This window comes from Bordetella genomosp. 13 (assembly GCF_007679965.1).
Classification (GTDB): domain Bacteria; phylum Pseudomonadota; class Gammaproteobacteria; order Burkholderiales; family Burkholderiaceae_B; genus Bordetella.
Genome location: NZ_VEHL01000014.1, coordinates 1 through 55977, shown reverse-complemented (window position 1 = coordinate 55977; position 55977 = coordinate 1). Strand labels below are relative to the sequence as shown.

Genomic DNA, 55977 nt, shown 5'->3' with positions numbered 1-55977 from the left:
GGAAGACCGGAAACGCGTCCACCAGGCGCCGCCAGGCCTGTCCGACGCCGGCCTGCGAGGGCTGCGGATCGAGCACGCGGTGCCGTTCGAAGGGCGAGGGGTGGTCGGGCCCGAAGCGCCGCGGCGTGGCCAGTTCCTCGAAGAAGCGCTTGCCGAAGCGCAGCTTGACGAAGGTGTTGTTGGCCAGCCAGGGCCGCATGTAATGGCGCGCCAGGCGCAGGCTGTCGGGCACCAGGTCGGCCATCGAGGCGCCGAACTGCGACACCGTGTAGCCGCCGTCGGCGCGCTTGCGGCAGGTGAAATCCTTGCCGTTGACTGCGGCGGACAGGCCCGCGTCGAACGGCGTGGTGCGCAGCACCGAGCCTCGCACTTTCAGTTGCGGGAACTCGGCGCCCAGGTTGCCGCAGAACAGGCGCGACCAGGCGCCGGCCGCCACCAGCACGGCCTGCGCGGCCACCCGGCCGTGTTCCGTCGCCACCGCCGACACGCGGCCGGCCGCGCGCTCGATGCCGCGCACGGCGCATTGTTCGAAGATCATGGCGCCGTGCGCGCGCGCCAGCTCGGCGATGCCTTGCGTGGCACGGTCCGGTTCGGCCACGCCGTCGCTGGCGCTGTACAGCGCGCCGATCCAGCGCCTGCGCGACTCGGGCAGGTGCCCGCGCGCGGCGGCGCCGTCCAGCATGCGCGCATCCACGCCATAGGCCCGCGCGCCGTCCAGCCATTTCTGCTGGCTGTCGGCATCGTCCGCGGTTTCCTGCAGGTACAGGATGCCGGTGCGGCGAAAGCCCAGGTCGGCCTGCGCCTGCAATTCCCCCCAAAGCTGGTTGGCGCGCACCGCCAGCGGCACCTCGGGCAGGTCGCGGCTCAGGGTGCGGACCCAGCCCCAGTTGCGTGAGGACTGCTCGCACGCCAGCGCGCCCTTCTCGAAGAGGGCCACGCGGACGCCGGCGCGCGCCAGGGCATGGGCAGTACTGACGCCGATCACGCCGCCGCCGATGATGGCGACGTCCACGGCTTGGGGCAAGGCAGCTTGTGTAGGCATGTGTTATCGATATACGATAATTAAATACGTATATCGATATTTATACGCTTGCCGGCGCCTGTGCACCAGTGCGTGTTTGCCCTGAACCGCTAGGTGCTGCGGCCGATCGCGCGGGCGGCGCGCACGGCCAGCGGGGCCAGTTCTTCGCGGGCGCGTTCCAGCGACCACGCGGGCTTGGGCACCGAGATGTTGACGGCGGCGACGGGCAGGCCGGCCTCGTCCAGCACCGCGGCCGCCACGTTGATGTCGCCGCGGAAGAATTCTTCGTCGGCGTAGGCGTAGTGGTCGCTGCGCGCCTGCTCGACCAGTTGCCGCAACGCGGCCGCATCCAGCGTGGTGCGTGGCGTGTAGCGCTGCGTGCGCAGCGCCCGCAGGCGCGCTTCCAGCGCGTCATCGGGCAGGTACGCCCACATGGCGCGCCCCGACGCCGACGCGAAGCAGGGAATTCGCGTGCCCGCCGGCAGGTATACCGGGATGTGCCGCGCCGGCGCCACGCGCATGACGAACACCATGTGGTCTTCTCCGTCGGGCACCGACAGGTTCACGATCTCGCCGCATTCCTGGTTCAGCTGGTGCAGCACCGCATGGGCGTGCTGCAGCAGCGGATGGCGGTACAGGTAGCTGTAGCCCAGCCCCACCGCCTTGACCGTGACGCTGTAGCGCTTGCTGCGCGGCTCCTTGTGCAGGTAGCCGGCCTGTTCCAGCGTATGGGTGACGCGCTGGGCCGAGCCCATGGTGATGCCGTTGGCCTGCGCGACTTCCTGCAGGCTCATCGAGGCATGCGCGCGGAAGGATTCCAGCACGGCTAGGCCTTTCTCCAGGGACTGGATGAACAGGGCGGAATTCGACATGAGGGGCTCCGGGGACGCGCATGGGCAGTGGCCGCGCAACGGGGATTAGGGAAACCCGCACGTTGTTGAGGCCGGGACCGCGCGCTATAAATATCGATATACGGATTTAATTATCGCATATCGATAACCAGGCAAGGGGAATTATCTTGGACAGCAAGGCATCGGAACTTCACCGCCGCGCGCTCATCGTCGACGGGCTGACGTTCTTCAGCGACGGGAGCACGCGCGACATGCTGGCGGGCGGCGTCAGCGCCATCAACCTCACGGTCACCGACATGGGCTCGGACTTCGAGCAGGCCCTGAAGGATGCCATGGCCTGGCGCAGCCGCGGCCTGGACCCGCAATCGGGCTGGCTGCTGGTCGAGCGCGCCGGCGACATCGCGCGCGCCAAGGCCGAGGGCAAGCTGGGCGTGATCATGGGCTGGCAGAACGGCAAGCCGCTGGGCGACGATCCTGGCCGAGTGGCCCTGTTCCATGCGCTGGGCATGCGCGTGATCCAGCTGACCTACAACGAGGCCAACCTGCTGGGCGATGGCTGCCTGGAGAAGCGCAATGCCGGCCTGTCCAACCTGGGCGTGGAGATGGTGGCCGAGATGAACCGGGTCGGCATCGCCATCGACCTGAGCCATTGCGCCGAGCAAACCTGCCTGGACGCCGCGCGCCACAGCACGAAGCCCGTGCTGCTGACGCACGCCAACGCCAACGCCGTCATCAAGCGTCCGCGCAACAAGTCGGACGAGGTGATCCGCGCGGTCGCCAGGACGGGCGGCGTGGTGGGCTGCAGCATCCATGCCTACCTGGCCTGGCGCGGCGATCCCAAGCAGCAGCCCACGCTCGACGATTTCGCGGCCAACGTGAAGTACATCGGCGAGCTGGTCGGCTACGAGCACGTGGGCATAGGCACCGACTTCGCGGCGGTCGACAGCTACGAGGCCGTGCGCCACGTGATGGTGATGTCGCGCACCAAGTACGCGGCGTCCGGGGGCGACGTGTCCACCGTGTTCGGCGACGTCATGGAGACGCGCTATCCGGTCGAGACCCCGCATCCCGCGCATTTCGGAGAACTGACCGGCGCGCTGCTGCGCGCGGGCCTGACCGAGACGCAGATCCTGGGTGTGCTGGGCGGCAACTTCCAGCGCGCCTTCGCCGACATCTGGCAATCCTGACGCGAGACCTTCCATGAAACGCTTCCGCAATCTGTGCGCCGCCCTGGCGCTGACGCTGGCCGCCTTGCCCCTGGGCGCGCACGCAGACTACCCCGAACGCACGCTGCGCATCGTCGTGCCCTACCAGGCGGGCGGCTCGACCGACACCGTGGTGCGCAAGTTCGCCGAGCTGGCCGCGCCCGAGCTGGGCCAGGCCATCATCATCGAGAACCGCGGCGGGGCCGGCGCCACGCTGGGCGCGCGTGCCCTGGCCACCGCCCAGCCCGACGGCTACACGCTGGCCATCCTGCCCAGCCCCGTGTTCCGCATGCCGCACATCCAGGACATGGGCTATGACCCGCAAAGCGACTTCACGTACGTGATGATGCTGAGCGGCTATACGCTGGGCGTGGCCGTGCCGGCCAACGCACCGTACAAGAACTGGGGCGAGTTCGTGGCCTATGCGCGCGCACATCCGGGCGAGATCGCCTACGGCACCGCCAGCGTGGGCAGCGCCTCGAACGTGATGATGGAGCAGATCGCCACCGCCAACAAATTGACCTGGCGGCACATTCCGTACAAGGGCGAGTCCGAGGTGATCCAGGGCATCATGGGCGGCCAGCTGCAGGCCTATGCGGGCTCGACCACCGTGCTGCCCATGGTGCAGTCGGGCAAGATGCGCATGCTGGTGACCTGGGGCGAGCGCCGCAGCGCGCAGTTCCCGGACGTGCCCACGCTGCACGAGCTGGACGGCACCGCGCCGGCCTACGCGCCGTTCGGCATCGCCGCGCCCAAGGGGCTGCCCGAGCCCGTGCGCAAGAAACTGCACGATACGTTCAAGCGCGTGGCCGAGTCCGAGGCCTTCAAGAACATCCTGACGCAGTACGGCCAGGAGCTGGTCTACATGGACGGCGCGGCCTATGCCGCGTATGCCAAGGAGCAGTACGCGGCCGAGGCGAAGATCGTGAAGGATCTGGGGCTGGCGAACAAGTAGGCGGGCTGGTCCCGTTCGGCGTTTGCTGCCGGCGGGGCCCCTACGGTACGCGCGCCGGCATGGAGCCGGCGGCGCGGGCCCGCGCACACGGGCATGGACCCGTCGGCCCGTCAATCCACCATCACGTTGCGCAGCGGCTGCCCGGCCGCCCAGCGCCGCAGATTGTCCAGGAACAGCTGCCGCACGCGGTCCGCGTTGCCGTCCGAGAAGCCTGCGCTGTGCGGGCTGACGATCACATTGTCCAGCGCCCACAGCGGCGACTCCGCCGGCAGGGGCTCCTGCTGGAATACATCCAGGAAGGCACCCGCCAGCCGGCCCGCGCGCAAGTGCTCGATCAGCGCGGCCTCGTCGATCACGTGGCCGCGCGCCACGTTCACCAGCATCGCGTGCGCGGGCAGGCGTCCCAGCGCGGCGCGATCCACCAGGCCGCGGGTGGCCGAGGTCAGCGGACAGGCCAGGACGAGCCAGTCGGCGTCCGGCAGCAGCTCGGGCAGGCCGGCGTAGTCCACCGTATGCCGCGCGCCCTCGGCCGGCGCGGCCGAATGGCGCACCACCGACACGTCCATGCCCAGCGCGCGCAGCAGCGCCCCGATGCGCTGGCCGATGCCGCCCCAGCCCACGATCACCGCATGCTGGCCGGCCAGGTCGCGCGGCTGAAGGTCATCCAGCAGCGGCTGCCATTGGCGCTGTTGCTGCGCGCGCGCCAGCAAGGGCAGGCGGCGCGCCAGGGCCAGCACGCCGGCCAGCGCCGACTGCGCCACCACGGCATCGCCGGCTCCTTGGGACGTGGTCACCGTCACGCCGCGCGCATGCAGCGTCTGGTAGATCTCGCGGTCCGTGCCCGCGGAATGGATGTGCACCCAGCGCAACTGCGCGCCATGGCGCATGGCCTCGTAGTAAGCGGCGGTTTCCGGCGTGGTGACGAACTTGGTCGAGCGCCCCGTGATGTCCCGCGAGACGAAGGCCGCGTCCGCCGCCGCGGGTTGGCCCGGCACGGCGTGCACCAGCACGCATTCGGGCATGCCGGGCTGTTGCAGCGCCTGCCGCAGCTTTGGCGCTTCGGCGGGCGAGCACAACAGGCGGATGGGGCTATTGGGTGGGCGCATCGAACTTCTTCACCAGCACGGCCCACTTCTCATACTCTTTCCGGATGAACGCGCCGTACTCTTCGGGCGTGCCCTTCACCGGCTCGGCGCCTTCGCTCAGCATCTGCTGGTGCAGGGCGGGCAGGGCGGCGTTCACTTCCTGGTTGATGCGGTCGATGATCGGGCGCGGCGTGCCCTTGGGGGCGAAGAAGCCGAACCACGAGCCCGCGTCGAAGCCCGGGAAGCCGGATTCGGCCACCGTGGGCACGTCGGGCAGCGTGCTGGAGCGCTGCAGCGTGCTGACCGCCAGCGGCCGCAGCTTGCCGGATCGGATGTGGCCGATGACGGACGGAATCGTCGCGAACATGAAGTCGATGCGGCCGGCCAGCAGGTCGTTCAGCGCGTCCGCGCCCTTGTACGGAATGTGGGTGCCCTTCACGCCCAGCTCGTCCATCAGCATGTAGCTGGACAGGTGCGACGAGGTGCCCACGCCCGTGGAGCTGTAGCTCAGGTCCTTGTGCGACTTGGCGTATTCCAGGAAGCCCTTTATGTCCTTGACCGGCGAGTCGGGCGGCACCACCAGCACGTTGGGCACGGTGGCGATCTGCGCCATCGGCAGCAGGTCGGTCAGGGGATCGTACGAGAGCTTGTTCAAGGACGGATTGACGGCGATCGGTCCCACCGAGTTCACGATCAGGGTGTAGCCGTCCGGGGTGGCGCGCACCACGTACTCGGTGCCAATGTTGCCGCCCGCGCCGGGCCGGTTCTCGACCACGAAGGGCTGGCCCAGTTTCTTCGACAGGATATTGGTCACGCTGCGGGTCAGCGTGTCCGTGGTGCCGCCGGGCGAGAACGCCACCACCACCTTCACCGCCCGGGTGGGGTAGTCGGCCGCGACGGCGGGCAGGGCGGCGGCGCCAGCGCCGGCCAGCAGGGTACAGGCGATCAGGGCCCGTGCGAGTCTCATGATGTCTCCTTGGTATTTATCATCGTTTTTCATGGGAATGCCGGCGCGTGGGGGCGCCGGGCGCTTCCCGCACTGTGCGGTCGGGCGGCCCTCGGTCGGATGGTCCAGCCCGCGATCAGGCGCCTCAGTCGCGGAAGCTCGGATCCATGCGGTCGAGCTTGCGCAGCAGCGCCGGCCACTCCATCACGCCGTATGGGCGGCGCGTGCCGGGCTGGTAGTTGTTCCAGGTTTCCTGCAGTACTTCCGGCGGCACGGCGCGCAGGGGCGAGCCGGTGGCCATGGCGGCCAGCTGCGAACGGCAGGCCAGTTCCAGGCGGTGCATCCAGTTGAAAGCTTCGCCGATGGTGCGGCCCACCGTCAGCGCGCCGTGGTTGCGCAGCATCAGCGCCTCGCCGTCGCCCAGGTCCTTCAGCAGCGACTCCTGTTCGGCCAGGTCCAGCACCACGCCCTGGTACTCGTGGTAGGCAATCTTCAGGAAGCGCATGCCCGTCTGCGTCATGGGCAGCAGGCCGCATTCGAGCGAGGCCACCGCCATCGAGGCCCAGCTGTGCGTGTGGATCACGCAGTCGACCTCGTGGCGCGCCGCGTGGATGGCGCTGTGGATGACGTAGCCCGCCTTGTTGATGCCGTAGTCCAGGTCGCCGAAATCCGGCTTGGACAGGATGGTGCCGTCCAGGTCCACCTTGATCAGGCTGGAGGCGGTGATCTCCTCGTACATCATGCCGTACGGGTTGATCAGGAACGCGTTGTCCTCGCCGGGCACGCGCGCCGAGATGTGGTTGGCCATCATGTCCGACAGGCCATACAGCTCGACCAGCCGATAACAGGCCGCCAGGTTGACGCGCGCGGTCCATTCCTGCTCCGAACACTGCGAACGCATCGATGAAATCTTCAGAACGCCGGGGCGTTGGGTATCCGCCATCACATCACCATCCGAGAAGTGCCTCCACCGCCGCACCATGCGACGGCGCTGATGGGGGCTCACTTTACGGGTGGGTGTCCGCGTCCGCTAGCCGGACATCCGGCATGACGCCTTCACGAATCCAGAAGGGTTGCGCCGGGCCAGCCGCCCTGGCGGACCAGGCCGCGCATCACGTCCACCAGCACCGCGCGCGCCGCCAGGGCGGCGGGCGACAGCTCCTCGTCGTTCATGCAGGCCACCGCGTTGCGGCGGTACAGGAACGGGTCGTCGATGGGGTGCATGGTCAGCAGCCCGGGTTCGACGCGCGCCACCGCCGCGCCCGGCTGGATCGTGGCCATGGCGTTGGCCTGCACGATGTCCATCAGCGTGGTCATGCCGTCGACCTCGATGGCGATCCAGGGCTCCAGCCCCGCGCGCTCGAACGCGGCCTCGACCCAGGCCCGCAGGCCGTGCGCCTTGCTGGTCACGGCCAGCGGCAGGGGGGCGAGCTGCGCGATGGTGGTCGGCTCGCCGTCGGGCACCGCGAACAGGCCGCGGCGCGCCAGCAGAAACAGCCGCTCGTCCAGCACGGCGATGGCGGTGCGGCCCGCGCTGCCGCTGTCGTTCTGGAACAGCACGGCCAGGTCCAGCTTGCGGCCGTTCAGCAAATCGCCCAGGTTGCCCGACAGCCCTTCGACCAGGTGCAGCCGCACGTTGGGATGGCGCTGCGCCATGGCGGTATGGAAGGGCCGCGCCAGCACCGACGCCGTCGTGGGCGCGAAGCCTACGCTGACCATGCCCGACAGGCGCGTCTCGCGGGCCGCGGCGACGGCCTGGTCGGCGTGCCGCAGGGTCAGGCGCGCCTGGCGCAGGAAGGCGGTGCCGGCCTCGGTGGGCACCACGCCGGTGGACGTGCGCGTGAGCAGCCGCGTGGCCAGCTCGCTCTCCAGCCTGCTGATCTGCTGGCTGAGCGCGGAGCCGACCACGCCCAGGTCACGGGCCGCGCGACCGATGCTGCCGAGTTCGGCGACGCGGACGAAGTAGCGGAGTTGGCGCAGTTCCATGGGCGGCGAGGAGGGGGGAAGGAAGGAAATGGTAGCGGAAAGGCGCTGCGCCAGGATTCGGTGCGTCTGATTTGCTGGGATTGCCGACTCGGCGCAGCGTCAAGCAGTCGATAGTGCGGATGTATCGCAGGTTTCAGAGCCGGATTGACCCGCCCATACCCTGCGCCTGACGTCAGCAGGGGTGCCCGTCTTGGCAGACTTTTCTAGCAGGCGGTTTGGCAAGAATGTGTGGGTCACGCATCATGCCAAGCGCAGCATGAATCGCCGGAATGTCAGCTTAGCTTTGTTGCAACACGTGATCGAACACGGTCGCATCAAACGTCAGAATGCTCTGCATTGCTGGGTTTTCGACGATATGGCGGATCGGAAGGACAATCTGATCTGCGCCGCAATCGTCGAGCAGCATGCCATCATTATCAAAACGGTAATGATCAACTGGGAACTGGAAGAATAGCCATGCGGATCGAATACGACGCCGAGGAAGACGTCCTCCACATCGAATTCTCGAAGGGACGTATCGTCAAGGATGTGTCGCATGGGTGGAACGTGAATATAGGCTATGACGCCAGCGGTATTGCCGAAATCACGATTCTGGAAGCGAAGCGCGCCGGCTTTTGGCCCCTCGAGAACGCGCAGGAGCTGGCAAGCGCCGCTTGACCCGCGCGAACGGCTTTTCTGGTCATTTAGCCTTCCGCTGGAACCTGCTTCCAAACGCTGAAGACGGGCTGGCTCGGTCAAAAATCCCGCACCTCATCCATCGCATCCAGCACGGCCTGCGGCAGCGGCGCAACTTCGCTGCCCAGCGATTCGCGCCGCTTTTCCTCCACCGCCTGCACAATCCCTACCCACGCCATGTAGATCTGCTCACGCGCCACCGTGTCGATGAATCCCGCGCGGCGATCCATGGCGTTGAAGCCCTCGGTGTAGGCATGCACCACGGGCGTCAGAGCCTCGACCAGCCCGTCGGCATCATCGGCCAGGTCCGCCGCCAGCTTGAGCGCGTCCGCGCGCGCCTTGCGGTACAACGTGGCCGCCTTCTTCGCCTGCGCCGGGGTCACGACATCGCTGCCGTCCCATTCGCGGAAGGGATTGTCCAGGTTGGCCGCCAGCCATTCCGGCTTGCGCGGCTGCTTGACGGACAGGTCCAGGCCCTTGGCGGCCTCGCCCCTGTAGGCCTTCTTCACCGCCGCCGCCAGGTCGGTCGGTATGCTCTGCAGCCATAGCGTGGACAGGCCCGGCCAGCACGATGGCGCCGGAAATGCCGAGCCGGCGGGCGGGAACACGTCGGTCAGGGTCAGGTAGCTGAGCTTCGACAGCTCGCCCAGGCGGTCCAGGTTCTGCATGACGCACGGGCCGCCCCAGATGCGCAGTTGCCGCAGCGACGGCAGCCGCGCCGCGACGATGCCCGCGTCCACGCTGCGCATGCCGCGCAGGCTGAGCGCCTCCAGCTCCGGCAGGCCCGACCACGGCAGCTCGGCGTCGCCGGCCTGCACCGACAGGTAGCGGCCGCCTTGTTCGCCGTGCAGGATCAGGTCGGGGCTGGCCTTGCCGCGCAGGAACAGGAAGTTCAGGCCGTCGTTCAGAAAGATCTCGCGCATGCCGGTGACGTCGACGGACAGGCGCAACAGGTGGGTGCCGCGCACGTCCAGGACAGGATCATGCTGCCCGCTGATGTCGAGCTCGGTGATCAGGGGCCGGGTGCGCAACCAGGGCAACAGGCCCGGCACGGGTGTGTCGACGTCCAGCTCTCCCAGCAAGGGCAACGCATCGAATACCGACAGCGACGGCGCGGCGTTCAGCAGGGCGCTGTCCAGCCGCGAGGTGCCGCGCGTGACGGTGCGGCCATCGGCCTCGAGCACGACCGTCTGGTCGCGCGGGCCATCGGCCGCGGCCTTGAAGGCGCGCACCAGGGCCGGGTCCAGCGCCTGCCACCAGCGCTGCCGGCCCAGCAGCGAGCCATCAGGCCAGGCGCTATAGCTGCGCACCTCGTCCGTGACCAGGGGCGGGCGCCAGCCCACGTGCCGGCACTGGCGGGGCACCGTGGCGCCCACCCAGCAGTGCTGGTGCCGGCCCGTCCAGTACATGAAATCGAACACGGCCGGCTTCATCGCCGCCAATGCCGCGTCGTCGGGCAAGGCCACGTCCGACCAGTCCAGCGTCAGCACCGCCAGCGCACCGTCGTCCTTCACATGGGTGATCTGGAACGCCACGTAGGCGTCCAGGCGGCCGTTATGGCAGACGTAGATATCGCCGGGGGTGGGGCTCATGCGGTCCTCGCGGGATAGCCGGGCAAGCCGCCATTCTAGTGGTCGATTGTTGCCCGATGCCCACCACGCCGCGGCCCGCGGCGCCTATTGCGGCTTGATCCCCGCCTTTTCCACGATGGGCGCCAGGCGCTTCAGGTCCGCTTGCAGCGCCTTGCGGAAGGCCTCGGGCTTGCCGCCCAGCACGGTGGCGCCGTCGCGCTCGATCTCCGACCGCACCGCGGGCTCGCGCAGCACGTCGTTCAGCGCCTGGTTCAGGCGCGTGACGGTGGCGTCGGGCGTGCCCGCCGGCGCCACGATGCCGTACCAGCTGACGTGCTGGTAGCCGGGATAGCCGCTGTCGGCCACCGTCGGCACGTCGGGCAGCACCTTGACGCGCTCGGACGACGTCACCGCCAGGCCGCGCACCTTGCCGCCCTCGATGTAGCCGCGCATCGTCACGCTGGTGCCGACCCACGCGGACAGGCGCCCGCCCAGCATGTCGGGCAGGCCCTGGGCAATGCCGCGATAGGGGATCAGGTTCAGTTCCGCCTTGGCGCGCGATTGCAGGTCCAGCATGGCGATCTGGATGTTCGTGGTGGGATAGCCGATGCTGACGTCGCCGGGCCTGGCGGCCGCCTGCTTCATGAACTCGGCCAGCGTGCGCGGGCCGTTCTCGGCCACTGCCAGCACGTACGGCGTCGACAGCACCAGGCCGATGCCCTTGAAATCCTTCAAGGGGTCGTAGGGCAGGCTCCTGTAGATCAAGGGGTTCACGCCGATGTGGTCAACCAGCGTCAAGCCCAATACGGAGCCATCGGTCTCGCCGCGCGCGACGTTCTGCAGCGCGATGTTGCCGTTGGCGCCGCCCTGGTTCTCGACCACCACCTCGGCGTCCAGCGCCTTGCCCAGCGGCCCCGCCAGCAGCCGGCCCAGGCGGTCGCCGCCGCCGCCGGGCGGGAAGGGCACCAGCAAACGTATGGGCTTGCCGGACGCGGCGGCATGGGCGGCGGCGGGCGCCAACCCCATCGCGCCGGCGCAAACCGCCAGGGCAATCGAGGCGGCCAGCAGGCGGCGGCGATCGAAGGTGTTCATGTCTGTCTCCTCGGTTCCGCGGCCGGTGGCCGCGGACGGCTTCTTCAGGAAGCTCGTATGGGTGGATGGCGGAACGGGATGGCGCGAGCGCCATCACCGCTGGTTGGCGCTACCGGTGGGCATCGTCGCCCAGCAAGGCGGCTCTGAACCGGCTGCGCAGATAGGGGCCGTCGCGGGGGGGCAGGACGGTGGGCTGCGGCTCCGTGCCGACCTTGATGCTGGCCAGCACCGGTCCCGGGCCGTGAAGAATGGCCTCGGCCGCCGCCTCCAGGTCGGCCTCCGTGCGCGCCAGGAGCGTCGCGGAAAAGCCGCAGGCGCGGGCCACGGCGGGGATGTCCACGCCGCGCCCGGCGTGGGCGGGCTGCATGCCGGTCTCGGCATAGTGTTCGTTGTCGATCACGACCACGCTGAGGTTCGCGGCGCCTTTCACTGCGGCGGTGGCGAGCGAGCCCAGGCCCATCATCATCTCGCCGTCGCCCACGAAGACGATCACGCGATGGTCCGGCTGCGCCTGCGCCAGGCCCAGGCCCACCATGACGGCGCCGCCCATCGCGCCCCACAGGTAGAAGTTGCGGTCGCAGTCGCCCGCCGCGGCCAGGTCGTAGGTCGGGTTGCCCAGGCTGGCGATGGCCAGCGCCTGGCCGCGGTCGCGCAGGATGCGGGCGACGGCCGCGCGCCGGTCCAGCACGGGCTTGGTGTGCTCTGTCATTGCTGCCTCACTTGTTGAAATTCTTCGTGCCGATGACGCGCTGGCCGATCAGGACGGCGACGCTGCGGCCCGTCTGGTAGGCGAAGCGGGCGCCCGCGGCCACGTTGGGCGCGATCTCGCGGGGCTCGTCGGCGCGGTACACGTACACGCCCGAGTCCTCCAGCACGGACTGCGTGGATTTCCCCATCGCGACCTGCCAGGGATTGAACTCACCCCATTCGCCGCGCATGGTCACGATCATCAGCAGCGGCATGCGCGTCTCGTGCTGCAGCGACAGCATGTTGATGCAGTTGCCCACGCCGCTGGACTGCAGCAGCAGCACGGCGCGGTTGCCGCCCAGCCACGCGCCGGCGGACAGGGCCACGCCTTCCTCCTCGGTGGTCAGCGACACCGCGTGGATCCCGGGATCGTCCTCGCACAGGCGGATGAGCGCGCTGTGGCCCGCATCGGGCACGTAGGACACCTGGCGTACGCCAAGCGACTTGAGTTCTTCGTAGATCTTCCGGGGCCAATCGGGATTCGACATTCCGCTCTCATAGCAAAAGGGTGGACACGAGGCGGCGCCTGCGCGGGCAGGGCCTCCCTGGACAATCATGGGAGATCCCAGCGCGGGAATAAAGGGAATAAAAGTCCTGGACGGCAATCCTTAAGGGAATGGCGCGTCCGACAGGTCGCACGGCCAGCAGCGTGGACCGGCGCAGGGCAGGGAACTAGCGCGTCTCGACGGTGAAGTCGCAGCACTCCTGCGCCAGCGTCGCCAGCGCCTTGGCCAGGGCCGAGCCCGGCTCCTTGCGGAACAGCGCGAAGTAGCGGGCGCTGGGCGGCGCGACGTCGGTGCGCAGGGCCGCGAGCCGGCCATCCCGCAGGTGGCCGGCGAAATATCCCTTCGGCAAACACACCACGCCCAGGCCCGCCACCGCCAGGCCGGCGATGGCGATCAGGTTGTCGATGGCCAGCGCGTTCGATGCGGGCTGGCTCTGCTGCAGCCAGCTGTCGCTCAGGGCGCTGATGACCGAATCGCTGGATTGGCCCAGGATGGCCATCCGGCCGATCTCCTCGACGCTGAACGCGCGGCCCTGGTCGAAGGTGGCGGGGCTGCCCATCCAGGCGAACTCGACCAGCGCCAGCGGCAGCGCGTCCAGGTCGGGATGCAGATACATGTCGGGCAGGAAGGCCAGGTCCAGTTCGCCGGCCAGCAGCAGGCGCTGCAGCCGCCCGCTGAGATCCAGGCGGGGCTGCAGCTGCAAGGACGGATAGCGGGCCCGCGTCTGCCGGATCAGCGTCGAGATCCAGGTCATCGCCGTCATCTCGGTGATGCCGATGCGCACCGTGCCCGTCATGGCCGGATTGCCCGCCAACTGCACCAGCATGGCGTCGCGCTGCTGCAGCATGTTCCGGGCAAGGTCGTGGATGCTTTTCGCGCGGTCGGTCAGCACCAGGCGGTGTCCGACCCGGTCGAACAGGGCGACGCCAAAGGTGTTCTCGATGTCCTGCACGCGCTTGGTGATGGCCGATTGCGTGGTGTGCAGGCGGTCGGCGGCGGCCGTGAACGTGCCGAGCTTCACGGTCCAGTAAAACGCTTCTACCTGCTTGATCGTGATCACGTGGGGCGGGGTGTCGGATGCTGCCCGAGGCGCTGGAACGCGCAGGCGCCATCGGGCGGCAAAGGGGAAGGGCGTAGCGCAATAGTAGCGGGATGCTCGACCCGCCCACGCTTGCAGCAGCGGGTTTTCCGCTGCTGCCGCGACGGAATTATTCGTTTTTCGGGCGCGGGCACGCTCCCTATACTCCATCGTCATGCGGTCGCGCTGGCGCGGCGGCATCCAAAAAGGACATGGGGAAATCATGGAATTGCAACGCAAGATCGACCTGGCCGACGACGAAGTCGTCGCCATACTCGAGGACCAGACCGTCAGCGCCCGGCCGCTGATCCGCGACACGCCGCTGGACGGGCCCATCGTCTGGGACCGCGACACGCTCGCACCCGATGACGGCGTGATCCGCATCAGTCCGGATTGCCTGGCCGAAATCGACGCATTCGTGGCACGGCTGACGCGCAATCCGCTGCCCACCTTGCTGCTGGCGCCGGCCGACTACGACATGCCGCTGAGCCGCGCCATGATGGCGCAGGCGCGCGACATTCTGGACAACGGCGTCGGCTTCGTCGTGCTGGACAAGTTGCCGGTGCAGGAATGGACGGTGGAGCAGAGCACGGCGGTGTATTGGATGCTCGCCCAGATGTGCGGCCGGCCGGTGGCGCAGAGTTTCGACGGCAAGATGATCTACGACGTGCGCAACGTCGACCGTCCCTACAGCACCTCGGTGCGCGGCGACACGACCAATCGCGGCCAGAACTTCCATACCGACAACAACTGGAACCTGTGCCCGCCGCATTTCGTCGCGCTGTTCTGCCTGCATCCCGCCAAGAGCGGCGGTATCAACAGCATCGTCAGCTTCTACGCGGCCTACAACGAAATGCTCAAGCGCCATCCGATCGAGCTGGTGGAGCGCCTCTATCATCCCTTCCTGGCGAACCGCCAGCGCGAACATGTGCCCGGCGACCCGATGGTGCTCAGCCGTCCGCTGTTCACGTATGACGGCAAGCGCATGAACTGCAAGCTGTCGCGCCACCAGACGCTCAGCGGCTACCACGTCGCGGGCCGCGAGATCGACGCGCTGGGAATGCAGGCGATCGAGGCGCTGGAGTCCATCATGGAAGAGGATCGCTTCAACCGCGAATTCTTCTTCGAGCGCGGCCAGATCCAGATCGTCGACAACCGCCGCTGCGGCCATCGCCGCACGGCCTTCGAGGATTACGACGAGCCCGAGCGCCGCCGCCACCTGCTGCGCATCTGGCTGCGCGACGAAGGGGCGCGCTCTTACCAGGGATGATGCACGGAGGCCTGCCGCGCGATGCATGCGGCAGGCACGGGGAGGGCGCCGCCAGAGCGCCGCCCGCGGGAAGGCTGGAGGCAGGCAGTTCTTCCACAAAATATCCAAGGGGTAATGACATGGCTTCCTTTCGTGCCGCCAGGACTCTGGCGCCTATGCTGTTTGTCGCGCTGCTGTGCGCGACCGGCCTGTCCGCGCGCGCGGCGGGCACCTATCCGGACCGTCCCATCAAGATCATCGTGCCGTTCACCGCGGGCGGCACCTCCGACGTGCTGGCCCGCACGGTGGGCGAGCAGATGGCCAAGGACCTGGGCCAGCCCGTCGTGGTCGAGAACCGGGGCGGCGCGGGCGGCGCGCTGGGCGCCAGCATGGTCGCCCGCTCCGATCCCGACGGCTACACGCTGCTGATGGGGTCGAGTTCCGCGCTGGCCGTCAATCCCAACCTGTTCGACAACCTGCCGTACGACGCGCAGAAGAGCTTCGTGCCGATCTCGATGATCGCGGGCATCCAGAACGTGCTGCTGGTCAATCCGGCGCTGCCGGTGAAGAACGTGCAGGAGCTGATCGCCTACGGCAAGCAGCGCCCGCTGTTCTACGCCAGCGCCGGCACGGGCTCGTCGCCGCACATGTCCGCCGAGCTGTTCCAGGCGCAGAGCGGGCTGAAGATGACGCACGTGCCGTTCAAGGGCGGACCGCAGGGCCTGTCCGAGGTGGTGGCGGGCCGTGTCGACCTGGTGTTCGAGAACATGCCCAGCGCGGCCGTCATGGTCAAGTCGGGCCAGTTGCGCGGCCTGGGCGTGACCGCCGGCCATCCGTCGCCCATGGTGCCGGACATTCCCACCATCGCGTCGCAGGGCATGGTCGGCTACGACGTCACCGTCTGGTACGGCCTGGTCGCGCCGGCCGGCACGCCGGCCGAGATCGTGAAGAAGCTGGGCGATGAAGTGGCCAGCATCCTGGCGCGTCCGGAGGTCAAGGCCCGGTTGACCGAGCTCGGCACCGAGCCGGCCAGCTCCACGTCGCAGGCATTCGGCACGTTCATCGCGGGCGAGCGCCAAAAGTGGGGCGAGGTGATCAAGAAGGCGGGGATCAAGGTGGATGGCTGATCGCGTGGGTGTCGCCGCCGGCGTCATGGCGCTGGCGGCCGGCACGAGCGGTTCAAGCGGTTCACTCAGTCAAAGCGGTTGAAACTTCAGCCGCTTGCGCTCGGGCCCTCGCGCGGCTCTGGCCGCTCGTTCAGGTCGCCAAGGCGGCCTGGACCGCGTCGCCGCGCGGAAAGTCGCTGATTTCCGCGGCGAGCTGGGCCACGGCGACGGCCAGCGCGCCGGGATTGGCGCGCGGATACACGGCGACGAACTCCAGCTTCGGAAAGGCTGGCGCGGTGTCCAGCTCGGTCAACAGCCCATTTAGCACTTCGTCGCGGTGCGAGGTCCGGTGCAGCAGGCCCACGCCCAGGTTCACGCGGATCAGCCGCGCCGCCAGCGCCATGTCGTTGCAGGAAATGGACGGCCGGTACTCGATGCCGGCCACCCGGAACCATTGGTCGATGACGGGATAGTGCGGCGAATCCTGCGACAGCCCCACGATGGGCCAGCTGGCCAGTTCGGCCGGGCCCAGCCGCGTGCGCGGCACGCCCAGCGTGGGCGACGCCATCCATGAAAACTCGTCGTAGCCCAGCGACAGCGCTTCCAGAGCGGGATCGGTGATCGGGCCGCCTGCGAACGCCAGGTCCAGTTCACCGGACCGCAGGCGCTGCAGCAGCGGAGCGGTCAGGCCCAGTTGCAGATCGAACCGTACGCGGGGATGCCGCGCCCGGATCGCCACCATCAGGCGCGGCAACCACGTATGCGCAATCCGGCCGGCCACGCCCACGCGCAGCTGGCCGGTCAGCGCGTCCGGCTCGCCCAGTTGATACCCAATGCGGTCCGACAGCGCCAGGATCTGGCGCGCCCACGGCAGGATTTCCTCGCCCTTGGCACTGATCTGCAGCCGGTGATGCGCCCGGTCGAACAGCTCGACGCCCCAGGCGGTCTCCAGTTCGCGCACGCGGGTCGAGATGGTGGATTGCGTGGAGTTCAGCGCCTTGGCCGCCGCCGCGAAACTGCCGTGTTCGGCGACGCGGACGAAAGAGATGAGTTGTCGGAGATTCATGGCGGATGAGTGTAGCGGCGGGCGGCGGGATGAAGGAACGGGAGCTGCACTGGGAATCGCACACGAAATACGCATAATGTATATTATGTAAAGTAACGGATTCGAGCGCGAACGGTGTTTCCCCTCTGGTTCAGCGCTCGATCGCCCCTCGGTTCAATAGTTCAAGAATCATTGTATGATCGCGCCATGAACGAAGCCCATGCCATCTCCGCGCTCGGCGCGCTTGCCCATCCCCAGCGGCTGCGGACCTTCCGCGCGCTCGTCGTGGCCGGCCTGCCCGGGCTTACGCCCAGCAGCCTGGCCGACCAGCTGGGCCTGGCGCGCAACGCGCTGTCCTTCCACTTGAAAGAGTTGTCGCACGCCGGGCTGGTCAGCATCGAACAGCAAGGCCGCAATCTCATCTACCGCGCCGACTACGCGCGGATGAACGGCTTGCTCGGCTACCTGACCGAGCATTGCTGCGAAGGCGCGGCTTGCGAGCCAGCCGGCGTCGCAACGGCCTGTACGACCTGCTGATCCGTGTCCGCCGCTCCTGTACGGGTGGTCTGCGCCCTGGGCACGGCCCAGACGCTGGCCTGGGCGTCGTCCTACTATTTGCCCGCCATGATGGCGGTTCCGATGGCCCGCGAATTGGACGTGCCCGCGCCGGCGGTCTACGCGGCGTTCTCCGGCGCGCTGATCGCATCGGCCGTGGTCGGCCCTTGGGCGGGCCACGCCATTGATCGCCATGGCGGACGCATCGTGCTGATCGGAACGAGCCTGGTGTTCGCGCTCGGGCTAGCCACGCTGGGGCTGGCGCAAGGCCTCTGGACCATGGCGTCCGCCTGGCTGGTCATCGGCGTGGCGATGGGCTCGGGCCTCTACGAAGCGGCATTCTCCAGCCTGGTCCGCCTCTATGGGCGCGACGCCCGCGGCGCCATCACCGGCATCACGCTGATCGCCGGCTTCGCCAGCACGGTCGGCTGGCCTTTGTCGGCCTGGATGGAGGCACGGTTCGGCTGGCGCGGCGCATGCTTCGGATGGGCCGCCCTGCATCTGCTCATCGGGCTGCCGCTGAACGCCTGGCTTCCGCGGGTGCGGTCAGTGCCGGTTGTCGAAGCGCCGGTTGTCGAAGCGCCGGCGTCGGCGCAACCAGCGACGACCGTCGCCGCGCCGCCTGGGCGGAAAGGGGCCTCGACCGCCCTCCTCGCCTTCGTCTTCGCCGCGACCTGGTTCATCAGCACCGCCATGGCCACGCACCTGCCGAGGATGCTGGAAGCGACCGGCGCCACGCTGGCGGCGGCCGTTGCCGTGGGCGCGCTCATCGGACCGGCGCAGGTGGCCGGCCGCGTACTCGAATTCGGCCTGCTGCGGCGCGCGCATCCGCTGCTGTCCGCGCGCCTGGCGGCGCTGGCGCATCCCGCCGGCGTGGCGGTGCTGCTGCTGGCGGGCCCTGCGATGGCGCCGCTGTTCGCCGTCCTGCATGGCGCGGGCAATGGCGTGCTGACCATCGCCAAGGGCACGCTGCCGCTGGCGCTCTTCGGTGCCCAGGGCTATGGCGCGCGCCAGGGCTGGCTGGTGATGCCGGCGCGGATCGCGCAGGCGCTGGCGCCGTTCCTGTTCGGGCTGGCGCTGGATGCCTGGGGCGCCCGCGCCCTGTGGCTGTCGGGCGCCATCGGAATGGCCGCCTGCTGCGCGTTGATACTGCTGCGGGCACGGCCATCGAGCCCCTGATCTCCCGACCTTGCATGAAAAGAGGCGTTTCATGAGTTCCATCACGATCTATCACAACCCCGCCTGCGGCACGTCGCGCAACGTGCTCGGCCTGATCCGCAACAGCGGCGCGGAACCCACGGTCATCGAGTACCTGAAGACCCCGCCGGATGCCGCGACGCTGAAATCCCTGATTGCCGCGATGGGCCTCCCCGTGCGCGACGTGCTGCGGCAGAAAGGCACGCCCTACGACGAACTGGGGCTGGCCGACGCGGCCTGGACGGACGAGCAACTGATCGGTTTCATGCTGCGGCATCCCATCCTGATCAATCGCCCCATCGTGGTCACGCCCCTGGGCACGCGCCTGTGCCGGCCGTCGGAGGCCGTGCTGGACATCCTTCCCGCCCCGCAGCGCGGCGCGTTCTCCAAGGAAGACGGCGAGCCCGTCATCGATGCGGAGGGCCGACGTGTCTGAGCCCATCCCGGATCTGCCCAATATCGACCCCTCCCTGTTCCCGCGGGCCGACACGGCGGCGCTCTTCTCGCCCCAGCGCGCCACGCATGCGCCTCGCTTCCTGCTGCTGTACGGGTCGCTGCGCGCACGGTCCTACAGCCGGCTCGCGGCCGAGGAAGCGGCCAGGCTGTTGCAGGCGCTGGGCGGCGAGACGCGGATGTTCGACCCCTCGGGCCTGCCGCTGGTCGACGACGCCAGCGACCAGCATCCCAAGGTTCGCGAGCTGCATGCGCTGGCGCAGTGGGCGGAAGGCATGGTCTGGAGCTCGCCCGAACGCCATGGCGCGATGTCGGGCCTGATGAAGACGCAGATCGACTGGATTCCCCTGTCCGTCGGCGCGGTACGCCCCACGCAGGGCAAGACGCTGGCGGTCATGCAGGTGTCCGGCGGGTCGCAGTCCTTCAACGCCGTCAATCAGATGCGGATACTGGGCCGATGGATGCGGATGCTGACCATCCCCAATCAATCGTCGGTGGCCAAGGCCTACCAGGAGTTCGACGACGAAGGACGCATGAGGCCCTCGCCGTACTACGACCGGATCGTCGACGTCGTCGAGGAGCTGTTCAAGTTCACCCTGCTTGCGCGGGACGTGGCGCCGCACCTGGTGGACCGCTACAGCGAGCGCAAGGAAACCGCGCAAGCCTTGTCCAAACGCATGAAGCAGTCCTCCCTCTAGGAGGCGGGTCGTCCAGCGGGATCAGGGTGCGGCGTCGATGATCCATCGTCCGATACGGCGCGCCAATTCCGCGCTGTTGTCGTCCATCATCGGCATGTGCGAATTCCCCGCGATGCCCATGGCCGGCAGATGCCAGTGGTCGACGCGCCCGCCCGCCGCCGTGAGCGACGCCGCGTATGCCTGGCCGGCGGCCGCCAGTTGAATCCACAGCGGCGTGGCGTCCAGGTAGTCGCCGTAGACGAACAGGAACGGCTTGCCGTCCACGCCCGCCACGTCGGCGGAAAATCCGGAAGGTTCGATGCCGATCACGCCCCGCACCAGGTCCGGGCGGCGCTGCAACGCGCGATACGCGACCTCGCCGCCATGGCTGTGCGCGATCACCAGGCATGGCCCGACGCGGTCCAGCACGGCGCAGAAGCCTTCCAGCGCGGCGTCGTTGTTGCCCAGCCAGCGCGGCACCGACTGGCGGACGAAGTCGTCGAAGGCCGCGATGGGAAAGCGCTGCCCGGCAAACGCGCGGCGGCTGGCATAGTCTTGCGCGCGGCCAAACCGGAACAGGGACCAGGACTCCTCGGCGTTGCGCAGGATCGGCGCATCCGGCCACACCTCGGAGAACGGCGCCCACCCTGCCCGGCCGCGTTCGACGTTGTCCACCACGTACACGGCGTGGCCCATGCGCACGAATTCCTGCAGCCAGCCGGGGCGGCCGTCGGGCGTGTGTTCCCACATCGCGCCCGTCATGCCGCCGCCGTGCAGCAGCACTAGCGGCAACGGCTGGACGCGGCGGGCCGGGATGAAATACTGGACGTACGCCTGCTCGAAGTGATACTGGCCGTTCGGGTCGTACGAAAAACGTGCCGTCCGCGTGAACTGGATGTCCCGCACGGGCTGGCCGGCGATGCGGCGCGGCGCGCCGCCCGCGTAGAAACTGCCGAAATCGGCCAGCGCGACGGGATCGTTCATGGCGCCTTGGCCAGCGGGCATTGGCTTTGCGACAGGGGCCACGCCAGCGACTCGCCGGGAATCGTGCGGATCACGTTGTAGTAATCCCAGGGCCCCTTGGATTGCGCCGGCGTCTTGACCTGGGCCAGCATCATGTCGCGCACCACCAGGCCGTCGGCGCGGATGTGGCCGTTGAGCGTGAACGGGTCGTCGATCGGCAGGCTCTTCATTCTGGCCAGGACGGCATCCGAATCGGTCGTGCCCGCGGCCTGCACCGCACGCAGGTAGTGCCGTACGGAACTGTAGACGCCGGCCTGCAGGAACGTGGGCGGACGGCCGACGCGCGCCTCGAACTTCTTGCTGAAGGCGCGCGCGCCGTCGTTCATGTCCCAATAGGATGGCACGGTCAGGTAGGTGTTCTGCGCGGCCTGCAACCCGAGGCTGTGCACGTCGGTCAGCAGCAGCAGCATGGCGGCCAGCTTCTGCCCGGATTCGGTGATGCCGAACTCGGCCGCCTGCTTGATGGCCGAGATGGTGTCGCCGCCGGCGTTGGCGATGCCGATGATCTGCGCGCCGGAGGCCTGGGCCTGCAGCAGGAACGAGGCGAAGTCCGACGCGTTCAGGGGGTGATAGACCGTACCCAGCACCTGGCCGCCGCTGGCCTTGACGACAGTCTCGGTGTCGGCCGCCAGCTGCTTGCCGAAGGCATAGTCCGACGCCAGGATGAACCAGCGTTTGTTGCCTTCGTTGACCACGGCGGTGGCCGTGCCGCGCGACAGCGCGTACGTGGTGTAGGTCCACTGGATGCCGTAGGGCGAGCACTGCGCCTGCGTCAGCGCGGTGGTGCCCGCGCTGGACACGATCACGATCTTCTTCTTTTCGCGGGCGATGCCATGCACGGCCAGCGCCACGGACGAGTTCGGCACGTCCACCACGACGTCCACACCGTCGGTGTCGTACCACTTGCGGACCATGCTGCTGCCGATGTCCGGGCGGTGCTGGTGATCGCCGGACACCAGCGTGACCGGCTTGCCGAGCACCGCGCCAGCCTCTTCGATCGCCAGCCGCGCCGCCTCGACGGAGCCCTTGCCGGTGGCGTCCGCCGTCACGCCGGCCATGTCCGTCAGCACGCCGATCTTCACGCCGTTGGCCTGGTCGGCATGGGCGCCGGCCATCGCCAGGCACAGCGCCAGCGCCGCTGTGATCCGATGCAGTGTCATGGTCTCCCCTCTTCTGTTGTGGTTCGCATTGTCAGGTACCACAGTGTATCGCCGGCGCGACGCGAACCTCCAGGGGCCCTGCCCGGACATGTCCCTCTGCGCTGCTTGTCCTCATCGGCGCCCGCTCATGGCGCGGTGCAAGGCCAGCGCCGCCACGGCCAGGGCCGCCGCCTTGATCGCCGTCGCCATTGCCGGACTGCGTTGTCCCCGGAATCCGCCATCGATGGCATGCCCCGACGATGGCATGTACAGGTTGCCGTCCGTCATGGCTTCGGGGTCGGCCGCACGGAATCCCGCGTCCATGATGCGGCGGGTGATGCTGGCCGACAGGTCGGGCGCGACGGCGTGGGCCAGCCGCGTGGGCCACGCGATGCTGCCCAGCAGCAGCGAGGGCCGTGGGTTCCTGGCGAGCGTCACGACGGCGTCCGCCACCTCGCGCGGGTCCAGCATGGGCGGCGGCGGACGCAGATGCTTGCCCGAATAGTTCGCGCCATGGCGCACGCCGGGCGTATCGACGAAGGTGGGATACACCTCGCACACCGCCACGCCGGGCTCGTCGGCCAGTTCCGCGCGCAGGGACTCGCTGAAGCCGCGCAAGCCGAACTTGCTGGCCGCGTACGACGCCGCGTAAGGCGCCGCGGCCCAGCCGCCCACGGAAATCATGTTGATCAGCACGCCGCGCCCTTGCCGTCGGAACTGCGGCAGCACGGCGTGGCTGCCGTAGACATGGCCCAGCAGGTTGGCCTCGATGACACGCCGGTGCGCCCGGACCGGCACCTGGTCGAAGCGGCCGACCGCACCGGTGCCGACATTGTTGATCCAGACGTCGATGCGGCCGAACTGCTCGGCGGCCCGCGCGGCCAAGGCCTGTACCTGCTCGGGTTCGGTCACGTCGGTCGGCACGGCCAGCGCGGACGCGCCCTGCTGCCGGCAAGCCTGCGCAGCGCGCTCCAGCGCGTCGGGGTCGCGCGCGGCCAGCACCACGTTGGCGCCTTCCCGCGCGAACGCCAGCGCGCATGCGTAGCCTATGCCGCTGGAGGCGCCTGTGATGACGACGGTGGATCGGGAACTGGGTTGCATGGTTTTCTCTCTTCGCGTGAGTCGCAATTGACGGGAAACCGCGTGGCGCGGCCTCGTGCCGTTCACTGTCCGCGCCGCGCCCGCCAGGCCAGCGACGCCAGCGCGATGCCCAGGCCGAATGCGCCATAGGCCATCGCCATGGCGCCCGTGGACAGGCGATGCTCGAAACCGGGCGTCAGCCGGCGCGGCGTCAGCGTGTAGTCCGCCACGCAGGCCACCGCGGCCGTCGCCATGCCCGCCGCGGCGATCGCCGCCGCATCGCGCCGGGGCGACAGCGTTGCCGTGGAGCGGGCGTGCAGCGTGGCCCAGAAGAACGCGGCGGCATGATGGATCGCATAGCCATTGAACGTATGCCGCCACGACACCTCGTCGGCGCGCAGCGCGGGGTCGCCCCATATCCAGTGGCTGGTGGCGTTGGTGGGCGCGGCCCAGCTGCCTGCCTGCGTGCGGCCCTGCCGCATCAGCACCAGCGTGGACAGCACGCTGGCCGCGGCGCCGCTGATCAGGCCTTCGCGCAAGGCATCGCGCCATCCCGCACGCGCGCCGGGATGGCGACGGGCGGTCCTGGCGATTCGATCGATGGGCATGGTGTCGTTCCTCGGATGGACCTGCATTGAAGAAAAGCGGCGCGCCTGCGCCGGTCCGGATGCCTGGAGCGGCCGGCTTGCGTCGCAGGCCGACCGTCCCGTAGAAAACCCCGCCCTTCGCATCTTCCGACCCGACCGGTCACGCCAGGCACGTCGTTTGCGACCACGCGCTGTGCATCGTTCACCGGCGGGAGCCAGGCATTTTGAAAATTCTGATCACGGGTGCAACGGGATTCATCGGAGGCAGGATCGCCCGTGCATTGCTCGCACAGGGCCATGAACTCGTGTGTCCCGTGCGGCCGGGCGGGCGCCTTCCGCCCGCGATGCAGGCAAGCGCCGTGCCCATCGCGTTCGGAGATGCAGTCCACGCGCCGCAATGGCTGCCTTATCTGGCCGGCGTGGATCTGGTCATCAACACGATAGGCATCTTCCGGCAGGGCGCGCGGCACGACTTCGAGACGATCCACGTCCGGGCCCCGCTCGCCCTGTTCCGGGCGGCGCGCCAGGCCGGCGTACGCGGCGTCGTCCAATTCTCGGCGCTGGGCGCCGATGCCCATGCGCAGACCGCCTACCACCGCACCAAGCGCCGGGCCGATGACGGCCTGCGGGCGCTCGGCCTGCCGGCCGCGATCGTGCAGCCCTCGCTGGTATACGGCCCGGGCGGCGCCAGCGCCCGCCTGTTCGACGGCCTGGCGGCGCTGCCCTGCGTGGCCCTGCCGGGCGCGGGGCGGCAGATGATCCAGCCCGTGCACGTGGACGACGTGGTCGACGGCGTGCTGGCGCTGGTGCGAACATTGACGCAATCACCGGCCCCACGGGCCGTCACCGTCGCATTCTGCGGCCCCCGCGCCATCAGTCTGAAGGACTATCTGCTGGTCTTGCGCACCGGGCTGGGGTACGCCGGCGGGCAGTTCGTCCTGCCCGTGCCGCAGCCTGTCGCCATGACTGCCGCGCGCGTGAGCGGCCAGTTTCCCGGCAGCCTGCTGGACGTCGACAGCCTGGCGATGCTGGCGCGCGGCAACACGGCCGACGCGGCACCCTTCTCGGCACTGCTCGGCCGGCCGCCGCGTGCGATCGAGCGCTTCATCGAGCCGGACCAGGCGGCCGCGTCGCGGGCCAGCGCCGTGCTGTGGACCGCCCTGCCCTTGCTGCGCCTGGCCATGGCGTTTGTCTGGCTGTGGACGGCGGCGGTGTCGCTGGGGCTGTTTCCGGTCGAGGACAGCCTGGAACTGCTGCGGCGCACTGGCTTGCCCGAGGCGGCGACGGTGCCCGCGCTGTACGGCGCCGCGCTGCTCGATCTGTGCTTCGGCGTGCTGACGCTGGCGTGGCGCGGCCCGGGCAGGCGCTGGCTATGGCTGGGCCAGATGGCGTTGATCCTGGGCTATACCGCCATCCTGACCGTGCGCCTGCCGGAATTCTGGCTGCATCCCTTCGGCCCGCTGTCGAAGAACCTGCCCATGCTGGCGGCGCTGGCGCTGCTGTACCTGTGCGAACCCACTGGCCGCAAGGAGCGATGATGGAATACCTGGCAATCAAGCTGCTGCACATCCTGAGCTCCACCCTGCTGTTCGGCACGGGCATCGGCTCGGCGTTCTACCTGTTGTGCGTGGTGCTCGGGCGCGACGCGCGCGTGGTGGCCGCGGTGGCTCGGATCGTGGTCATCGCGGACTGGCTGTTCACCGCCACCACCGCGGTGCTGCAGCCGCTCACGGGCCTGTACCTGGTGCACCTGATGCAATTGCCGCTGTCGACCCCGTGGGTGGCCTGGTCGCTGGGCCTGTACGCACTGGCCATCGCCTGCTGGCTGCCCGTGGTCCGGCTGCAGATGCTGATGCGCGACGGCGCCCGCGCGGCCACCGATGCCGGACGCCCGTTGCCGGACTTGTTCTGGCGGCATTTCCGGTTGTGGGTAGCACTGGGCTTTCCGGCCCTGGCGGCGTTCCTGGCGATCTTCTATCTGATGGTGTTCAAGCCGGTGTGAGGGGCTGCGCGCCCATGGCGTCGGCCATTCGATGGCGCCGTGGTCCGCCGCGGCGCCCGCCTGGCCTCCGCGTCAATGGGCCAGCGCCCGCTTGCGGCGCACCCGCACCTTCATCGCCACGCACGCGATCGCGCAGGCCACCAGGGACACGATGGCCGCGGCCAGGAATGCCCGAGAAGAGCCCTGACGGTAGCCCTTCCGCGCCAGTGCCGCCAGGGCGTCGTGCACGGCCGGCGGATACGCGGCCATCCCCCTCGCCAGGTCGCCCGCCACGACGTTGTCCAAGAACCCCGGCTGCGCCGGCAGTCCCAACGCCTTCAACGCCCGCTCCAGGCTGGATCTGGCGTTGCCGGCCAGCACGGCCCACAGGCCCGCGAAGCCCAGCAGGATGCCGCAGAACCGGGATGTGGTGCTGATGCCCGAGCCCGTGCCCGTGCGGTTCCTCGGGATCGCTCCCATGATGGCCTTCTGCGTTTCGCCATTGAGCAGCCCGCCGCCCGCGCCCAGCACGAGCATCCCCGCCGCCAGCCACGTGCCATCGTTGCCGGCCGCGGCCCGCATCATCAGCGCGTTGCCGATGCCGACGATGGCCAGGCCCAGCGCCAGGATCCGCGGGCTGTCCAGCCGAGCGGAAAGCCGGCGACCCACGTGCGAACGCTCAAGGCCAAGTCGGATAAGCAACCCGACGGCTGGCCCCCTCTCCCCGCGATTCAGGCATCCAGGCTCATCGGCTTCGTCCCGCCCGGCGGCAGGCCGAACAGCCTGCGCACCGCATTCAAAAAGGCGCCGTACGGCCGCCCCAACACCAGCATCATCACCGTGGCGCTCAGCACGCCGAGCCACAGCCCGCGTCCCGATGCGCCGCTGACCGCGATGATGGCGGCATAGATCGGCACCTGGAAACTGACCAGGGCCACGCTGTCCCACAGCAGCCGCGACCAGCGGCTGTCGCGGGCCCGGCGCATGACCCAGTCGCGCCACAGGCCGTACGGCCGGGCCACGGGGATCATCAGCGCCGCGCCCAGCAGCCGCGCGTGCAGCACCTGGTCCCAGCTCATGCCGGCGATGTAGCGCTCGTTCAGGGCGCCAGTCGTGGTGAAGAACAGGATCAGCGCCAGCGTGTCGGCGATGAAGGCGCGGCGGCGGTAAGCGGTGTCTGTGGGCATGGGTGGGTGGTTGCCATCGGGGCTCCCACGATAGCAGCCCACGCGACCGCCCGCTGCGCTCGCGGCATCGGGATCCGATGCCGCGCGGGACCTGCTACCGCTTCACGGCATCGCCCAGCGCAATGCCCTCGCGGCGCGGATCCGCGCCGCCTTCCAGGGTGTTGCCGTCTTCGCGCTGCACGCGCAGGATGGTGCTGGTGCCGCTGGACTGGGCGCTGGTGGACACCGTATGGCCGAGCTGGCGCAGGCCCGTGACCAGCGGATCGCTCGCGCCGTTGGCGGTGAAGTCCACGTTGGGATGTTCGGCGCCCAGGTTGGTGGTGACGCTGTTGTCCGCCCCGATGTCCATCATCGAAGTGGCCTGCTGCGCGTCCAGGCCCCAGTCCAGCGCGCCGACCATGGTCTTCACGACGTACTGGATGATGGTGTTCGCGCCGGGCGAGCCGGTCACCATGTGCAGTTCGCCCATGCTGCCGTCCGCCTGCTTCTTGAACACCATGGTCGGCGACATCGAGCTGCGCGGACGCTTGCCGCCGGCCACGCGGTTGGCCACCAGCACGCCTGCGTCGTCGTACGGCTCGGACGAGAACGCCGTCAGCTGGTCGTTCAACATGAATCCGCCGACCATGTGGAACGCGCCCATCGAGTTGCCGACCGACGTGGTCATCGACACGGCATTGCCGTCCTTGTCGACCACGCTGAGATGCGAGGTGCCGGGATCGGGCTTGGCGTCGATGCCCTGAGGGACTGCTCCCAGGTCTCCCGCCTGGGCCTTGCCCATGCTGCGGTCCATGCGGATCAGCGCGGCGCGCTGCGCCAGGTAGGTCTTGTCGAGCATGCTGTGCCAGCTTCCGCCGGGCAGCGGCACATAGTCCGTGTCGGCCACGTACTTGTCGCGGTCCGCGTAGGCCAGGCGCTCGGCTTCCGAGACCAGGTGCACGCCCATCACCGTCGGCTTGCCGCCCTCCAGGTCGATGCCCGTGGGCTTATAGTCCGCCATCGGGAAGTTCTCCAGGATGCCCATCGTGGCCAGGATGGCGCTGCCGGAGGAAGGCGGTCCCATCGAGCAGATCCAGTACACGCGGTACGTCACGCACATGGAGTCGCGTTCGACGGGTTTGTAGGAGGACAGGTCCGCCAGCGCCGCCTTGCCCGGCACCACGCCGTCGACCGCTTCGTTGATCTTGTCGACGATGGCCTGCGCCAGCGGGCCTTCGTGCAGCACCTCTGCGCCGTCCGCGGCGATGGCGCGCAGGGTCTTGGCGTACTCCGGCGACTTCAGCAGCGTGCCCAGCGCCTTGGGCGAGCCGTCGGCATTGAAGAAGTAGGCGCGCGCGTTGTTGTCGCGCTTGAGTCCCTCGCTGTTCACCTCGATGGCGGCGGCCAGCCGGCCGCCGATGGGAAAGCCGTCGTCCGCGATCTTCAGGGCCGGCTCCATGAGGTCGCGCCATGGCAGTTTGCCATGGCTGCCCTGCACGCCTTCCAGCATGGTCACGGCCGACGGAACACCGATGCCGCGGCCGCTGCCGCGCGCCGGACGCGTGTGGTCCTGGTCGCTGACCCAGCGCAGATAGTTCATGTCCGCGGCAGCGGGCGCGGTTTCCCGCCCATCGTACGAATGGACCTTCTTCGTCGCGGCGTCGTAGTACAGCATGAACGCGCCGCCGCCGACCCCGGACGACTGGGGCTCGACGACGCTCAGCACCATCTGCATGGCCACCGCGGCATCGACCGCGCTGCCGCCCTTGGCGAGGATGTCGCAGCCGGCCTTGGTGGCCAGCGGATTGGCGGACACCGCCATGTAGGAATGGGCCTGCACGGCCTTCTTGCCGACACGGTACCCTGATGCGGGTTCCGGCGCCGCGGGATCACCCTGGGCGCCCGAGCCCACCACGACAGCGCCGCCATCGGTCGGCGTGGCGCAGTCGGCGCTGGCGACGGGCGGCGGCGCGGGCGGGGCCGCCGGCTCGTCATCGCCGCCGCCTCCGCAGCCCGCGAGCAAGCCCACGGCCAACGCGACTGGCCCGGTCCAAGCGTATGGGGTATGCAATACGCGTATCAATCTTGTCTCCTGGTTGTAATGTGTGAGCCATCCTAGGAGAGCGCGCGTAACGCCGTCAAACGACGGCTTGGCATCAATTCATTCCTGGCGGGACTGAAGTCGGCGCCGCCACGCCGGCGCGGCGGGCATGGTTCCCCATCCGGCACGCCCGTCGCCGTGCAGCGGCGGGCGCCGCCGGCATGGCGCTCAATCCGCGCCGCTCTGCTGGCGCAGCCATTCGCGCAGGCGGGCCAGCGGAGCCAGCCGGGCGCGCGCGTCGGGATAGCACAGCCAGTAGCCCAGGGCGCTGGTGTAGCCCGCCTGCGGCAGCGGCTCGGTCACGTTGCCGGCGGCGATCTCGTCCTGGACCAGGCAACGCGGCACAAGCGCCACGCCCAGGCCCACGGACACCGCCCGGATCAGGCTGCCGAACTGGTCGAACTGCGGACCGCCCAGGCCGTCCATGCCATGCACGCCATGCGTCTCGCTCCAGCGCTGCCAGGCCTCGGGCACGGTGACGTGGCGCAGCAGCACGTGGCGGGGCACGTCGTGCACCGTGCGGATGGGTGCGATGGCATCCCCGGCAGGCGCGATCAGCGCGACCTCGTTGCCCGACAGATACAGCGACTGGGCCCCCGGCCAATGGCCGTCGCCGAACAGGATGGAACAGTCCAGCGTGGGATCGGAGAAGTCGTAACCCTGCACGTACGGAACGAAGTGCAGCGTGATGTTCGGATGGGATTGCTGCCACAGGGGCAGCCGGGGAATCAGCCACTTCGCGCAGAACGTAGGCAGCACCGAGATGTTCACCGCGCCGCTGCCCTTGCTGCTGGCCATGACCTCGAGCGTCGCCGCTTCCAGCCGGGATATCAGTGCGGATACCGCCTTCTCGTAATGCTCGCCGGCGGGCGTCAGCAGCAGGCGCCTGCGCTGGCGCTCGAACAGCGGCACCCCGACCCACTCTTCCAGCTCGTGGACCTGCTTGCTGACGGCGCTTTGCGTCAGGTGCAACGCCTCGGCCGCCCGCGACACGCCGCCGAATCGCACGACCGAGCTGAACGCCCGCAGCAGGTGCATCGGAGGTTGGAGGCGGCGAATAGTCATTGTTCTTTCCGCTGGAGTGCATTCCTGCCGGGAATGATATCAGCAGCCCCACGCTGCCTGGCCCCTGGCAAGGACGCATGCCGGCGTGCCGTGCCCCGTACCGCCACACTCGATAGCAATCCACCAACGACAGAGTCATTAGTCCGGAATTTGGAATAGCGATTTCCGGAATCGAGGGTTTATACCAACCCATGCGCGGCGCAGAATGCATGCACGGGAAACACAACACGAACCTAGACGGACGCTCCGCCTGATTCGGTCCCAGGACTGATAACAAGGAAGTCGACCATGAAAACCCTGAACGCCGCCGCCCTAGTCATCTCCGCCACGCTGCTGGGCGCCTCCGCCTACGCCGCGGGCAATGCCGAACCGGACAACACGCCCTTGCAAGGAGCCTATGGCCAGCAAAGCGCCGACGCCACCAGCCGCGCTGCCGTGCAGGCCGACCTTGCGCTCTGGCAGCGCGCCGGCATGGACCGCTTTTATCGCGGCCAGAACACGCCTGACATTTACAGCTCGCGCTACCGCGAAGCCCAGGCGAACTACCTGCGCATGCGCAACGGCCCCGAGTTCCAGCAGGAACTGCAACGCCAGCAGCAATAGGCGGCAAGTCGCCCGGACCGCCACCGCGCTACGCCAGCGCGACGCACGGCTGGCATGCCGTCCGCGCGATCCGACGGGCTTGGCCGCCCCGGCCCGGCGATCAGCGCAGGCCGTCGATCTCCAGCACCGCCGCGCCGCAGGCCTGCACCAGCTCGGGGTCGTGGCTGGCGAACAGCACCACGCGGTCGCGGGACCAGGTCCTGAACAGCCCGGCCAGCACCGTGCGGGCCGCCGCATCCAGCCCGCTGCTCGGCCCATCCGCCACCACGACGGCCGGACGGCCCAGGGACGCGGCCGTCAGGTAGACCTTCCTGCGCGTGCCGGTCGACATCTGTTCGAAGCGCTTGTCCAGGTGCGGTTCCAGCCCCAGCGCATGGACCAGCTCCAGCACGGCATCGTCCACCGCCGCGTGCTTGCCGGCCGCGACCCGCGCCAGCAGTTCGCGGCCGGTCAGCGTGGGGTGGGCCAGGCAGTTGTCCGGCACGTAGGCCAGCCGCGCCAGCGCCTGCCGCGGCGCGTCGCGCAACGACTGCCCGTCGATCCAGACGTCGCCCGTGTCCGGCGCGATGGCGCCCGCGACGATGCCCAGCAGGGTCGATTTGCCGGTGCTGTCTTCTTCGCACAGCGCGTGGCAGCCCGCCTGGAAGTCATGGGTCAGGCCGTCGAAGACGTAGTGGTCGCCGTAGCGCTTGCCGAGGTTGTCGATGCGTAGCATGCGGGCAGTGTACGCAGAAACGGCCTGCCGGCAAGGGCCGGACCGTGCGGCGGCGGGCCTACCAGCCCGACCCGCCGCCGCCTCCGCCACCGCCGCCTGACGAGCCGCTGTCGGACGACCCGCTGGACGACGAGTCGCTGCTGCTGCCGGACCAGCTGCCGCTGCTGCCCGGCGAGCTGGACGATGACGACGCCAGGGCCGGCGCCGGCGGCGTCGTGTCGTTGGCCACGCTGCGCAGCGCCGGCATGGGGTTGCCGGCCAGCACGTCGTGGCCGCCATAGAGGTCGCGCGTGGCTTGCGCCAGGGCCAGCCCTGCCACGCTGGCGGCCAGGCCAGCGAAAGCGCCGGCCCATTTCTTGCCCACGTCCAGCGCCACCGCATAGGGCAGATAGCGTTCGTACAGCCGCAGTTTTTCCTCGACCGTGGCCAGCGCTTCCAGGCGCGGCCCTTCGGCCAGCGCCAGATACTGCTTGAACCCCGCGATCTGATCCATGATCGCGTGCCCCTCCTCGGTATAGCCGCGCAGGTGGCGCGAGGCGCGGATCACCACGGGCAGCAGCAGGGCGGGCAGCAGAATGGACAGCGCGCGCAGGGGCGTACCCAGGTTGTTGCCGATCAGCACCCCGAGGCCGCCGCCCAGAAACGGAATGCCGAACAACAGGCAGAACAACAGCGGCCCGCACCCCTGCCCCGGCGTGCGCAGCGCGGCGTAGCCCATCGTCAGCGCGCCCAGCCCGACCAGCATGAACGGCAGGGCTGCGATGGTGCCGCCGACGTCGCCGCCCTGTTGGGCCAGCGTGGCAATGCACACGGCCACATACAGCAGCCACACCCAGATGCCGCGGCTGACGTAGCGCGAATTCGATTGGATGAAGCTGGAATACCGGGTCTGCAGCGTGGTGCCCAGCAGCGCCCTGGCATCGCGCAGGCGGTTCAGGCCGCCGTCGCCGCGGGTGAAACTCTTGTGCTTGCGGAACAGCCTGGCCAGCATGCCCGGCAGCAACGGATCCCGCTGCAGGCCGGGCTGGTTCTGATCGCCCGGGTCTGTCAGGTGGAACCTCGTCTCGGCTCGCGTGCGGTCGATGCGCATCGCCCGCAGCGCGATCAGCTCGATGATGGCGACCAGGAAGGCCTTGTCGTCCAGGCCCGCGCGCACCATGTAGCGCACCGCCGGCGCGGACATGCCCTTGGGCGGCTCGTACAGCGGCACGATGCTGGCCCGCGAGCGGCGGCGCGTGCGCAGGAAGGCCGCCACGTAGTAGCCCAACACCAGCAACGCTCCGAAGACGGCCGTCGCGGGCGCCAGGTTGTCGCGCACCTGGTAGTACAGCGCCTGCGCCGGCGACGGGGCGTGCACGATGCCCTTGGGCCAGGCGGCCGCCACGGTCAGGCCCTCGCCCACGCCCAGCGGCGCGGTGGTCTCGAACGACACGAAGCCCGCGCCCTCGCCGCTTTGCCGCGCGCCCTTGCCGCGCTCGCCTTTCACGCCGGTGTAGATCGACGTGCGCAGGATGCGGGCCTCTTGCGGCAGGTGGATGCGCGCGCTGGCCCGCTCGATGGGAAACGTCCAGCCGTTGCCGGTGACGTTCCAGTACAGTTCGTCGAAGTCGGGAAAGAAGCCCAGTTGGCGCGTGGTGCGGTAGCGAATCTCGTACTGGTGGCGACCCGGTTCCAGGAACCGTCCGCCGTCGCCGATGCGGATGCGCACACCGTTGGCCAGCGTCTCCAGGGCATAGGGCTCGTCGGCCCCCTCGCGCCGCACGCCCAGCACGTCGAAGCCGACCTGCACCCGCAGGCCGTTGGCGTTGCGGTACAGCGTGGGAAAGTCCCGCACGATGCCGCGCCTGATCTGGTCCATCGCCGCATTGACTTCGATGCGCTCGGTGACGATCAGGTCGCCGTTGCGCTGCACGTCCAGGTCGACGTCGAAGTTCCTGATCGCCTCCTGGTCCGAGGACGCGTCCACGGCGCCCGAGCGATCCACGCCGCCGACCCTGTCGTAGGCGGACTGCGTCGGCACCGCGTCGCCGTCCACCGTCTGCACCTCGGACGTCGCCTCGACGGCCTCGGGCTGCGCGTACGACAGCGCGGCCGGCAGCAGCATCGCGGCGGCGGCGGCAACCCTGGCGGCATATCCGACAATGCGCGCGCGCATCGGCCGCGGCTCAGAATGCGACATGCGGCACCGCGGCGTCGGCCGGATCGTCCAGTTCGAAATAGGCTTCCTGCCTGAAGCCGAAGCTGCCCGCCACCAGGTTGGACGGGAACGACTCGACGCGGATGTTGAGCTCGCGCGCCGTGCCGTTGTAGTAACGCCGCGCCATCTGCAGCTGGTCCTCGATCTCGGCCAGGCTGTCCTGCAGGCCGCGGAAGTTGGCGTCCGCCTTCAGGTCGGGATAGGCCTCTGCGATGGCCATCAGCCGGCCCAGCGACTGGTTCAGCGCCTGTTCCGCCTGGGCCTGCTGGGCCACGCCGGCCGCGTTGATGCTGGTCGCGCGGCGCGCGGCGATCTCGTCGAAGATGCCCTTCTCGTGCGCCGCGTAGGCCTTGACCGTCTCGACCAGGTTGGGCACCAGGTCGGTGCGGCGGCGCAATTGCACCGAGATGCCGCTCCACCCTTCGCGGGCCAGGGCGCGCAGGCGTACCAGCGCGTTGTACGTGATGACGACATACCCCAGCACGGCCACCACCGCGATGCACACGGCGACGACCCACGTGGAAGCGAACATGGCGGATTCCCGGGATTGGCAAGGGGGCTAATGTACCCATAGAGGGGCCCGCCCGCGCCGCCAAGTCGTGTCCGCTTGTTACCCGTGTAAACGGTTTCATCCGGCCGGTGGGCGGCCGGCAGGCGAGGCGCGAAGCCGCGGTTGCCCACGGCCTTGCCGCGCGCGCGTGCGATGCGGCCCGCGCGCGCTCAGTTCGTCTCGAGCAGCCGGTTGATCTTCAGCGCCAGCAAGGTGCAGACCGCGCCCGAGATCAGGTAGACGCTGGTGGCCACCAGGCCGAACTTCATCGACAGGCCCAGCGCCACCAGCGGCGCGAAGGCCGCGCCGAACAGCCAGGCCATGTCCGAGGTCAGCGCCGCGCCGGTATAGCGGAAGTGCAGCGAGAAGTTGGACGTGACGGTGCCGGAGGCCTGGCCGTACGACAGACCCAGCAGCAGGAAGCCCGCCAGGATGAAGGTATTCTCGCCGGCCGGGCCGCCTTCCAGCAGCCACGGCACGGCCAGCGCGAACAGGCCGATGGCCAGCGCCAGTGCGCCCAGCGTATTGCGCCGGCCGAAGCGGTCGGCCAGCCAGCCCGACACCACGGTGCCCACCATGCTGAGCGCGGCGCCCAGGATCTGCACGCCCAGCACGTTGGCCAGCGGCCGTTCGCTGTGCAGGTTGATCCACGACAGCGGGAAGACCGTGACCAGGTGGAACAGCGCATAGCTGGCCAGCGCGGCGAATGCGCCGATGAAGACGTTGTAGGCCTGCTCGTCGATGACCCGCGAGACCTTGATGGGCGCCAGTTCGCGCTCTTCCAGCAGCCGCGTGTACTCCTCGGTGACGACCAGCCGCAGCCGCGCGAACAGCGCCACGACGTTGATGGCGAACGCCACGAAGAACGGATAGCGCCAGCCCCATTCGACCAGGTCAGTTTCGTTGAGCGTGGTCAGCAGGTACAGGAAGATGGCGGCCGCGATGATGAAGCCGATGGGCGCGCCCAGCTGGCCCAGCATGGCGTACCAGCCGCGCCGGTGGGCGGGCGCGTTCAGCGCCAGCAGCGACGGCAGGCCGTCCCAGGAGCCGCCCAGCGCGATGCCCTGCAGGCAGCGGAAGATGGACAGCAGCACGATGGCGGCCGCGCCCAGCGTCTCGTAGCTGGGCAGGAATGCCATGCCCGCGGTGGCCGTGCCCAGCATGAACAGGGCCAGGGTGAGCTTGACGCTGCGGCCCCACCGGTGCTGCACGGCCATGAAGATGGCGGTGCCGAAGGGCCTGCAGATGAACGCGAACGAGAAGATCGCGAACGACCACAGCGTGCCGTACAGCGGCGATTCGAAGGGAAAGAACACTTGTGGGAAAACAGCAACACACGCGATGCCGAAGACGAAGAAATCGAAGTATTCCGACGTCCGTCCGATGACCACGCCCACCGCGATGTCGCGCGGCGCGACATTGGAATTGTGGGGGGTCTGCGTGTTTGCCGAGTACGGCGTTGCGGTGCTGGACATACGTTGGCGCGCTCCGTTTGACGTGGAATACAGCCTGCCCCGGCGAACGCGCGGCCGCTTGCCGCCGCGCGTTTCTCTGACCGAACTGGAGATCATTTTGCTCTAGATTTTTCACATGCTCCAGAGTACGGTTGAAACTATCCTAATCGGTGCCGACCGTGGAGGGGCTGCATGTCCATGCTGTTCTGCAGAAAGTTGAGATATGCGCTTTTGCTTCCCGCACTGGCCGCCCTGGGGGGCTGCAGCAAGGCCGTGCTGCTCTCTCCTTCCGGCGACGTGGCCTGGCAGTTGCGGGACATCATCCTGGTTTCCACGGGTCTCATGCTGCTGATCATCGTGCCGGTGATCGTGGCCACGCTGTGGTTCTCGTGGCGCTATCGCGAAAGCAACGCCGACGCGCCCTACTCGCCCGACTGGGACCACTCCACCACGCTGGAACTGCTGATCTGGGCCGCGCCGCTGATGATCATCATCGCGCTCAGCGCCCTCACCTGGGTCAGCACCCACAAGCTCGATCCCTACCGCCCGCTGGCGCGCCTGGACTCGCAGCGCCCCATGCCGCCGGGCACCAAGCCCCTGGAAGTGCAGGTGGTGGCGCTGGACTGGAAGTGGCTGTTCCTCTATCCCGAGCAGGGCATCGCCACGGTCAACGAACTGGCCGCGCCGGTCGACCGGCCCATCGAATTCAAGATCACCTCGTCCTCGGTGATGAACTCGTTCTACATCCCCGCGCTGGCCGGCCAGATCTATGCGATGCCGGGCATGCAGACCCGCCTGCACGCGGTCATCAACCATGCCGGCGAGTACCAGGGCTTTTCCGCGAACTACAGCGGCGAGGGCTTCTCGCAGATGCGCTTCAAGTTTCACGGGCTGCCGCAGGCCGAGTTCGACAAGTGGGTGCAGGCCGGCAAGTCCGCGGCCAAGCCGCTGGACCGCGAGGCCTACCAGGCGCTGGCGCAACCCAGCAAGGCCGTGCCGGTGCAGCGCTACGGCACGGTGGATCCGAGCCTGTTCCAGGCCATCCTGGATCGCTGCACGCAGCCAGGCCAGCAGTGCGTCTCGCCACATGCCAGCGCCAATGACCTGAACATCTGCCGGGCGCCCCGGCAGGCCGGGCTGCAGGCGCCGCTGTCCCTGAGCTCGCCCGCCGCCATGTAGCCCGCGCCGTCCGGCCCGATCCCTCGCTCGAAGAAATGTCTCTCGCAGGAACACCCATGCCCGACCATCCCGCCTCTGAAAGCCTGTTGTTCGGACGCCTGACCTGGGACGCGATCCCCTTGCACGAACCCATCCTGCTGGTGACCTTCGCGGCCGTCGCGCTGGGCGGCATCGGGGTGCTGGGCGCCATCACCTACTACCGCAAGTGGGGCTACCTGTGGCACGAATGGTTCACCAGCATCGACCACAAGAAGATCGGGATCATGTACGTGATCCTGGGCCTGGTGATGCTGCTGCGGGGCTTCGCGGATGCCCTGATGATGCGGGCCCAGCAGGCGGTCGCCTTCGGCGACAACCTGGGCTACCTGCCGCCGCACCACTACGACCAGATATTCACCGCGCACGGCGTGATCATGATCTTCTTCGTGGCCATGCCGCTGGTCACGGGCCTGATGAACTACATCGTGCCGTTGCAGATCGGCGCGCGCGACGTGGCCTTTCCCTTCCTGAACAACTTCAGCTTCTGGATGACCACGGCCGGCGCCGTGCTGGTGATGATGTCGCTGTTCGTGGGCGAGTTCGCCAAGACCGGCTGGCTGGCCTACCCGCCTTTGTCCGGCATCCTGCACAGTCCGGATCCAGGGGTCGATTACTACATATGGGCCTTGCAGATAGCGGGGGTAGGCACGCTGCTGTCGGGGGTCAACCTGCTGGTCACCATCGTGAAGATGCGCGCGCCCGGCATGCTGATGATGCGCATGCCCATCTTCACCTGGACCTCTCTGTGCACCAATGTCCTCATCGTGGCGGCCTTCCCGGTGCTGACCGCGGTGCTGGCCCTGCTGACCATGGACCGCTACGTCGGCACCAATTTCTTCACGGCGGACGGCGGCGGCAACGCCATGATGTACGTCAACCTGATCTGGATCTGGGGCCACCCCGAGGTCTACATCCTGGTGCTGCCGGCCTTCGGCATCTTCTCGGAAGTCGTGGCCACGTACTGCCGCAAGCGCCTGTTCGGCTATGCCTCGATGGTGTACGCCACGGTGGTCATCACGGTGCTGTCGTACCTGGTCTGGCTGCACCACTTCTTCACGATGGGGTCCGGCGCCAGCGTGAACTCGTTCTTCGGCATCACCACCATGATCATCTCCATCCCCACCGGGGCCAAGGTGTTCAACTGGCTGTTCACGATGTACCACGGCCGCATCCGCTTCGACGTGCCGATGCTGTGGACCGTGGGCTTCATGGTCACCTTCGTCATCGGCGGCATGACGGGCGTGCTGCTGGCCGTGCCGCCCGCCGACTTCGCCCTGCACAACAGCCTGTTCCTGATCGCGCACTTCCATAACGTGATCATCGGCGGCGTGCTGTTCGGCCTGCTGGCGGGCATCACCTACTGGTTTCCCAAGGCCTTCGGCTACCGCCTGGATCCGTTCTGGGGCAAGCTTTCGTTCTGGCTCTGGCTGGTGGGCTTCTACGCGGCCTTCATGCCGCTGTACGTGCTGGGCCTCTTGGGCGTGACGCGCCGCATGAGCCACTTCGACGATCCCTCGCTGCAGATCTGGTTCCAGATCGCCGCCGTGGGCGCCGTGCTGATCGCGGGCGGCATCGCGTGCTTCCTGATCCAGCTGGTGGTGAGCTTCCGCAGGCGCCATTCCCTGCGCGACGAGACGGGCGACCCCTGGGACGGCCGCACGCTGGAATGGTCCACGTCCTCGCCGCCGCCGGCCTACAACTTCGCCTTCACGCCCGTGATCCACGAGCGCGACGCCTGGTGGCAGATGAAGCGCCAGGGCTACGTCCGGCCGCTGGAAGGCTTCATTCCCATCCACATGCCCGCCAATACCTGGGCCGGCATCGTGCTGGCCGGCATCTCGCTGGTGCTGGGCTTCGCGTTGATCTGGCACATGTGGCTGGTGGCCGTGGTCGCCTTCGCCGGGCTGATCGTCACCACCATCGTGCATACCTTCAACTACCACCGCGACTACTACGTGCCGGCCGACGAGGTCGCCCGCACCGAAGCCGATCGCACCCAATTGCTGGCCCGCCATGTCTGAACTCACTGCCACCGCCCCGAACGGCGACGCGGGTCGCCAGTTCTACCTGACCACCGAACACCACGTGAAGAACGGCACGCTGCTGGGCTTCTGGGTGTACCTGATGAGCGACTGCCTCATCTTCGCCTGCCTGTTCGCCACCTACGGCGTGCTGGGCCGCAACTATGCGGGCGGCCCCACGGGCGCCGACCTGTTCGACCTGCCGCTGGTGGCGGTCAACACGGCCCTGCTGCTGTTCTCGTCCATCACCTACGGCTTCGCGCTGCTGCAGGGGCGGCGCGGCCGGGTCGGGTCGCTGCTGGGCTGGCTGGCCGTCACCGGCCTGCTGGGCGCGGGCTTCCTGGGCCTGGAGCTGTACGAGTTCTCGCACCTGATCGGCGAAGGCGCCGGCCCGCAGCGCAGCGCATTCCTGTCCTCGTTCTTCACGCTGGTCGGCACCCACGGGCTGCACGTCACCTTCGGCATCGTGTGGCTGGTGGTGCTGATGGTGCAGATCGCCCGGCACGGCCTGACCATCCCCAACAAGCGCCGCCTGATGTGCCTGTCCATGTTCTGGCACTTCCTGGACGTGATCTGGATCGGCGTGTTCACCGTGGTGTATCTGATGGGAGTGCTGCCATGAGCACGATGACGACCGCCAACCCTGCCGACGACCGCGGCCACGGCCATGCCCACGAGGAAGAGGATCCGCTGGCCCACGCCTCGCTGCATGGCTACCTGCTGGGCTTCGCGCTGGCGGTCATCCTGACGGCCATCCCCTTCTTCATCGTGATGGGTGGACTGTTTTCCAGCACGCGCGTCACCAGCCTGGTGCTGCTGACGCTGGCCGCCATCCAGATGGTGGTGCACGTCGTCTACTTCCTGCACATGGACTTCCGCTCGGAAGGCGGCTGGAACATGCTGTCCATCCTGTTCACGCTGGTGCTGGTGATCATCACGCTCAGCGGCTCGATCTGGATCATGTACCACCTGGATCACAACATGATGCCCATGTCCACGGACGACATGCGAACCCGGCCGTGATGCGCGGTGGCGAGGATGCACGGACCGGGGCCGGCCGCGCGCGCGGCGGGCTGAAGCGCGCCCTGCTGGCCTTGCTGGCCCTCGTGCTGTTCGCGGGGTTCTGCTCGCTGGGCGTCTGGCAGATCCAGCGCCGCGCCTGGAAGCTGGAGCTGATCGCCCAGGTCGACCAGCGTGTGCACCTGCCCGCCTCTGCCGCGCCCGGCATGGCGCAATGGCCGGCGCTGAACCGTTCCGCCGACGAATACCGCCACGTGCGTGCCGAGGGCGTGTATCGATACGACAGGCAGACCCTGGTGCAGGCCACGACCGACTACGGCAGCGGCTACTGGGTGATGACGCCACTGGCGCTGCGCGACGGCGGCACGGTGCTGGTCAACCGGGGATTCGTGCTGCCCGCCTGGCGCAAGCGGCAGGACCAGGCAGGCCCCGCGGGTCCGGTCCAGGTAGTGGGACTGCTGCGCATGTCCGAACCCGACTTCCCCATCCTGCGCCACAACGATCCGGTGCAGGATCTCTGGTATTCGCGCGATACGCGGGCCATCGCCGCGGCGCGCGGCCTGGAAGGCGTGGCGCCCTACTTCATCGACGCCGAGAAGACGCCGGGCGCGGCGCCCGATCCCGTGGTGGCGCCGGTGCCCGGCCTGACGGTCCTGGCCTTCCGCAACAGCCACCTTTCGTATGCCCTCACCTGGTTCGCCATGGCGGCGATGGTGATCCTGGGGGCCGTCGTGTTCGTGCGCGTGGAGCGGCGCACGCGGGCGTAGCGACGGGCCGCTTCCAGCGACCCGCGCATCGGACTACATGGGCTGCAGGTCGATCTCGCGCGCGATCCGGCCGAAGGTGGCCAGGTCGTGCTCGACGCGTTCGGTGGTTTCCGCCGGCGTCGAGATGCGCGGAATCATGCCCAGCTCGGTCAGGCGCTGCTGCATCTCGGGCTTGGCGAACTCGCGCGCCAGGCTCTGCTGGATCTTCTGCACCACGGCATCGGGCGTGTCCTTGGGCGCGGCCAGGCCGAACCAGGCGACGGCCGTAAAGCCAGGCAGGCCCGCCTCCTGCGCGGTAGGCACATTGGGCAGCGACGGCAGGCGCTCGGGATTGGTCACGAACAGCGGATTGACCTTGCCCGCCTGGATGAAGGGCGTCTGCACGCCCGTGTTGTCCAGCACGGCATTGATGTGTCCGCCCAGCAGGTCGTTCATTGCCGGGCTGCTGCCCTTGTACGGCACGATGTTGACCTGCAGGCCGGCGGCCTTGGCGAACATCATCTGCGTCAGGTGCTGCTGCGTGCCCAGGCCGGCGTTGCCGAAGGTGATGCCGTTGGGATGCTTCTGGCCATAGTCGATGAATTCCTTCAGGTTCCTGGCCGGAAAGCCGGGATTGGTGACGACCACGAACGGCAGGTCGACCAGGACCGTGACCTGCTTGAAGTCTTCCAGCGGCTTGTAGCGCAGCTTGTAGACGTAGGGATTCACGGCCATGGTGCCGCTGGCGGTCAGCACCAGCGTGTAGCCGTCGCCCTCGGCGCGCGCCACGAACTCGGTGCCCAGCACGCCGCCGGCGCCGGGCTTGGCCTCGACAATGGCCGGCTGGCCCAGCTCGCTGGTCAGCGCCTGCGCGGAGAAGCGCGCCAGCATGTCGGCCGTGCCGCCCGTGGCGTACGGCAGCACGATGGTGATCGGCTTGCTGGGATAGGTGTCCGCCGCCGCCGAGCCGGCGACCAGCAGCGCCGCGCACGCGGCGGCCAATGACTTCAGGTGCACTGCCATCGATGGGTTCCCCATGTTGTCGTTACTGCTCTCGAACCCGGCAAAGCGTAAGCGGTCCACCGTTATATGACCAATCAACATTTAAAATAAAAGCTCATCAAGGAAGCTGATAACGGAGGCCACCGTGCCGGGCGCGATCGACTTGAACCTGCTGCGCATCTTCCATGCCGTCATGAGCGAGCGCAACGTCACCCGCGCGGCCGTCGCGCTGCACATGACCCAGCCCGCGGTCAGCAACGCCATCAACCGGCTGCGGCTGACGCTGCAGGATCCCCTGTTCGTCAAGGTGCAGGGCGGCGTGCTGCCCACCCCGCGCGCCGAGCTGCTGTGGCCGCCCATCCGCGAGGCCCTCGGCCGCATCGCCGAGACCCTGGAGCACAATGAGTTCGATCCGGCTCGCTCGCAGGCCGTGTTCCGCATGGCCATGTCCGACTACGTGGCCGACCAGATCATCCGGCCGCTGTTCGTCGAACAGCAGGCCGTGGCGCCCCACATCCGCATCCACCTGCATCCCTATTCGCTGGACAACGCGGGCGCGCTGCTGGAGAAGGGCGAGGTCGAGATGGCGGCGGGGGTGTATTCCAATTTCGGCTCGTCGCTGCGCACCCTGCCGCTGGAGACGCTGACCTATGTGTGCGCCATGCGCAAGGGCCATCCGCTGCTGTCCCAGGCGCGCTTCACGCTGGACGACTTCCTGCGGGCGCGCCACCTGATGGTCAGCCTGCTGGGCACGCCTGCCCTGATCGACCACGAGCTGGCGGCGCACGGCCACCAGCGCAATGTGGTGCTGACCATCAACCAGTTCTCGCTGGCGCCGCGCCTGCTGGCCGAGACCGACCTGATCTGCGTGGTGCCGCTGAACACCGTGCGCAACAGCCCGCACAGCCACCAGCTGGAGGCGGTCGATCCGCCCTTCCCCTTCATGCAGCGCACCGTCAACCTGATCTGGCACGAGCGCTCGGACCACGAGCCGGCCCACCGCTGGCTGCGCGAGGAGATCCTGAAGGTGTGCAAGGCGCAGGGCATGCGGCTGGACGCCTCGCCGTCGGCGCAGTCGCACGCATACTGAGCGCGGGTGGGTTCGACGTGCGAGCGACATTCACAACAGTGATCATGCCCAATGCAAATCTTTGATTGGATCGAATGATGGTCGATCGCTAGGATTCCGTCATTGCCGGCGCCACGTTCGGCGCGCCCGCATTCTGGAGACCTGCGTGACTCAGACCGCATCCGCCCAACCCTCGTCCACGCGCCGTTTCCGCGTCGGGTTCGACGTGGGGGGCACCTTCACCGATTTCACCCTGCTGGCCGAGCATACCGGCGAGCTGCATTACTTCAAGGTGCCGTCCACGCCGCACGATCCCTCGCAGGCGATCCAGTCGGGCCTGGCCCACCTGATGCAGGAGCACGGCATCGCTGGCGCGGAACTGGTGCACGTGGGCCACGGCACCACGGTGGCCACCAACATGGTGATCGAGCGGCGCGGCTCGCGCACGGCGCTGGTCACCACGCGCGGGTTCCGCGACGTGCTGGAAATCGGACGCCAGACGCGTCCGCACCTGTACGACTACAACGTCATCAAGCCCGAGCCGCTGGCGCCGCGCGAACTGCGCTTCGAGATCAGCGAGCGCATCCTGGCCGACGGGTCGGTGCTGCAGCCGCTGGCCGAGGACGAGGTGGTGGCCGTGGCTCGGCAGCTGGCGCAACAGAAGGTCGACGCGGTGGCCGTGTGCTTCATGCACAGCTACCGCAACGACGCGCACGAGCGCCGCGCCCGCGAGATCCTGGCCGAATACCTGCCCGATGCCTATCTGAGCGTGTCCTGCGAAATCCTGCCGGAATTCCGCGAGTACGAGCGCATGTCCACGACCGCGCTCAACGCTTACGTGGGCCCGCGCATGGCCTCGTACATGCGCAACCTGGTCGACTCGGTGCGGCGCATGGCCGTCGAGGCCGCGCCCAGCACCGTGCATTCCAATGGCGGCCTGATGTCCGTCGAATCGGTGCTGACCGCGCCGGTGCGCACCTGCGTGTCCGGCCCCGCCGCGGGCGTGATCGGCGCGGCCGAGCTGGGCCGCGTGGCGGGCTGCCATGACCTGATCACCTTCGACGTGGGCGGCACCAGCACCGACGTGTCGCTGGTGGCCGACCTGCAGCCGCTGTTCACGTCCAGCCGCCTGGTGGCCGACTACCCCGTCAAGACCCAGATGGTGGACGTGCACGTGATCGGCGCGGGCGGCGGCAGCATCGCGCGCATCGACGACGCGGGCGCCCTGAAGGTGGGGCCGCAGAGCGCCGGCGCGGTGCCGGGGCCCATCGCCTATCAGCGCGGCGGCACGCTCGTCACGCTGACCGACGCCCACGTCGTGCTGGGCCGCCTGAACCCCGAGGCCCTGCTGGAAGGCCGCATGCGCGTGTACGCGGCCGAGGCGCGCGCCGCGCTGCAGGCGCAGATCGCGGCCCCCCTGGGCCTGAGTGTGGAGGAAGCCGCCTACGGCATCCTGCGCATCGCCAATTCGAACATGGCGCGCGCCGTGCGGGCCGTGTCCACCGAGCGCGGCCACGACATCCGCAAGTTCGCCCTGTGCTCGTTCGGCGGCGCGGGCGGGCTGCATGCCGCCGAGCTGGCGCGCGACTGCGGCATCGGCACGGTGCTGGTGCCGCAGGAGCCCGGCACCATGTGCGCGCGCGGCATCCTGCTGTCGGACGTCTCGATGGATTTCGTGCAGACCCTGATGGGGCACGCCACCGACGCGGGCTGGCGCATGCTGGACGAGGCGCTGCGGGCGCTGGCCGGCAAGGCCCGCGACTGGCTGCGCGGCGAAGGCGTGAAGGATGACGCGCAGCGCCTGGGTGCCGTCATCGACGCGCGCTACCAGGGCCAGAACTTCGAGATCCCCGTCCCGCTGGACGGCATGGCGCTGATGCCGCTGGACGCCTTCATGGCGGCCTTCAGCGCGGCGCACGTGCGCGAATACGGCTACGACGCGGCCGGCCGCGCCGTCGAGATCGTCAACTGCCGCGTGCGCGCGGTGGGCCTGGTGCCGCGCGCCCCGATGGCGCGAGTGGCGGGCGGCGCCAGCCTGGCCGGCGCGGTCAAGCAGACGCGCGCTGTGTACTTCGCCGCGCACGGCTGGGTCGACACCCCGGTGTACCGCCGCGCCGCCCTGCCCGTGGGCACGCCGATCGAAGGCCCCGCGGTGGTCGAGGAAATGAGCTCGACCACCGTCGTGCTGCCCGGCCAGCGGGCCCATGCCGACGACTACGGCAATCTCCTGATCAACCTGAATCCCCGAGGCGCCCAGCCATGACGCTACCTACCCCGCCCGCCGCCGGCGCCGACGACTTCGACGCCATCGAGATGGAGGTGTTCAGCAACCGCCTGCTGTCCATCACCGAGGAGATGGGCAACACGCTGATCCGCTCGTCCTTCTCCAGCAACATCAAGGAGCGCAAGGACTGCTCCGTGGCGCTGTTCGACGCCGCCGGCCGCCTGGTGGCGCAGGCCGCGCACGTGCCGGTGCACCTGGGCTCGCTGTCCGGCGGCATCGATGCCGTGCTGCGGCGCTACGGCACGCAGGGCATCCGTCCGGGCGATGCCTTCCTGTGCAACGACTCGTACCTGGCCGGCGGCACGCACGCCCCGGACATCACGGTGGTGTCGCCCGTCTTCCATGACGGCGTGCTGCGCTTCTTCGCCGCCAACATCGGCCACCATACCGACGTGGGCGGCGCGGTGCCGGGATCCACCTCGCACCACCTGAAGACCGTGTGGGAGGAAGGCCTGCGCCTGCCCGCCATGCGCATCGTGCGTGCCGGCGAGCTGGACCTGGACCTGCTGGAGATGATCGCCCACAACACGCGCGAGCCGGAGAACCGGATGCACGACATCCGCGCGCAGATCGCCACCAACGACAAGGGCGCGAAGCTGATGCTGGAGCTGGTGCAGCAGTCCGGGCTGGACACCGTGCTGTCGGCCATCGACAGCATCCTGGCCTATACCGAGCGGCGCCTGCGCCAGCGCATCGCCCAGCTGCCGGACACGTCCGTGACCTTCGTCGAGCGCATGGACGACGACGGACTGGGCGGCGACCCGGTGGTGATCCAGGCCAACGTGCAGGCCCGCGACGGCCAGCTGCACGTGGACTTCACCGGCACGGGCAAGCAGGCGCGCGGCGCCTTCAATCTGCCGGCCAGCGCCCTGCACGCCAGCGTGTACTTCGCCGTGAAGGCGATGCTGGACCCCGAGCTGATGCCCAACAACGGCATGTTCCAGCCCATCACCATCAGCGCGCCCGAAGGCACCATCACCAATCCGCGCTTTCCGGCCGCGGTGGGCGCGCGGGTCACCACCGCGCAGCGCGTGGCCGGCACCGTCATCGGCGCGCTGGGCCAGCTGCTGCCCGCCGACCGCGCCATGGCCTCGTGCAACGACGTGATGCCATCGATGCTGTTCTCCGCGCCGATGCGGGACGGCAAGGGCACGTACGTGTACCTGGAAACGCTGGGCGGCGGCGCGGGCGGCCGCGCGGCGGGCGACGGCATGGACGGCATCCAGGTGCACGTGACCAATACGTCGAACCTGCCGGCCGAGGCGCTGGAGATCGAGTATCCCCTGCTGGTCGAGGAATACGCGCTGGTCGAGGACACGGGCGGTGCGGGCCGGCACCGCGGCGGCATGGGCATCGCGCGGCAAATCCGCTCGCTGGACGATCGCCTGACCTGCTCGATCCGCTGCGATGCCGCGCTGTTCGGCGCGGCGGGGCTGAACGGCGGGCTGCAGGGCGGCACCTCGCGCGTGATGCAGAACCCGGGCCGGGCCGACGAGCAGCGGCTGGCCAACAAGATCTCGGGCCATGCGCTGCCCAGCGGCCAGTCGGTGCGCCTGGAGACGCCGGGCGGCGGCGGCTACGGCACGCCCGCCGAGCGCGATCCCGCGCAGCTGCGGCGCGACATCCGCGGGGGCAAGGTCAGCCTGGCCGCCGCGCAACGCGACTACGGCGACGAACTGGTGGCGCGCGCCATGCAGGAGGATGCGGCATGAGCCCGCCGAGCCGCCTCAAGGGCGAATACCGGAGTGCGCAGCACGAAGGTATACCAGTAATCGGGACGGCCCTCACCCACGGCGCATGCCGGACTGCAGGAACGGGACCGGACGCATCCGCCTCGGCCGCAGGCCCGCGCAGCGGCGGCGCGCTGCTGGTCGCGCAGTTGCGCGCCTATGGCGTGCGGCGCGTGTTCATGGTGCCGGGCGAGAGCTTCCTGCCCTGCATCGACGCGCTGTACGAGCATGCCGCCGAGATCGAATCGGTGGTGTGCCGCCAGGAAGGCGGCGCCGCCTACATGGCCGAGGCGCAGGGCAAGCTGACCAGCCAGCCGGGCATCTGCTTCGTGTCGCGCGGCCCCGGCGCCTGCAATGCCGCGATCGGCGTGCATACCGCACGCGAGGATTCCACGCCCATGATCCTGTTCATCGGACAGGTGGGCGGCGACGCCCGCGACCGGCAGTGCTTCCAGGAAGTGGACTACCGCGCCATGTATGCGCCGCTGGCCAAGTGGGCGGCGCAGATCGAGCGGGCGGACCGCATTCCGGAGTACCTGGCGCGCGCCTGGTCCATCGCCACCGGCGGCCGTCCTGGTCCGGTGGTGCTGGCCTTGCCGGACGACATGCTGGACGAAGTCGTGGATGTGCCGCTGGCGCCGCTGCCGCGGCCTGCGCAAGGGCAGCCCGGCCCCGCCGAGCTGCAACGGCTGCGCGAACTGATCGAATCCGCCGAGCGGCCGCTGCTGCTGCTGGGCGGCTCGGGCTGGTCCGACGCGGCGCGCGACGGCATCGCCCGCTTCGCCGAGCGCTTCGACCTGCCCGTGGCCACCGCGTGGCGCCGGCTGGAGCTGTTCGACAATGATCATCCCAATTTCGTGGGGCAGGTCAGCGCCAGCATGCCGGCGAACCAGAAGCGCGCGGTGACCGACAGCGACCTGGTCATCGCGCTGGGCACCCGCTTGTGCGAGCCGACCACGATCAACTACACCTGGCTGGCCTCGCCCGTGCCCGGCCCGCGCCTGGTGCACATCCATCCCGATGCCGGCGAGATCGGCCGGGTATGCGTGCCCGAACTAGGGCTCGTGGCGAGCCTGGACGGCTTCGCGCAGGCCGTGGAAGCCCTGGCGCCCTCGCCCGGCTGGCTGCCGCGCCGCCGCGGCGCGCAGGCGGCCGGCGACGCCGCCGTGCCCGCGCCGCAGCCGGGACCGTTGGACCTGAACGTGGCCGCGCGCCACGTCGCCGCCACGCTGCCCGCCGATTCCTGCGTGACTGTCGGCGCCGGCAACTATGCGCTCTATGCGCACCGGCACATCCTGTTCAAGGGACTGGGCAGCCAGCTGTCGCCCGCCGTGGGCGCCATGGGATACGGCCTGCCCGCGGCCATCGCCGCCAAGCTGCACGCGCCCCGGCGCACGGTGGTGTGCTTCGCCGGCGACGGCTGCTTCCAGATGACCTCGCAGGAGCTGGCCACGGCCGCCCAGTATCGGCTGGGCATCGTCGTGCTGGTCTTCAACAACGGGCTGTTCGGCACCATCCGTCTGCACCAGGAGCGCGCCTTTCCCGGGCGCCCGCTGGCCACCGAGCTGGTCAATCCGGATTTCGCGCAGCTGGGCCGCAGCCATGGCGGCTACGGGCAGGTGGTGACGCGCACGGAAGACTTCGCACCGGCCTACGACGAGGCCCTGGCGCATGCCACGCGAGAGCGTCTGCCGGCCGTGCTGGACCTGCGCTACGACGCCGACCTGATCCTGCCGGACCGCACGCTGTCGCAGATCCGCGAGGCGCGACCCTGATGCCGTTGCTGCGCCGCTTGTCCAGGCCCGCCAGTGCCCCGTTGACCCTGAGCTGGAATGGCCGGCCGATTCCCGCCCGCCAGGGAGACACCGTGCTGACCGCCCTGCTGCTGGCGCAGGACCATCTGCGCGTGACGCTGGAAGGCGCGCCCCGCGCGGGCTTCTGCCTGATGGGCGCGTGCCAGGACTGCTGGGTGCAGTGCGTGGACGGGCGGCGCCTGCGCGCCTGTTCGACGCTCGCGCAGGACGGCATGGCGCTGGTCGGCCATCCGCCGGGAGCGCTGCCATGAGCCGCATGGACGACTCGGACCTCTGCGCGGCGGGCATGCTGGCGCCGCGCCCGCCTGGCGAATCGGGCACTGGTGCGGCGCCGTCCATGGTCGTGGTGGGCGGCGGGCCGGCCGGCGTGCGCGCCGCCCACACCTTGCTGCGCCATGGCGTCCGTCCCGTGGTGATCGACGAGGCGCCGCTGCCCGGCGGACAGATCTATCGCCAGGGCGCCGAGCCGCAGCGCGCCAGCGCACGCCAGCGCTATGGCTTCGAGTGGAAGCGCGCGCAAGCCATCCATGAACTGGGCGCGCAACTGCGCAGCCAGGCGGACTACCGGCCGGCCACCGCCGTGTGGAATGCGGGGCCCGGTTACCTTGAACTGGCGTCCGACCAGAGCCTGGACGCGGTGCCCTACACCCACGTGCTGCTGGCCACCGGGGCCACGGACCGTGTGCTGCCCTTCGCGGGCTGGACTCTGCCCGGCGTGTATACGCTAGGCGGCGCGCAGATTTCGCTCAAGAGCCAGCACTGCGTGTTCGGGCCACGTATCGTGTTCGCGGGCACGGGGCCGTTGCTGTACCTGGTGGCCTATCAATACGCCCGCGCGGGCGCCCGGGTGCAGGCGGTCGTGGACAACGCGCCCGAGGTGAATCGCGCGGCCGCCCTGCCCGCCTTGCTGCGCCAGCCGGCCACCCTGGCCAAGGGCCTGTACTACATGGCCTGGCTGCGCGGCCATGGGGTGCCGCTGCATCGCGGCGCGCGGCTGGACGCCGCACAAGGCACGGACCGCATCGAGGCCGTGCGCGTGACGCTGGACGGTAAGCAGCACCGCATCGCCTGCGACGCGTTGGCCGTGGGTCACGGGCTGCGTTCGGAAACCCAGCTGGCCGACCTGCTGGACTGCAGCTTCGGCTTCGACGCGGCGCAGCGCGCGTGGCTGCCGCGCCGCGATGCCGACGGCCGCAGTTCGACGGCGGGCGTGTACCTGGCGGGCGACGGCGCCGGCATCGGCGGCGCGGCCATGGCCGAGATCGCCGGCGAGCGGGCCGCGCTGGCCATGCTGGCCGACAGCGGCGTGGCGGTCGACGCCGCGCGCGTGCAGGCGCTCCGACGCAGGCAGGCGCGGCTAGTGGCGTTCCGTGCCGGACTGGACCGCCTGTTTCCGCAGCCTGGCATCGACGCCCCATGCGACGACGACGTGATGGTATGCCGTTGCGAAGCGGTGCGCGCCGGTGCGCTGCGTGCGGCCGCGGCGCAGTACGACATCGACGACCTGAACCGCCTGAAGGCGATCACGCGCATCGGCATGGGCCTCTGCCAGGGCCGCATGTGCCAGGCCGGCGCGGCCGAGCTGCTGGCGCAGTCGCGCGGGCTGCCGGTGTCGGCCGTCGGCCGGCTGCGCGGGCAGGCGCCGGTCAAGCCGCTGCCACTGACGGCGCTGGGCGGCCCCCCATCATGACGACGTTCGAGACGGAGGTCGCCATCATCGGCGCGGGCCTGGTCGGGGCCAGCGCGGCGTTGGCGCTGCGCCAGGCGGGCGTGCCCACGGTGCTGATCGAGCGCGGCGTCAGCGGCGCACGCGCCAGCGGCGTGAATTTCGGCGGCGTGCGCCGCCAGGGGCGTTCCATCGCCCAACTGCACATCGCGCAACGGGCGCATCGCATCTGGCCAAAGCTGGCAAGCCTGGTGGGCACCGACGCGGAGTACGTGCGCAGTGGGCACCTCAAGCTGGCCCGCTCGCAGGCGGACCTGGAGAAGCTGATCGCGTATCGCGACAAGGTGCGGCAGTTCGATCTCGGGCTGGAGATCATCGAGGGCGCGGCGCTGCGGCGCCGCTATCCCGCGCTGGGGCCCGATGTGGTGGGAGGCTCGCTGTGCCCCGAGGACGGCCAGGCGAACCCGCGCCTGGTGGGGCCGGCGTTCGCTCGCGCGGCGGTCCGGGCGGGCGCGGTGCTGCTGGAGCACTGCGCCATCGAGCACGTGGACGCGTTGGGCCAGGACTTGCTGCTGGCGGCCGCCGACGGGCGCCGCATCCGCGCGGCGCGCGTCGTCAATGCGGCGGGCGCCTGGGGCGGCAAGGTCGCGGGCTGGTTCGGCGATGCGCTGCCGTTGCAGGTCAAGTGCCCGACGATGCTGGTGACCGAGCCCCTGGCGCCGCAGATCGGCGTGTCGCTCGGCGTGGAAGGCGGCGGGTTCTATGCGCGGCAGGTGGCGCGCGGCAACGTGGTGATGGGCGGCGGCTACGGCGTCGCCCTGCCCGGCGACCGCAGCCGGCCGGGACGCGAGGCGATGGCGGAGCTTGGGCGGGTGGCGCCGGCCATCCTGCCGTCATTGCGGCATGCCGCGGTGATCCGCTGCTGGTCGGGGATCGAGGGGTATTTCAGCGACAAGAATCCGGTGATCGGGTCCAGCGCGCGGGAGCCTCGGCTGCTGCATGCGTTCGGGTTCTCGGGCGGGGGGTTCCAGATCGCGCCGGCTGTGGGAGAGATATTGGCCGACCTGATTCTTGACCGAGGCGGGTTGGAGATGGCGCAGGTATTCTCGCCGGCCCGCTGGGAGGCCTGCTCGCCGGCTTCGCGGTGAGTCGCATCGAGGGGCAAACGGGTGTCAAGACTTGCGTCCCGGCGTCGGCGGCTTGCGGCGCAAACTGGCACGCTTGGCAGGCTGACGGCGTATGCCCGACCGCGTAAGCGGTTGGTCAGGCTTGGCCGCCCTTTCCGCTACTACCAGAGTTGCCTCCTTGGCCACGGCTTCGGTGTTCGCTTCGGACGGCGCCGGGTCCGCTGGCGAACGGACCTCCAACTTACGCGCCGCCAGTTGCGCCAGCAAGCGATCGATCTGCCGGTCGCGCGCCGCCAGTTGATCATTCAGGCTGCCGATCTGGCCGAGCATCTGCGTGGCGGTGTCGTTGCGCAGCGCACGCTCGGTCTCGGCGGCGGCAAGGCTGGCGTCCAGCTGCGCGACCAGGGTCTGCACCGTGGCCTCGGCCGCCTGTGCGCGTTGCGACTGAGCATCCACGTCGGACCGCGCCTGTTCGATATTCCCGCGTAGTGTGGCGGCTGTGGCATCCGCGGCCTTGCGGGCGCGCTCCTGCTCTTCCCCGCTTTTCTTCAGCGCCTGGCGCAAGTCGTCCAGCTCGCTCAACCAGCGGCGCTCGTGCGTGGCATGGCGCGCCTCGGCCTTGGCCAGGGCTTCCTGGTAGGCCGCCTGATTGGCTTGCAAGGTCTGCTGCAGGGCCGTCTCGCGTTCGCGGGCGGCGGCCAGCTGTAGCGTCATGTCTTTCAGCGCCGCCGCGCCATCGCGCACCTGGGCCTCGGCCGCCCGCAGGCGGGTTTCCGCGGCTGCGGCCTGTTCGCGGGCCGTGTCGGCCGCGGCCAGCAGATCGGTCTCGCGCGCCTGCAGGCGATCCCGCTCCTGCCGCAGCGCCGCGCGATCGGCATCGACGTACTCGCGCTGCTTGGCCACGGCCGCGCGCTCCTGCGCCGCGGCGTCGGCCCAAGCGTCATGCGCGCTGGCCAGGGCCGTCTCCCAAAGGCCGGCCGCCGCGCGCAGCAGGGGCTCGGGCAAGCCGCCCGCCGTGCCCTGCTGCGCCCCGCCCAGCCGCGAATGGCGCTCGCTGAGCTGCCTGAACCAGGCCTTGAGATGCGGGCCGACGGTATTGGGCGATCCGCGACCCAGGTGCAGACGCACGCGCTCGATCGTGGGCTGCTCCCCATCGCGCAGCACAGCGTCGGCGGCCGCCCACACGTCTTGATCGGTGATGCCTCGGGCCATGGTTTTCTCCAGCTGGACGTGGGAGTGGGTACGCCAACGAACGTACCGCGTAGAATAAGGACGGATAATTGAAAGTTATCCGCTCTTATTGGTCAAATATGTATTACATAATACAGCATACATATTATCTGATACAACACCTTGCCTGGAGCAGATTCAGTGACGAAAAAAGCCGGTTCCTCGCCGTTCGAAGCCGCCATCGCGCCTCGGGCCGAGGGCAGCGCCCTGTCGACCGCCCTGCACGCCAGCGGTCCGTCGATCCGCGCCTTGCTGCGCGAAGGCAGTTCGCAGAACACCGTCGCGGCCTACCGCTCGGCCATTCAGTACTGGGCGGCCTGGCATCAGCTGCGTCTGGGGCAGCCGTTCCACCTGCCGCTGCCGGTCGCCACCGTGCTGCAATTCATCGCCGACCACGTCGAACACGCCCAGGGTGCGCAACGGGTCCATGACCTGCCCGAGGAGATCGACGCGGCGCTGGTGGCCGCACGCGTCAAGCGCAGGCCGGGGCCGTTCACGCTGGCCACGGTGCGGCACCGCCTGGCCGTGCTGTCCGAAGCGCACGAAGCCAAGGAGCTGCCCAATCCCTGCCGCAGCCGCGCCGTGCAGACCGTCATGGCGCGCACGCGCAGCGCCTATGCCAAGCGCGGCGTCCAGCCGGCGCGCAAGGAAGCGTTGACCAAGGAACCGCTGGAACAATTGCTGGCCACCTGCGACGACTCGCTGATCGGCCTGCGCGACCGCGCGCTGCTGCTGTTCGCCTGGGCCAGCGGCGGACGCCGCCGCTCGGAAGTGGTGCGCGCCACCCTGGAGAACACGCGGCGCGTGCCCGAGGGGTTTCTCTACACGATGGGAATGTCGAAGACCAACCAGGAAGGCGCGCAGCGCGCCGACAGCCACAAGCCCGTGGTGGGCCGGGCGGCCGTGGCCCTGCAGGCGTGGCTGACGGCCGCCGGCATCACCGAGGGGCCGCTGTTCCGCCGCGTGCGGCGTGGCGGCGTGGTCGGACCAGGGCTGGGCGCCGAGGCCGTGCGCAAGATCGTGCAGCAGCGCGCCGCGCTGGCCGGATTGCAGGGCGACTACGCTGCCCACAGCCTGCGCTCGGGCTTCGTCACCGAGGCGGGCCGCCAGGAATTGCCGTTGGGCGAGACCATGGCGCTGACGGGCCACGCCAGCGTGGCCAGCGTCGTGGGCTATCACCGCGCGGGGGCGGCGCTGTCGTCCAGGGCCGGGCGCCTGCTCGAGGACGACCAGGCGGTCCGGCCCGGCGCAGCATAAGCGAGCCGCGATCCCGCGGGCCGACCGCCGTCGGCAAACGGCCAGGCAAGCCCACGCGGCGCCGGAGAAGCACGCAGAGTCACGCCGTCGCCCGCCGCCCTTGTCCCCTATCCCGCCCGGGTTGCCGCCAGCGCTTCGTCGCGCGCCATCAGCGCCGCGTATTTCTGCTCCATGTCGAACAGGTTGGCCTCGTGCGGGCCGATGGCGCGATCGCCCACGCAGTCGGTCACCACCAGCGGCCGGAAGCCATACTGCATGGCGTCCACCACGCTGGCCCGCACGCAACCGCTGGTGACGGCGCCCGCCACCAGCAGCGTCTGCACGCCATGGAACGACAGCCAGGCCGACAGCCCCGTGCCGAAGAACGCGGACGGCACGGTCTTGCGCACCACCAGCTCGCCGTCCGCGGGTGTCAGCTCGGGCACGATGGCGCTGTTGTGCACGGCCTCCTTCAGCCCCAGCATGCCCGGCACCTTCAGCGAGAACACGTTGGCGTCGGCGTCGTCGTCGGCGTAGACGATGCGGCTGTGGGCCACCGGCCATTTGCGCTCGCGCGCGGCCTGCAGCAGGCCCACGGTGCGGTCGATGGCCGGCCGGATGTTGCCGCCGCCGAACACGGCCGGGTCGGCGAAGCCGTTGACGAAGTCCACGATCAGCAGGCCGTACGGGGCCGATAGCGGCAGCGGGGTGCCGAAGCTCTGCCGGCGATAGACCTCGGTCTCGGCGGTCTGTGCGGTCTGGGTCATGCCTGGGCTCCTGTGTGTTGCGGCGGATACAGCACCTTGCCGTTCTCCACCATGGTGTCGCCGTCCAGCCGCACGGTGCAGCGGCGCAGCGGGATGTCGATGTGGCAGGCCGTGGTGCGGCTGCCGCCGGCCTCGTTGTTGGGGCCCAGCGAGAACAGGAAGTTGCCCTCGAAGGCGCGCGCGTCCATGCCGATGGTGGCCTCGCGGTCGTACAGCGACAGCGTGGTCCAGCTGGCGCGAGGCTGCAGCCCCCAGCCGATGTGCGAGATCGCATACCCTTCCGGGTCGTTGAACGAGGCCATGTATTCGCTGAGCAGTTCGGCATCGATGCCGCCCTCGATGCGCGTGGCGTAGCCGGCTTGCACCGTCAGCCGGATGGGTTCGTTCACATAGCTTTTCTGCGGCAGCAGGATGTCGCCGCGATCGATCACGATCGTTCCTTCCGCGCTGCCCTCGTCGGGCCAGGTCAGCGAGAAGCCGCTGGGCCAGTGGTCCCAGCGCCCGGGCTCGTCGACGTAGCCGTACTCGCTGATGGCCGGGAACTCGCCCAGCTTGAATCGCACGTCGGTGCCGGCCGGCGAGGTCACGTGCATGGTCTTGGCGGCGGCGATGCGGGCGGACGCGGCCCTCACGCGCTCGCGGTCGGCGGCGGTGGGCACCATCCGCGCCAGGATCTCGGGCGGCTCCACCGCCAGCAGGATCTTGGTGCCGCCCGCCAGGATGTCGTGCTGCTCGGGCGAAAACAACAGCGTCATCAGGTCCAGCACCAGGTCGCTGGCCTTCAGCGCCGCGATGGCGGCCTTGTTGCCCGTCAGCGGCGTGGTGCCCAGGTAGGCAAGCGTGTCGCGGCTCAGGGCCTTCTCGCCGTTGACGGGCGGCAGGTCCAGGCGGTTGACGATGGCGCCCAGCGACTGCGCCGCGATCAGCGCGGCCGACAGGGTCTGGGGATGGGTGGTCGCCCCGGTCAGGATGGTGACGGTCTGCCCCGCTTCCAGGCGGGACAGGGTCAGCACCTCTTTCCAGGCTTCGATCATGGCGTAGTCGCTGACTGGCATGTCGTGCTCCTGTGTGGAATGGGTCTAGCGCGGCGGCAGCGCCGCGCCCAGGAACGCGCCGAAGGCCTGATAGAAGCCCTCTTCGTTGTCCCAGGGAATCATGTGCCCGGCCTCGGCCACGCGCACGTGCTTCGTGCCCGGCGCCAGTCGCTGGATCTCGGCCACGTCTTCGTCCTGCACCACGTCGCCGCGCGCAGCGGTGATCAGCAGCGCGGGAACCTTCAACGACGGCAGGTCGGCATGCACGTCGTCCATATGGAAACCGTCGAAGCTGGCCAGGATGGCGCGCTCGTCGCAGGTGTGCAGCCACTGGGCGCGCAGCTGGCGCTGT

At 69.2% G+C, this 55977-nt stretch carries 55 protein-coding genes (1 of these 55 only partly in view); 26 read left to right on the top strand and 29 right to left on the bottom strand.

The window, feature by feature from the left end; genetic code table 11:
• Positions 1-1042, bottom strand: the 5' portion of a protein-coding gene (locus tag FS845_RS25765; RefSeq protein ID WP_144641309.1) for an NAD(P)/FAD-dependent oxidoreductase. It extends 230 nt beyond the left edge of the window; only the first 1042 of its 1272 coding nucleotides appear in the window; it begins with the start codon at positions 1040-1042; its stop codon lies off the left edge, out of view.
• A gap of 89 nt (positions 1043-1131) precedes the next feature.
• Complete coding sequence (locus tag FS845_RS25760) at positions 1132-1893, bottom strand: IclR family transcriptional regulator (RefSeq protein ID WP_144641306.1); 762 nt, start codon at positions 1891-1893, stop codon at positions 1132-1134.
• 146 nt (positions 1894-2039) lie between these two features.
• Between FS845_RS25760 and FS845_RS25755 the strand changes: the two genes are divergently transcribed.
• Both FS845_RS25755 and FS845_RS25750 read left to right on the top strand, forming a co-directional pair.
• Positions 2040-3059 (top strand): dipeptidase, encoded by a 1020-nt coding sequence (locus FS845_RS25755; RefSeq protein WP_144641303.1) that lies wholly within the window; start codon positions 2040-2042, stop codon positions 3057-3059.
• Between the two features lie 13 nt (positions 3060-3072).
• Positions 3073-4032: a tripartite tricarboxylate transporter substrate binding protein gene (locus tag FS845_RS25750; RefSeq protein ID WP_144641300.1), complete on the top strand. Its 960-nt coding sequence runs from the start codon at positions 3073-3075 to the stop codon at positions 4030-4032.
• Between the two features lie 110 nt (positions 4033-4142).
• Here FS845_RS25750 and FS845_RS25745 read toward each other — a convergent pair whose 3' ends face one another.
• The 4 genes from FS845_RS25745 to FS845_RS25730 all read right to left on the bottom strand — a co-directional run bounded on the left by FS845_RS25745 (position 4143) and on the right by FS845_RS25730 (position 8049).
• Positions 4143-5138: a D-2-hydroxyacid dehydrogenase gene (locus tag FS845_RS25745; RefSeq protein WP_144641297.1), complete on the bottom strand. Its 996-nt coding sequence runs from the start codon at positions 5136-5138 to the stop codon at positions 4143-4145.
• Positions 5122-6084: a Bug family tripartite tricarboxylate transporter substrate binding protein gene (locus tag FS845_RS25740; RefSeq protein WP_144641294.1), complete on the bottom strand. Its 963-nt coding sequence runs from the start codon at positions 6082-6084 to the stop codon at positions 5122-5124. The genes FS845_RS25745 and FS845_RS25740 overlap by 17 nt, the downstream gene beginning before the upstream one ends.
• A 124-nt stretch (positions 6085-6208) precedes the next feature.
• Positions 6209-6964: a class II aldolase/adducin family protein gene (locus FS845_RS25735; RefSeq protein WP_144641291.1), complete on the bottom strand. Its 756-nt coding sequence runs from the start codon at positions 6962-6964 to the stop codon at positions 6209-6211.
• A gap of 155 nt (positions 6965-7119) precedes the next feature.
• Positions 7120-8049, bottom strand: a complete 930-nt coding sequence (locus FS845_RS25730; RefSeq protein ID WP_144641289.1) for a LysR family transcriptional regulator — start codon at positions 8047-8049, stop codon at positions 7120-7122.
• 190 nt (positions 8050-8239) lie between these two features.
• On the opposite strand from FS845_RS25730, the gene FS845_RS25725 reads away from it, so the two are divergent.
• Together FS845_RS25725 and FS845_RS25720 are read left to right on the top strand one after the other, a co-directional pair.
• The gene (locus FS845_RS25725) at positions 8240-8503 is read left to right on the top strand and encodes a DUF4258 domain-containing protein (RefSeq protein ID WP_222130028.1); all 264 of its coding nucleotides are present in this window, start codon (positions 8240-8242) and stop codon (positions 8501-8503) included.
• A 2-nt stretch (positions 8504-8505) separates the two neighbouring features.
• The gene (locus FS845_RS25720; protein WP_144641286.1) at positions 8506-8706 is read left to right on the top strand and encodes a DUF2283 domain-containing protein; all 201 of its coding nucleotides are present in this window, start codon (positions 8506-8508) and stop codon (positions 8704-8706) included.
• Positions 8707-8783: 77 nt separating this feature from the next.
• On the opposite strand, the gene FS845_RS25715 is transcribed toward FS845_RS25720, so the two are convergent.
• The 5 genes from FS845_RS25715 to FS845_RS25695 all read right to left on the bottom strand — a co-directional run bounded on the left by FS845_RS25715 (position 8784) and on the right by FS845_RS25695 (position 13700).
• On the bottom strand, positions 8784-10316 hold the full coding sequence (locus tag FS845_RS25715) for a gliding motility protein (RefSeq protein WP_144641283.1): 1533 nt from the start codon (positions 10314-10316) through the stop codon (positions 8784-8786).
• A gap of 84 nt (positions 10317-10400) precedes the next feature.
• Positions 10401-11387, bottom strand: coding sequence for a Bug family tripartite tricarboxylate transporter substrate binding protein (locus FS845_RS25710; protein ID WP_144641280.1), 987 nt, complete (start codon positions 11385-11387; stop codon positions 10401-10403).
• A gap of 109 nt (positions 11388-11496) precedes the next feature.
• Entirely contained in the window at positions 11497-12096 is a 600-nt protein-coding gene (locus FS845_RS25705; RefSeq protein ID WP_144641277.1) for a thiamine pyrophosphate-dependent enzyme, read from the bottom strand.
• A gap of 7 nt (positions 12097-12103) precedes the next feature.
• A complete protein-coding gene (locus FS845_RS25700; RefSeq protein WP_144641274.1) occupies positions 12104-12622 on the bottom strand; it encodes a thiamine pyrophosphate-binding protein in 519 nt (172 codons plus the stop codon).
• 184 nt (positions 12623-12806) lie between these two features.
• The gene (locus FS845_RS25695) at positions 12807-13700 is read right to left on the bottom strand and encodes a LysR family transcriptional regulator (RefSeq protein WP_186332434.1); all 894 of its coding nucleotides are present in this window, start codon (positions 13698-13700) and stop codon (positions 12807-12809) included.
• Between the two features lie 241 nt (positions 13701-13941).
• Between FS845_RS25695 and FS845_RS25690 the strand changes: the two genes are divergently transcribed.
• Both FS845_RS25690 and FS845_RS25685 read left to right on the top strand, forming a co-directional pair.
• Entirely contained in the window at positions 13942-14988 is a 1047-nt protein-coding gene (locus tag FS845_RS25690) for a TauD/TfdA family dioxygenase (RefSeq protein ID WP_186332433.1), read from the top strand.
• 155 nt (positions 14989-15143) lie between these two features.
• On the top strand, positions 15144-16094 hold the full coding sequence (locus tag FS845_RS25685) for a Bug family tripartite tricarboxylate transporter substrate binding protein (protein ID WP_186332432.1): 951 nt from the start codon (positions 15144-15146) through the stop codon (positions 16092-16094).
• A gap of 130 nt (positions 16095-16224) precedes the next feature.
• Here the strand turns inward: FS845_RS25685 and FS845_RS25680 are convergent, their stop codons facing one another.
• The gene (locus FS845_RS25680) at positions 16225-17139 is read right to left on the bottom strand and encodes a LysR family transcriptional regulator (RefSeq protein WP_186332431.1); all 915 of its coding nucleotides are present in this window, start codon (positions 17137-17139) and stop codon (positions 16225-16227) included.
• A 186-nt stretch (positions 17140-17325) separates the two neighbouring features.
• Here FS845_RS25680 and FS845_RS25675 point away from each other — a divergent pair, with 186 nt between their 5' ends.
• Genes FS845_RS25675 through arsH form a run of 4 tightly spaced genes read left to right on the top strand, consistent with a single transcriptional unit; the run spans position 17326 to position 20021 of the window.
• Positions 17326-17655 carry an ArsR/SmtB family transcription factor gene (locus FS845_RS25675; protein WP_144641259.1) on the top strand — a complete coding sequence of 110 codons (330 nt, stop codon included), beginning with the start codon at positions 17326-17328 and terminating at the stop codon, positions 17653-17655.
• 3 nt (positions 17656-17658) lie between these two features.
• A complete protein-coding gene (locus FS845_RS25670; protein ID WP_144641256.1) occupies positions 17659-18852 on the top strand; it encodes an MFS transporter in 1194 nt (397 codons plus the stop codon).
• Between the two features lie 31 nt (positions 18853-18883).
• A complete protein-coding gene (gene arsC / locus FS845_RS25665; protein ID WP_144641253.1) occupies positions 18884-19306 on the top strand; it encodes an arsenate reductase (glutaredoxin) in 423 nt (140 codons plus the stop codon).
• Positions 19299-20021 carry an arsenical resistance protein ArsH gene (gene arsH / locus FS845_RS25660; protein WP_144641250.1) on the top strand — a complete coding sequence of 241 codons (723 nt, stop codon included), beginning with the start codon at positions 19299-19301 and terminating at the stop codon, positions 20019-20021. The genes arsC and arsH overlap by 8 nt, the downstream gene beginning before the upstream one ends.
• A 21-nt stretch (positions 20022-20042) precedes the next feature.
• Here arsH and FS845_RS25655 read toward each other — a convergent pair whose 3' ends face one another.
• The 4 genes from FS845_RS25655 to FS845_RS25640 all read right to left on the bottom strand — a co-directional run bounded on the left by FS845_RS25655 (position 20043) and on the right by FS845_RS25640 (position 23850).
• The gene (locus FS845_RS25655; RefSeq protein WP_144641247.1) at positions 20043-21005 is read right to left on the bottom strand and encodes a hypothetical protein; all 963 of its coding nucleotides are present in this window, start codon (positions 21003-21005) and stop codon (positions 20043-20045) included.
• Positions 20981-22183, bottom strand: coding sequence for an ABC transporter substrate-binding protein (locus FS845_RS25650; protein WP_144641244.1), 1203 nt, complete (start codon positions 22181-22183; stop codon positions 20981-20983). Before FS845_RS25650 ends, FS845_RS25655 begins: the two co-directional genes overlap by 25 nt.
• A 111-nt stretch (positions 22184-22294) precedes the next feature.
• On the bottom strand, positions 22295-23263 hold the full coding sequence (locus tag FS845_RS25645) for an SDR family oxidoreductase (protein WP_144641241.1): 969 nt from the start codon (positions 23261-23263) through the stop codon (positions 22295-22297).
• A 62-nt stretch (positions 23264-23325) separates the two neighbouring features.
• A complete protein-coding gene (locus tag FS845_RS25640; RefSeq protein ID WP_144641238.1) occupies positions 23326-23850 on the bottom strand; it encodes a hypothetical protein in 525 nt (174 codons plus the stop codon).
• 203 nt (positions 23851-24053) lie between these two features.
• Between FS845_RS25640 and FS845_RS25635 the strand changes: the two genes are divergently transcribed.
• Positions 24054-25367: an SDR family oxidoreductase gene (locus FS845_RS25635; RefSeq protein WP_144641235.1), complete on the top strand. Its 1314-nt coding sequence runs from the start codon at positions 24054-24056 to the stop codon at positions 25365-25367.
• Positions 25367-25831 carry a DUF2269 family protein gene (locus FS845_RS25630; RefSeq protein WP_144641232.1) on the top strand — a complete coding sequence of 155 codons (465 nt, stop codon included), beginning with the start codon at positions 25367-25369 and terminating at the stop codon, positions 25829-25831. The genes FS845_RS25635 and FS845_RS25630 overlap by 1 nt, the downstream gene beginning before the upstream one ends.
• Before the next feature lie 72 nt (positions 25832-25903).
• Here the strand turns inward: FS845_RS25630 and FS845_RS25625 are convergent, their stop codons facing one another.
• The 4 genes from FS845_RS25625 to FS845_RS25610 all read right to left on the bottom strand — a co-directional run bounded on the left by FS845_RS25625 (position 25904) and on the right by FS845_RS25610 (position 30142).
• On the bottom strand, positions 25904-26479 hold the full coding sequence (locus FS845_RS25625) for an MFS transporter (RefSeq protein ID WP_144641229.1): 576 nt from the start codon (positions 26477-26479) through the stop codon (positions 25904-25906).
• 62 nt (positions 26480-26541) lie between these two features.
• Complete coding sequence (gene alaE / locus FS845_RS25620; protein ID WP_144641226.1) at positions 26542-26997, bottom strand: L-alanine exporter AlaE; 456 nt, start codon at positions 26995-26997, stop codon at positions 26542-26544.
• Between the two features lie 94 nt (positions 26998-27091).
• Entirely contained in the window at positions 27092-29005 is a 1914-nt protein-coding gene (locus FS845_RS25615; protein ID WP_260986449.1) for a gamma-glutamyltransferase family protein, read from the bottom strand.
• 240 nt (positions 29006-29245) lie between these two features.
• Complete coding sequence (locus FS845_RS25610) at positions 29246-30142, bottom strand: LysR substrate-binding domain-containing protein (protein ID WP_144641223.1); 897 nt, start codon at positions 30140-30142, stop codon at positions 29246-29248.
• Positions 30143-30430: 288 nt separating this feature from the next.
• Between FS845_RS25610 and FS845_RS25605 the strand changes: the two genes are divergently transcribed.
• Positions 30431-30745 (top strand): DUF4148 domain-containing protein, encoded by a 315-nt coding sequence (locus FS845_RS25605; RefSeq protein WP_144641220.1) that lies wholly within the window; start codon positions 30431-30433, stop codon positions 30743-30745.
• A 100-nt stretch (positions 30746-30845) separates the two neighbouring features.
• Here FS845_RS25605 and FS845_RS25600 read toward each other — a convergent pair whose 3' ends face one another.
• The 4 genes from FS845_RS25600 to FS845_RS25585 all read right to left on the bottom strand — a co-directional run bounded on the left by FS845_RS25600 (position 30846) and on the right by FS845_RS25585 (position 35682).
• Positions 30846-31460 carry an ATP-binding cassette domain-containing protein gene (locus tag FS845_RS25600; protein ID WP_144641217.1) on the bottom strand — a complete coding sequence of 205 codons (615 nt, stop codon included), beginning with the start codon at positions 31458-31460 and terminating at the stop codon, positions 30846-30848.
• Between the two features lie 58 nt (positions 31461-31518).
• Positions 31519-33615, bottom strand: coding sequence for a DUF2207 domain-containing protein (locus tag FS845_RS25595; RefSeq protein WP_186332429.1), 2097 nt, complete (start codon positions 33613-33615; stop codon positions 31519-31521).
• 10 nt (positions 33616-33625) lie between these two features.
• A complete protein-coding gene (locus tag FS845_RS25590; RefSeq protein ID WP_144641211.1) occupies positions 33626-34189 on the bottom strand; it encodes a LemA family protein in 564 nt (187 codons plus the stop codon).
• 188 nt (positions 34190-34377) lie between these two features.
• Positions 34378-35682 (bottom strand): MFS transporter, encoded by a 1305-nt coding sequence (locus tag FS845_RS25585; RefSeq protein ID WP_144641208.1) that lies wholly within the window; start codon positions 35680-35682, stop codon positions 34378-34380.
• A 171-nt stretch (positions 35683-35853) separates the two neighbouring features.
• On the opposite strand from FS845_RS25585, the gene cyoA reads away from it, so the two are divergent.
• Genes cyoA through FS845_RS25560 form a run of 5 tightly spaced genes read left to right on the top strand, consistent with a single transcriptional unit; the run spans position 35854 to position 40687 of the window.
• A complete protein-coding gene (gene cyoA / locus FS845_RS25580; RefSeq protein WP_409929341.1) occupies positions 35854-36840 on the top strand; it encodes a ubiquinol oxidase subunit II in 987 nt (328 codons plus the stop codon).
• Positions 36841-36896: 56 nt separating this feature from the next.
• Positions 36897-38900 carry a cytochrome o ubiquinol oxidase subunit I gene (gene cyoB / locus FS845_RS25575; RefSeq protein WP_144641205.1) on the top strand — a complete coding sequence of 668 codons (2004 nt, stop codon included), beginning with the start codon at positions 36897-36899 and terminating at the stop codon, positions 38898-38900.
• Positions 38893-39522 carry a cytochrome o ubiquinol oxidase subunit III gene (gene cyoC / locus FS845_RS25570; RefSeq protein ID WP_144641201.1) on the top strand — a complete coding sequence of 210 codons (630 nt, stop codon included), beginning with the start codon at positions 38893-38895 and terminating at the stop codon, positions 39520-39522. The genes cyoB and cyoC overlap by 8 nt, the downstream gene beginning before the upstream one ends.
• Complete coding sequence (gene cyoD, locus FS845_RS25565; RefSeq protein WP_144641198.1) at positions 39519-39923, top strand: cytochrome o ubiquinol oxidase subunit IV; 405 nt, start codon at positions 39519-39521, stop codon at positions 39921-39923. Before cyoC ends, cyoD begins: the two co-directional genes overlap by 4 nt.
• The gene (locus FS845_RS25560; RefSeq protein ID WP_144641580.1) at positions 39923-40687 is read left to right on the top strand and encodes an SURF1 family protein; all 765 of its coding nucleotides are present in this window, start codon (positions 39923-39925) and stop codon (positions 40685-40687) included. The genes cyoD and FS845_RS25560 overlap by 1 nt, the downstream gene beginning before the upstream one ends.
• A 33-nt stretch (positions 40688-40720) precedes the next feature.
• On the opposite strand, the gene FS845_RS25555 is transcribed toward FS845_RS25560, so the two are convergent.
• Positions 40721-41689, bottom strand: coding sequence for a Bug family tripartite tricarboxylate transporter substrate binding protein (locus FS845_RS25555; RefSeq protein ID WP_144641195.1), 969 nt, complete (start codon positions 41687-41689; stop codon positions 40721-40723).
• A 124-nt stretch (positions 41690-41813) separates the two neighbouring features.
• Here FS845_RS25555 and FS845_RS25550 point away from each other — a divergent pair, with 124 nt between their 5' ends.
• The 7 genes from FS845_RS25550 to FS845_RS25520 all read left to right on the top strand — a co-directional run bounded on the left by FS845_RS25550 (position 41814) and on the right by FS845_RS25520 (position 51379).
• Positions 41814-42758: a LysR family transcriptional regulator gene (locus FS845_RS25550; RefSeq protein ID WP_144641192.1), complete on the top strand. Its 945-nt coding sequence runs from the start codon at positions 41814-41816 to the stop codon at positions 42756-42758.
• Between the two features lie 145 nt (positions 42759-42903).
• The gene (locus tag FS845_RS25545; protein ID WP_144641189.1) at positions 42904-45000 is read left to right on the top strand and encodes a hydantoinase/oxoprolinase family protein; all 2097 of its coding nucleotides are present in this window, start codon (positions 42904-42906) and stop codon (positions 44998-45000) included.
• Positions 44997-46733, top strand: coding sequence for a hydantoinase B/oxoprolinase family protein (locus FS845_RS25540; RefSeq protein WP_144641186.1), 1737 nt, complete (start codon positions 44997-44999; stop codon positions 46731-46733). The genes FS845_RS25545 and FS845_RS25540 overlap by 4 nt, the downstream gene beginning before the upstream one ends.
• Positions 46730-48526: a thiamine pyrophosphate-binding protein gene (locus tag FS845_RS25535; protein ID WP_144641183.1), complete on the top strand. Its 1797-nt coding sequence runs from the start codon at positions 46730-46732 to the stop codon at positions 48524-48526. Before FS845_RS25540 ends, FS845_RS25535 begins: the two co-directional genes overlap by 4 nt.
• Entirely contained in the window at positions 48526-48816 is a 291-nt protein-coding gene (locus tag FS845_RS25530; protein WP_144641180.1) for a (2Fe-2S)-binding protein, read from the top strand. Before FS845_RS25535 ends, FS845_RS25530 begins: the two co-directional genes overlap by 1 nt.
• 35 nt (positions 48817-48851) lie before the next feature.
• A complete protein-coding gene (locus FS845_RS25525) occupies positions 48852-50255 on the top strand; it encodes an NAD(P)/FAD-dependent oxidoreductase (protein WP_144641577.1) in 1404 nt (467 codons plus the stop codon).
• Complete coding sequence (locus FS845_RS25520) at positions 50252-51379, top strand: NAD(P)/FAD-dependent oxidoreductase (RefSeq protein WP_144641177.1); 1128 nt, start codon at positions 50252-50254, stop codon at positions 51377-51379. Before FS845_RS25525 ends, FS845_RS25520 begins: the two co-directional genes overlap by 4 nt.
• 24 nt (positions 51380-51403) lie before the next feature.
• Here FS845_RS25520 and FS845_RS25515 read toward each other — a convergent pair whose 3' ends face one another.
• Positions 51404-52543, bottom strand: coding sequence for a DNA-binding protein (locus FS845_RS25515; protein WP_186332428.1), 1140 nt, complete (start codon positions 52541-52543; stop codon positions 51404-51406).
• A gap of 294 nt (positions 52544-52837) precedes the next feature.
• Between FS845_RS25515 and FS845_RS25510 the strand changes: the two genes are divergently transcribed.
• The gene (locus tag FS845_RS25510; RefSeq protein WP_144641574.1) at positions 52838-53845 is read left to right on the top strand and encodes a site-specific integrase; all 1008 of its coding nucleotides are present in this window, start codon (positions 52838-52840) and stop codon (positions 53843-53845) included.
• Between the two features lie 107 nt (positions 53846-53952).
• On the opposite strand, the gene FS845_RS25505 is transcribed toward FS845_RS25510, so the two are convergent.
• From FS845_RS25505 to FS845_RS25495, 3 genes are all read right to left on the bottom strand, one after another.
• Positions 53953-54591, bottom strand: a complete 639-nt coding sequence (locus tag FS845_RS25505; RefSeq protein ID WP_144641171.1) for an isochorismatase family protein — start codon at positions 54589-54591, stop codon at positions 53953-53955.
• Complete coding sequence (locus FS845_RS25500) at positions 54588-55646, bottom strand: 2,5-dihydroxypyridine 5,6-dioxygenase (RefSeq protein WP_144641168.1); 1059 nt, start codon at positions 55644-55646, stop codon at positions 54588-54590. Before FS845_RS25500 ends, FS845_RS25505 begins: the two co-directional genes overlap by 4 nt.
• Before the next feature lie 24 nt (positions 55647-55670).
• The coding region (locus tag FS845_RS25495) for an alpha/beta fold hydrolase (protein ID WP_144641164.1) at positions 55671-55977 on the bottom strand (307 nt) is incomplete at its 5' end.

Bases quoted from the DNA above. Each gene is read 5' to 3' on its own strand.
- FS845_RS25535 (WP_144641183.1), top strand. From the start codon at position 46,730: ATGAGCCCGCCGAGCCGCCTCAAGGGCGAATACCGGAGTGCGCAGCAC.
- FS845_RS25680 (WP_186332431.1), bottom strand. From the start codon at position 17,139: ATGAATCTCCGACAACTCATCTCTTTCGTCCGCGTCGCCGAACACGGC.
- FS845_RS25505 (WP_144641171.1), bottom strand. From the start codon at position 54,591: ATGACCCAGACCGCACAGACCGCCGAGACCGAGGTCTATCGCCGGCAG.
- cyoC (WP_144641201.1), top strand. From the start codon at position 38,893: ATGTCTGAACTCACTGCCACCGCCCCGAACGGCGACGCGGGTCGCCAG.
- FS845_RS25720 (WP_144641286.1), top strand. From the start codon at position 8,506: ATGCGGATCGAATACGACGCCGAGGAAGACGTCCTCCACATCGAATTC.
- FS845_RS25640 (WP_144641238.1), bottom strand. From the start codon at position 23,850: ATGCCCATCGATCGAATCGCCAGGACCGCCCGTCGCCATCCCGGCGCG.
- FS845_RS25685 (WP_186332432.1), top strand. From the start codon at position 15,144: ATGCTGTTTGTCGCGCTGCTGTGCGCGACCGGCCTGTCCGCGCGCGCG.
- FS845_RS25560 (WP_144641580.1), top strand. From the start codon at position 39,923: ATGCGCGGTGGCGAGGATGCACGGACCGGGGCCGGCCGCGCGCGCGGC.
- FS845_RS25555 (WP_144641195.1), bottom strand. From the start codon at position 41,689: ATGGCAGTGCACCTGAAGTCATTGGCCGCCGCGTGCGCGGCGCTGCTG.
- FS845_RS25730 (WP_144641289.1), bottom strand. From the start codon at position 8,049: ATGGAACTGCGCCAACTCCGCTACTTCGTCCGCGTCGCCGAACTCGGC.
- FS845_RS25610 (WP_144641223.1), bottom strand. From the start codon at position 30,142: ATGACTATTCGCCGCCTCCAACCTCCGATGCACCTGCTGCGGGCGTTC.
- FS845_RS25760 (WP_144641306.1), bottom strand. From the start codon at position 1,893: ATGTCGAATTCCGCCCTGTTCATCCAGTCCCTGGAGAAAGGCCTAGCC.
- FS845_RS25690 (WP_186332433.1), top strand. From the start codon at position 13,942: ATGGAATTGCAACGCAAGATCGACCTGGCCGACGACGAAGTCGTCGCC.
- cyoA (WP_409929341.1), top strand. From the start codon at position 35,854: ATGTCCATGCTGTTCTGCAGAAAGTTGAGATATGCGCTTTTGCTTCCC.
- FS845_RS25605 (WP_144641220.1), top strand. From the start codon at position 30,431: ATGAAAACCCTGAACGCCGCCGCCCTAGTCATCTCCGCCACGCTGCTG.
- FS845_RS25525 (WP_144641577.1), top strand. From the start codon at position 48,852: ATGCTGGCGCCGCGCCCGCCTGGCGAATCGGGCACTGGTGCGGCGCCG.
- cyoB (WP_144641205.1), top strand. From the start codon at position 36,897: ATGCCCGACCATCCCGCCTCTGAAAGCCTGTTGTTCGGACGCCTGACC.
- arsC (WP_144641253.1), top strand. From the start codon at position 18,884: ATGAGTTCCATCACGATCTATCACAACCCCGCCTGCGGCACGTCGCGC.
- FS845_RS25645 (WP_144641241.1), bottom strand. From the start codon at position 23,263: ATGCAACCCAGTTCCCGATCCACCGTCGTCATCACAGGCGCCTCCAGC.
- cyoD (WP_144641198.1), top strand. From the start codon at position 39,519: ATGAGCACGATGACGACCGCCAACCCTGCCGACGACCGCGGCCACGGC.
- FS845_RS25650 (WP_144641244.1), bottom strand. From the start codon at position 22,183: ATGACACTGCATCGGATCACAGCGGCGCTGGCGCTGTGCCTGGCGATG.
- FS845_RS25700 (WP_144641274.1), bottom strand. From the start codon at position 12,622: ATGTCGAATCCCGATTGGCCCCGGAAGATCTACGAAGAACTCAAGTCG.
- FS845_RS25740 (WP_144641294.1), bottom strand. From the start codon at position 6,084: ATGAGACTCGCACGGGCCCTGATCGCCTGTACCCTGCTGGCCGGCGCT.
- FS845_RS25530 (WP_144641180.1), top strand. From the start codon at position 48,526: ATGCCGTTGCTGCGCCGCTTGTCCAGGCCCGCCAGTGCCCCGTTGACC.
- FS845_RS25600 (WP_144641217.1), bottom strand. From the start codon at position 31,460: ATGCTACGCATCGACAACCTCGGCAAGCGCTACGGCGACCACTACGTC.
- FS845_RS25715 (WP_144641283.1), bottom strand. From the start codon at position 10,316: ATGAGCCCCACCCCCGGCGATATCTACGTCTGCCATAACGGCCGCCTG.
- FS845_RS25630 (WP_144641232.1), top strand. From the start codon at position 25,367: ATGGAATACCTGGCAATCAAGCTGCTGCACATCCTGAGCTCCACCCTG.
- FS845_RS25710 (WP_144641280.1), bottom strand. From the start codon at position 11,387: ATGAACACCTTCGATCGCCGCCGCCTGCTGGCCGCCTCGATTGCCCTG.
- FS845_RS25590 (WP_144641211.1), bottom strand. From the start codon at position 34,189: ATGTTCGCTTCCACGTGGGTCGTCGCCGTGTGCATCGCGGTGGTGGCC.
- FS845_RS25595 (WP_186332429.1), bottom strand. From the start codon at position 33,615: ATGCGCGCGCGCATTGTCGGATATGCCGCCAGGGTTGCCGCCGCCGCC.
- FS845_RS25745 (WP_144641297.1), bottom strand. From the start codon at position 5,138: ATGCGCCCACCCAATAGCCCCATCCGCCTGTTGTGCTCGCCCGCCGAA.
- FS845_RS25735 (WP_144641291.1), bottom strand. From the start codon at position 6,964: ATGCGTTCGCAGTGTTCGGAGCAGGAATGGACCGCGCGCGTCAACCTG.
- FS845_RS25655 (WP_144641247.1), bottom strand. From the start codon at position 21,005: ATGCCCGCTGGCCAAGGCGCCATGAACGATCCCGTCGCGCTGGCCGAT.
- FS845_RS25750 (WP_144641300.1), top strand. From the start codon at position 3,073: ATGAAACGCTTCCGCAATCTGTGCGCCGCCCTGGCGCTGACGCTGGCC.
- FS845_RS25540 (WP_144641186.1), top strand. From the start codon at position 44,997: ATGACGCTACCTACCCCGCCCGCCGCCGGCGCCGACGACTTCGACGCC.
- FS845_RS25585 (WP_144641208.1), bottom strand. From the start codon at position 35,682: ATGTCCAGCACCGCAACGCCGTACTCGGCAAACACGCAGACCCCCCAC.
- FS845_RS25500 (WP_144641168.1), bottom strand. From the start codon at position 55,646: ATGCCAGTCAGCGACTACGCCATGATCGAAGCCTGGAAAGAGGTGCTG.
- alaE (WP_144641226.1), bottom strand. From the start codon at position 26,997: ATGCCCACAGACACCGCTTACCGCCGCCGCGCCTTCATCGCCGACACG.
- FS845_RS25675 (WP_144641259.1), top strand. From the start codon at position 17,326: ATGAACGAAGCCCATGCCATCTCCGCGCTCGGCGCGCTTGCCCATCCC.
- FS845_RS25705 (WP_144641277.1), bottom strand. From the start codon at position 12,096: ATGACAGAGCACACCAAGCCCGTGCTGGACCGGCGCGCGGCCGTCGCC.
- FS845_RS25520 (WP_144641177.1), top strand. From the start codon at position 50,252: ATGACGACGTTCGAGACGGAGGTCGCCATCATCGGCGCGGGCCTGGTC.